This window comes from Streptomyces sp. NPDC044064 (assembly GCF_056434245.1).
Genome location: NZ_JBWKFN010000007.1, coordinates 226,732 through 284,402, shown reverse-complemented (window position 1 = coordinate 284,402; position 57,671 = coordinate 226,732). Strand labels below are relative to the sequence as shown.

The following is a 57,671-nucleotide window of genomic DNA, read 5'->3' as shown; positions in this document are numbered from 1 at the left end:
GCCGGGCACGGAGTGTGCGGTGGCGAGGACCTCGGAGAGGCGGGCCGGGCGGCCCAACTCCCGTCCCTCGTATCCGAGTCGGAGCAGCAGCGCCTGGCGCAGCCTGGGCTCGACGTACTCCCAGGCGTGGTCCGGGGCGAGCTTCACCTCGGCGGCGATCAGCAGCAGGACGAGTTCGCGCACGTCCACCCGGACCGGCAGGTCGGGGTCGCCGTACTCGGTCAGCGCCCCGCGCAGGGGCCGCAGGTTGTCCTCGGTGAGCGGGACGTCGTCGGTTCCGGCGACCGTCACGTGCAGCACGCGCCGCCGTCCGTCGAAGAGTTCGCGGGCCGCCGCCCGGCCGATGCCGGCGCGTGAGCGGGCGAAGTCCTCGTAGTCCGCCTCGGAGACCAGCCGGTCCAGGGCGGAGACCGCGAGCGGGATCGTCCGGCGGGTGAGTCCGGGCCCGTCCGCGTCCGCGCCGCCGCCGGCCGGGCGCGGGTTGGTGACCGCGGTGACGCCGAGGGGCCGGGTGAGCGGCTGGGTGATCCGGTCGGCCGGGACGTTGGCGGCCTTGCCGGTACCGAAGCGGTACCGGGCGCGGACGTTCTCGTGGCCGCTGGGCAGGCGGGCGCCGTGGACGCCGTCGCCGAAGGTCACGGTGGTGCGGCCGTCGGAGACGGTGCCGGTGATGTACACCCGCTCGGTCGGGCCGCGCCCGGCGAGGCTGTCGACCTCGTGCCAGAGCACGCCGTCCACGCGGATGTCCAGGACGGGTGTGGCGCCGAGGGGGTTGTCGGCGGCGAGCCAGGTCAGCGGGGACTGCCAGAGGGCGAAGGTCTGGTTGACGCGGTCGGAGTCCCCGCTGCCGATGGCCTCCTCGCGGCTCTCGCCGTGGGTGGCCTCGACGACGTTGCCGAGGACGCGGACGCTCGCCCGGTGGTAGCGGTGGACCAGGTCGGTGGTGAGCGTGAGCCGGGTGTGGACGTGGTCGCCGGGGAGCCGCGGGTCGACGGCCGGGTCGGCCGACGCGATGGTGACCACCTCGGTGGCGGTGACGCCGGTGGTGCCCGGGACGTCGGTGCGCCGGCCGCTCACGATGAGCGTGCGGCCGGGGCGCAATCCGTCGTACAGCTCGTCGAGTTCGATCTCGTTGCCGTGCACGTCCTCGCCGAGCGGCTCGTCGGCCGGGAGCAGCGCCTCGCCGGCCGCGTGCACGGTGGTGTCGCGGATGTGGGAGAGCAGGACGTCGGACTCGTCCAGCCAGGGCTCCGCGAGGGTGAGTTCGGTGCCGCGGCCGGTGATCCCGTAGTTGGAGTACGCCGCCGTACGTGCTGCCACGACCTGGGTGGTGACGAAGGCGAACCTGGCGTCGCCGGGTACGGTCGTGCCCTTCGTGGGCCGCTGGATCGCCACCCAGCTGCCGACGGTGATGCCGTCGTACACGCTGTCCAGTTGCAGGACCCGGCGGTTGAGGGGTTCCGGCCGGTCCGCGATGACGATCTCGACGTTGGGCTCGGTGCTGCCCACCGTGTACCTGAGGCTCACCTCGTACTCGCCGTGGGTGATCTGCCTGGTCTCGCCCGGCCGCAGGGAGATCTCCCGGGCCGTGCCGTTGCGGATGCCGACGTGCACCTGGCCGTCGTCGTCCGGCCGGGACACGAAGAGGCTGCGTTCGGGCAGGCCGGAGTGGAGGCGGGCGGTGACGCCGGGTTCCTCGGCGGTGGCCGGACGGCGGCTGAGCCAGCTCAGCTCGCGGTCCTGGGGAGCGCGGGTCGACAGGTCGACCTGGCCCGGGCCCAGGACGAACGTGACGGGCTGCGCGACGGGCAGGTTCTCGGCGCGCTGGTCGGTGCCGCTGCCCTCGACGTACTGGAACTCCGCCCGGACCGGGACCTTGCCCGCGGGGTCGTACACCACGCGCATGCTCGCCAGCACCGCGCCGGTCAGCGGCCAGTCGGCGGTGCGGATGACCCGGCCGCGCTCGTCCTGGACGGGCTTGAGCGGGGCGGTGGCACCGAAGGGGGCCGCCGTGACGCGCATCGCGAGCAGGTCGCGCAGGAGCTGCACGGTGCCGGGGGCGGCGGCCGTGCGCCAGGCCGGGTAGAGGCTGCCGAGGCCGGGGTCGAGCGCGGAGAGGAGACGGGCGGTGTCGGAGCCGGGGCGGCGGCCGCGGTCCGTCCGGCCGGGGGCGGGGGCGGCGGTGCGCAGGGCCGGGAGGACGGCGCTCAGGGCCTGGAGCGCGGCCTGGCGGGGGTCCGGGAGCGTGGCCCTCTCGGCACGGGTCTGCGTCGGGTGCGCGGGCTGTGCCGGCTGCCCCGGCTGTGCGGGCTGTGCGGGCTGTGCGGGCTGTGCGGGCTGTGCGGGCTGTGCGGGCTGTGCGGGCGCCAACTCCATGGCTCGCTCGGCCAGTTCCGCCAGCACCGCCTCCAGCTGCTCGAACCACGCCGCAACGTCCTCGTACGGCTCGGCCAGCACCTCGGCCTCGCGCAGGCGGGCGACGGGCTCGCCGAGGCGGGCGGCGAGGCGCTCCGGGGTCTTCACGGCGTCCAGGTCCGTGCGCAGCGGGGCGAGGACCTGTTCGTCGAAGTCCTCGATCAGGCGGCTGACCGGGCGCGGGTTGGGGACCTCGGGCGTCGGCGGCTCGTCGCCGGGTTCGCCGGGGGCGGCCGGTTCGGCGGTCCAGCGCCGGACCTCGTCCACCAGCTCCTTGAGCGTGGGCGGGGCCGATTCGGGCAGCGAGATCGCGGTGATGTCGTCGTCGCGGTCTGTCCGGACGCCGGCGACGGGCAGCAGCTTGCGCTCGCCGCCCGCCTGTTCACCGAAGACGAAGAGCAGCTGGTCGCCGGTCTGCAGGGAGTTGGCGGTGCCCTCCACGAACAGTTCGGAGCGGCGTTCGAGGTCCTCGGGGGTGACGAGGGAGGGGCGGCGGCGCCGTACCTTCAGCTCGTTCCAGTCCCAGCGGGCGGTCAGGTCCCGCGCGGTCTCGAAGGTCAGTGACTGCTCGTCGGCGGAGGCGGGCACGCTGTGGCTGCGCGCCCCGCGCGGGACGAGCACGGGCAGGGCCTCGGCGCGCGGGTCGCGTTCGAGGGTGTACGCCAGATGTGTGGAGGCCGCGACCCCGGGGCGCGGCCGGTGCCCGACGAGCCGTCCGAGCAGCGCCAGGGAGCGGTGCTCGCCCGCGGTGCGGATGTAGGCCTCGTCCGCGATCCGCTCGGAGTGGAAGGTGAGCAGGTCGCCGAGGACGGCGGTGGCGTCGAGCAGGCCGACGGCCGGATCGTCCGGGGTGCGGACGGTCAGCCCGGCCAGGGCCGGGTAGGCGGGCGAGGCCAGCCGGTCGAGAAGGGCGGCGAGGAAGGAGCCGTACTCGCCGACCCGGTACTCGAGCGCGGTGCGGCCGGGCGGGTTGTGCGGCGCGGCGGGAGCGAGGCGCTCGTCGTGGCCGCCGCACGCACCGCCGCAGGAGCAGGCCTGGCTCATCGGGAGCCTCCCAGGGATATCGCCAGCCGGCCCTGTTCGGGCCGGTCCGGGTCGTTGTCGCAGGTGGCGATCTCCAGCGGGCCGAGCCGCAGCACGCCGTCCTCCCTCTCTCCTCGGTCGGGTTCGAACTGCCGCCGCAGCCGGGTGACCTCGACGCTCTCCACGCCCCGGACGGCCGCGGCGGCGGCGACCAGACGGCTGAGCCGGACCGGCTCGCCGAAGGTCAGCGCGTCGGGGTGGAAGAAGCCGAGCCGTCCGCCGGGCAGCCGGCCGCTGCCCAGCACGCGGTACAGCTCGGCCAGGATCTGCCCGTGCTGATGGCCGGGCAGGGCGCACACGGTGAGCGCGATGTCCAGCGGCACCAGCCGGGCGGCGCCGACCACCAGGTCGTGTCCGATGCGCCGGTACGCCTCCAGGGCCTGCGCCGTGGAGGTGAGCAGCCCGTCGGACGGGGTGCCGCTGCCGTACGCGTCGATCGCGACGTGTGCCTCCTGGGTGCTGCCGGTCCAGCGGATCTCGGCGGCGGCCCGCTGCACTCCCGGCAGGGCGGATGCGAGAGCCGCGTAGTCCTCGGCGGTGACCGCGCGCAGCCGGGTGCGGCGCAGGTCGAGCGGCGCCAGCTGGCGCACCTGTTCCAGCGGTTCGGGCTCGGTGCCGCCGGTGGCGGGCAGCGGGTTGCGGACGGCGGCGGCCGGTGCCGCGCCGCCCGCCTCGACGACGAGGTGGTTGATGGCCTCCGCGCCGACGTTGCCCGTGAAGCCGCCGCCCAGCCGGTAGCGCACGGCCAGGCGCGCTCCGGGCGCCGGCTCGGCGCCGTGCCGTCCGTCGCCGAAGCGCAGGGCGAGGCGCCCGTCGTCCTCCGGCTCGCCGACGAAGTGCCGGTCGCGGGCGGCACTGTCGAGCAGGTCGCGGTGCGGCTCCCAGACCGTGCCGGTGCCGTCGTGGAGTCGTACGGCGGGCAGCGCGCGGCGCGGGTCCTGGGCGAGCGCGGCGGTGGCCGAGCCGCGCAGGACCGGCTCCTCGGGATGGAGTCCGGCCGCGTGGACCGGGCCCCAACTGTGCGCGATCTCCCAGGCGATGTGCCCGTCGAGTACCGTGCCGGCGCGGGCCCGGGCGGCGAGGATCTCCACGCGGCGCAGCTTGGCGTCGAGCAACTCGTCCGTGCGGTACAGGAGTTCGCGCAGGGCACGGACCGGGTGGCGGCGCAGCTCCAGCCGCTCCAGCACCTTCGGACCGTAGATGAGGGCGAGTTCGGTGATCTCCTCCTCGCCGAGTCCGTCGCGGTCGCGCGCGCTGCGCCACAGGTCGACGAGCCGCTGCCGGACCCGGCCGGGGATGGCCGCGATCCGCTCGGCCTGCCCGGCGGCGACCGTTCCCGGGTCGGGGAACGGCACGGCCCGGGTGACCGGAGCCCGGCCGAGGACGGGGCGGAAACGGGGACGGATGCCCGGGTAGACGGACTGCGCGAGCAGCGTCCGCAGCGCGGCGGCCTGCGCGTACGCCGTGCCGGGCACGACCTGCTCGTGCCGCTGCCCGGCGCGCTCCAGGCCGAGCCCGGCGCGTTCGGTGGCCGGCTCCCCCACGACCTCGAACAGCTCGCGGATGTCGTCCGGGGTGAGTTCCCGGCCGCCTTCCGCCTGGTCCGTGAGGAAGCCGAGGAGCCGGGCGGGCGCGTTGCCCTCCGTGCGGTCGTGGCAGCCGAAGGCGAGCGAAGCGGGCTGGGGGTAGCCCCGGCCGGAGGCCGGCGGAGGGTCGCAGGGCGCCACGACGGCCGGTGCCGGCGGCACGGTGAACGTCTCGGCCGGACCGGAGCGGCCGTGGTCGACGAGGACGGCGTTGCCGCGGGCCAGGGTGACGTCCGCGACGGGCAGGCAGTCGCGCCCGCCGCGGGTGGCGAGGCACAGCGGGAAGCGCAGGGCGTCCTCGGCTGCCCAGGTGACCTCCAGGACGGGCTGGTCCTCGATGCGGTCCAGGCCCGGGGTGACGGAGGTCAGGCGCACGGCCTGGCGGTGGGCGGGGTCGGCGTCGCCGGGGGTGCCGGTGCGCGGGCCCTTGACCTCCTCGAAGACCAGGACGTCGCCCGGGTTCAGGTCCAGCCGGCGTTCCCGGCAGGTCTCGGGGTCCGCCCATTCGTCGCGCAGGGTGGCCGCGGTGGCCCCCCTGGGCAGGGCGCACACCTCGCCGCCCCAGGTCCACAGCCGGATCGCGTTGTGCGCGACGCGCAGCCGCAGCGGGTCGGCGGAGACGACCGGTTCGAAGACCTCCACCGAGCCGCGCTCGTCCAGGTCGCCGAGGTCGTTCTCGTCGATGACGGTGCCGGGTTCCGGGCGGTCGTGCGGGTCGAGGGTGCGCACGTCGACGGAGGCGAAGCGGAAGGTGCCCGGGGCCAGGGTGTGGTCGGCGGCGGTCCCGACGGTCACGTACGCGCGGGCGTTGCAGCCGTCGTGCATCGCGTAGTCGATGAGCCGTACGTGCCGGCGCACCGAGACCCGGCGGCGCGCGGTGTCCAGGTAGGCCTCGGTGGCTACCGCGTCCTGCTGGTAGCTGATCTGGTCGCCGGTGTACGCGAGCAGTTCCACGAGGGTCGTGCCCAGGTCGGCGGGGTTGCGCTCCACCCAGTCGGGGGTGGTCAGCGCGAGCCGGTCGAGCAGCAGCTTGCGGATGGTGTCGTAGTCGCGGGCCGTGTAGTCGATGACCGGGGCGGTCGGGAGGGCCGGGGGCTCCTCGGCCTCGTCCGTGCAGTCGAAGGGGGTGGGGCAGTCGGGCCGGAAGACGAAGGTCGCGCTGTGGTAGCGCTGGTCGAAGCCGCGGTACGGCTCGGTGCCGGGCCGGCCGTAGGGGTCGGCCTCCACCAGCGACAGCTGGTAGCGGGAGGTGTCGCCGGACCGGTCGAGGGTGACGTAGAGCCGGTCGTCCAGCTCCGGGTCCTCCTCGCGTTCGACGCTGACGTCGACGGCGGTGATGCCGGTGATGCGCCGGCCGCCGTCGATGCGGACGTTCTCGGGGCCGAGGCCGTGCGGGGCCTTGCCGAGGAAGGTGACGGTCAGCAGCAGCCCGTCGTCGCCGGCCTCGACGGCGTCGACCCCGCCCAGCTGGGCGGCCCGTACCTTGGCCCGCCGGGCGGTTCCCGTGCTCATGCCGCCCTCCCCTCGAAGACGTCCTCGCGGACCGCCCCGGTGGCCCGCACGAGGTACGACAGATGCACGCGTACGACGTCGTCGCCGCTCTCGATGTCGAGGGCCACGACCTCGACCAGGTCGCCGAGCCAGCGCTGCAGCGCGGCCTGGACGGAGAGTTCGAGGGTGCTGACCAGTTCGGGGCTGCTCGGGGCGAAGACCAGGTCGAGCAGTCCGCAGCCGAAGTCGGGCCGCATCACCCGCTCGCCGGGGCTGGTGAACAGCAGTTGCTCGATCAGGTCGTGGACGTGCTCGGCGGGGCGTGCGTGCGCGGTGCGTCCCCGGCGGTCGGTGTGGAAGGGGAACGCGATGTCGGTGCGGGTGCGTGGGCTCGTCGGCCTCATCGGACGGTGACCTTTCGCTGCGCGGCCTGGACGACGGGCGGTCCCTGCGGGACGAGGGCCGCGCTGAAGCACTGGGCGGCGGAGGTGTCGAGCAGCACGGGCGCGCCGTCGACGGTGACGCCGGAGGTGCCGGCGGTCCAGCGGACCGAGACGCACGGCGAGGGCACCCCGTCGGGCGTGTGCGGGCAGCCGGTGACGACGTACGTGTGGGCGGCCGTGGCGACGGCGGCGCCCGCGATCCGTGCGCCGCCGGAGGGTGTGGTGGCGGGCACGGCACGGCCGCCGTGCGGGCAGCCGATCACGGCTCCCGCGTCCAGCAGACTTCCGGACAACTTCTTTCCCCCGTTGTCTATCGCTTGGAGAGGACGGTCAACTGGCCCTCGTTGATGGTCACTTCGCGCCCGCGCAGGACGACTTCGGCACCGGCGCCGGTGGCGATGACCACGGCTTCCTTGGTGATGCGGATGTAGGCGCCGCCCTGGGCCTGGAGGAGGATCCCCTGCTCGGCGCCGGCGGTGTCGTTCATGACGATCTTGTGGGCCTGCGGGGTCTGTACGACGACCGGCTTGTTCGCCGCGTTCGCCTGCAGTTCGCGGCGCGCGTCGGGCGGCAGCTCGCCGGCGTCGCCGTACCAGCACCCGGTCCACACGGGGAAGCTGGGATCCCCCTGCTCGAACTCCACCCAGACACCCGCGCCGGGCGGCGGCACCACGAACTGGCCCGCCTGTGGTCCGGTGAACGGCAGGCAGGGCAGCGCCCAGGTGGACGGCTCGTCGCCGAGGACGTCCGGGACCTCGGCCGTGATCCGGCCGATGTGCAGCGGATCGTTGTTGTCCACGACCCGGCCGCGGAACTTGCCGAGGTAGCGATTGCTGGGTGCCGCCATGCTGAACTGCTCCTGGTTCTTGGGTGTTTCGGGTCAGGGCCGGACGCGGTCGCTGCGCGCTTCGAGCCCCTCCCGGGAGAGGGTGAAGTTCTGCTGGAACGAGCCCGGTCGCAGGTTGTGGGTGACGGACTTGACGAAGTAGTCGCCGTCGTAGGCCCGTCCGGCCCCGCGGACGCCGACGAGCCGGCGCGGCTGGAGGAGGTAGCCGTGCCGGTTGACGTCGAGCGACCCGGAGCCCGAGACGACGTCGGCGGAGACCGCGGCCCGGGCGAGGAGCTCGGCCTCGGCCTGTTCGCGCTGCTGCTTGGCGGTGCCGGCGAGGGTCCGGCGCTTGAGTGCCGGGGTGGGCCGCCTGCCGAGCGGCGGGCGCAGGGCGCTGATCGGCGGCTGGGGCAGGAGGGTGGCCTGCCGTGTCCCCGGGTCCTGCCAGCGGGCCTGCGGCTCCTCGCGTGCCGTGCCGTCGTACGCGAACGTCAGCTGGTCCACGGTCGTGTTGGCGTCCATGTTGACGTTGAGGGCGTGCTGTCGCAGGCCGAGCCGGACCTCCGGGCCCCAACGGGCGGACGACTGGCCGGGGTCGGGTCCGGGCTCCAGGTAGAAGGTGTAGCCGTTGGCACGGGCGAGCTCGGTGACGTACTGAAGATCCGTCTGCGTCTGGTAGTGCACACGCAGGTCCTGGTGCGGGGGCTGGGACACCTTCTCCGTGTAGACGTCCGGGCGGATGCCGTAGTCCGAGTACCGGCGCAGGATGGCGAGGACGCGCTCGGACGGGGGCAGGTTGGGATAGCGGGCGGTGCGCTCCTCCAGGTCCATGAGCAGCGTCAGGTCCTCGCCGGTGACGGTGAGGGTGGAGTGGCCCGGGATGTTGCTGGCCCCGACCTCCTGCCGGACGATCAGCCCGTCGAACAGCACCTCGGGGGTGCCGCGGACGCTGACGGTGAGGATGACGCGCGTCTTGGGATCGAAGAAGCCCTCGGGCAGCAGGCGCTGGTTGATCAGCCCGTGCTTGGTGAGGTCGAAGGCGAACTGGAAGCCGCTGCGCTCCCCCGCGGTCGCGGTGATCTGGGCGGACAGCAGCGCCTCGGCGACCTCGGCCGGGACCGGGCGGGCCAGGGTGGGGCCCATGAGGAGCTGGATGTGGACGGGGCCCTGCCCGACCGGCTGTTCAGACACGCCGCTCTCCGCGGGGGAAACCGCCGAGCGACGGAATACCGATGACGCGTCCCGCCTCGTCCGTCAACTCCCGAGGATCGAGGACGGGGTTGGCGTCGGCTATCCGCCACCACTGTCCCGGGTCGCCGAGGAAGCGCTGCCCGAGCAGATCGGGACGCTCACCGGCAGCGACCGTGTGCGGCACGGTCTCCTCGTCGAGCGGGGGCAGCAACCGCCGCTTGGTGTAACGGACCTCGGTGCCGTCGGCCATGCGGTGCACGCCGATCTCGGCGTCGTGGTAGCGGCTGGTGCGCGGGTAGGGGTGTGCTCCGGGTATCGAGTCGAGTGCGCTCTCGTAAGGCTCGGTGCCTGCCATGGCTCTCTCCTCATCCCCTTCCGGTCATGAGTCCGACGCCGCCGAGGCCGAGGGCGCCCAGGCTGCCGCCGCGCGCCGCGGCCGCGAGCCGCTCCTTCTGCGCCAGGTGCGCCATGTACAGATCGGCGCCGCGATGCCCGGCGGGCAGGTCGCTCACGGTCAGGATCTTCATTCCGATGCTCAGCGAGGCCCGGATCGGATTGAGGTCGACGTCGAAGGCGGACTCGTTGACGGAGAGTTCGGTGAGCCGGACGGGCATGACCCGCTTGCTCCCCCAGGTGAACAGCGTCAGCGGCATCTCGATCGGGCTGATCTCGATGCTCCCCTGCTGCGTCAGCCTGCTCGCGGCCCGCAACTGCGCGGTCGTCGGCTGCACCAGCATCTCCAGGGTGGCGAGCTGCGGGTGGATCCCGTCGGGCGCGGCGACCTCCAGCTGGTCGGTCGCGTCGATCTCGGCGGTGAACTTCCAGGTCTCCTGGGCGGGCCCCTTGAGCCGGAGGGCCTCGTTGCGGTCCCCACTGCCGGTACCGCCGCCGCCCGCGTCACCACCGTCACCGGCCGACTGGGGCGCGATGCTGCGCTCCAGGGTGTCGGGGTTGAACTGGAGGACGATGATGCGTTGGGGGGTGCCGGTGTCGGGACTGACGACGACTATTCCGGACCGGATGGGTTTGGGGATGTCTGCGTAGCGGGTCATGCGCGCGCCTCCAGGCGGGCCCGGAGATCGGAGTAGTCGTGGCCGGGGAAGAGCTCGGGGAACCACGCCAACGCCCGCCTCATATGACCGACCTCGGTGTGGAATTCGCGGTGCGTGAGGTCCACGTCCGTGAAGAGGTACTGCCAGCCCGGAACCCCCTTCGTGGCGAGGAGGTGTTCCATGTAGGACTGGTAGTCGAGGTCCAGCAATTCCAGTCGGCGGTGGTTCGCGTCGTAGAACCACACCTCTCGGCTCTGCCCGTCCACCGGGATCCGCAGTGCGACGAGACGGCCCGACCCGGGAGCCTCCTCGAACATCTTCAGACCGTCCATCAGTTCCCGACGGTCAGGCGGAAGACTCGGGTCCACGTAGGGGAGGTAGTTACCCGACAGACAGGCACGCACGTCCTTCAGGAAGAACTCCCCTTCGAGCGAATAGTCGTCCATGTGCCAGGCCACATGAACGTGCTCGACGCCGAGCAGATAGCCTTCGACGCCCTGCAGGGCCGCCTCTCCCATGACGGCGCGAATCCTGTCGGTCTCCTCGGCGGTCAGCTCCCAGGCGTCGCCCGCACCGATGCGACGGGAGTCCACGACGATGTCGTCAGCGGAGTCGAGTTCGTCGACGACCTCGCTCACACGGGCGTGAAAACTAGTGCTCATAGCCGCATTCCTCGTTACCTGCGCCAATCGATCTTGCCGTTCCGGTCAAGCTCTTTGAGCTTTGAGATCACCAGATAGATGTCCTGCATCGCCCCCTTCCGCATACCACTCCTCCGCTGCTCCAGGAATCTCCGGACATCCGAGACCGAGTAATAGCGGGGGTGGCCGTTCTCCACCTCCTGGCCGTATCTCGTGGTTGTTCTGGTCTTGCCATCGGCATCCAGGCCGGCGATGTAGCGAGGGATCTGCCGAGAACCTCGCGTGGGACCCTTTTCACCACCGAGGTACTGCCAGACGGCCTCCGCGCCCGCGGAGTTGATGAGCAGCATGTTGTGCTCGTCCGGGGCGGGCGGAGGTATGTCACGAATAGGGTGCGACCTACCTGCCTTGGGTCGCCAGTCGCCCCTGTTCTCCCCGGTCCCTCGGATCTTGTCGTATCCGCCGTAGCTTGAAGTGATGTGCTTCGGGAACCCTCGGATGATGGTCCCGTTGCTGTCCTTGTGAATTGGGTGGAACACCACATCGCACTTGTACCAGATCATCGCTTCTGGATTCGGTATGGCGTCATAGGCGGGCCGTTCCAGCTGTCTTGCCATGGGACTGTTCACCGAGGGTCCGCGCGCCGGCACCAAGTTGCTGTTCGAGGGCATCCCACCCAGTGCTGCGGGAAGCAGGTGCATGCGCACCCAAGCGCTCTCCGCAGAAAGGCCGTTCGCTGTCACATAGTCCCAGCCGGGCGGGTTGCTGAAGCTTCCGGGCGGACCGCCCGTATCCTTCACGCTGCGACTCAGATATCCCGCTTCCAGGGAATGCGGCGGGCCGCTGTTGAACGGCGGGAACTTGGGTTTGGGCAGGCCGTCTTCCTTCAGTTCCTTCAACTGAATCTTGGGAAGCCTTATGTGGGGATCCCGCACACGCTTCGCCCTGAGGGGGACCGACGACGGGTTCAGCGTGGCCACGACACTCACTTCCGGGTCCCCGACCTCACGCAGACTTGTGAGCCGGTACCAGGCCCTCATGGCGCTCAGGAGCGGCCGGAAGTCCGCGTCCCAGATGCCGCGTTCGACCTTCGGCAGAAGTTTCGCCCGGATGCGAGCCGTGATGACGGCCAGCTTCTCGTCCTTCGACTCCTCCTCGTTCTTCCGCTTGTTCTTGTCCCTGCGGCTCTTGGGCCGGCCGGGTCCCGTCCTGTCCGGACCCCGCTCGCGGCGGCGAGGGCCATGCTCGCCGGACTCCGGCCTGTGCGGCTTGCCGTCCTCGTCGTGCTTCGGCTTCCTCGGGTCGTCGCCCTTGTCGCGCTTCGGCTTCTTCGGCTGGTCGGCGTCCCTGTCCGGCTTGGGCCTGGCCGGTGTGCCGTCGTCCTCGGTGTCCCTGGGCTGCTTCGTGGCGTCCTTCGGCCTGCTCGCCCCGGGTTCCTTGCCGGCAAGGGGCTTCCGGTCGTCCTTGGGCCCGTTCGGGTCCTTCTGGTCCTTCTGGTCCTTCGGCTTCGTCGGGTCCTTCTCGTCCTTCGGCCGGCCCGGGGTCTCGTCCTTGTCGAGCTTCGGCTTCGCCCGGGGCTCCGGCTTCGGCTTCGGCTGCGCCGACGGAGTGGGACGCGAGTCCGGCTTGCCGGCGGGCCTGTCGGCCGGACGGGCGGTGCTCGGCTCGCCCGCCCTCGGCCGGGTGGGCGTGGCCGTGTCACCGGTCGTGGGCTTCCTGCCGGCGCCTTCGGCGTCCTTCGGCCTGCTCGGGGCCGCGGCCGTGTCCTTGGGACGTGTGGAGGCCACGGGCGTGTTCGTCGGGCGCTCGGCCGGAGCGTTCTCGGCCGGCCGGTTCCGGCGCGGAGCGCCCGATTCGTCGGCTCCGCCGGCCGAAGGCCTGCCCTCGCCCCGTCCTTCCCTGCCGCCCCGCCCGAGCTTCGCCGCCACGCCCTTCAGGCGCTTGCCCACCTTCGCGACGTACTTGCCGATGCCGTCCAGCAGTGCCTGGTAGGCCAGCTCCAGGAGGGCGACGATGCCTGCCGCGACCGCCTTGGCGAACAGGAGGCCCGCCCCGCCTTGGCGGACCGCACGCAGCCAGGCCAGGACCGCGCCCATGGCGCGCAGGATCTCGCCCAGGGCGCCGATCGCCGTCCGGATCGCGTCGATGACGGCCATCACCCAGCCCGCGCCGGGGATCAGCTTCGCGATGACCTTGGTGATCACGATCTCGCCGATGATGAACGGGAGCTGGGGCACCACGGCGTCCCAGGTCTCCTTCACGATCCGCTCGAGCGAGAATCCGCCCTTGATCAGCTTGTCGATGATGGCCCTGGGTACGCCGATGATCTCCTCGATCTTCGACTGGAACCACTGCTTGACGGCTGACTGGACCTCGCGGAACAGGTGGTTCTTCGCCCCGTCCACCGCGGAGTTCTTCGCGCCGCTCAGCCAGCCGCCGGGGTCGTCCAGGAAGTCGACCGCGATCATCATGAACTCGCCGAGCGCGCCGAGGAGTTTGGAGGCGTAGTCGAGGATCGTCCTGACCGCGTCGATCACGGACTTGATGACGTCCATGAGCATCTTCTTGAGGATGTTCAGGATGTCGCTGAGCATCTTGGCGAGGGCGTTGAGCAGATCCGAGACGATCTGCTTCAGCCGTGCCGCGAGCCTGGTGACGAACGCGATCGCCGCCGCGATGAGGTCGGTGATGAACTTCCTGATGCGGGCGGCCAGTTCGATGACGGCTCGGACCATCGCCTTGGCGAACTCGATCAGGTCGTCGATCAGGTTCTTGACGGTGTCGACGATGAACTTGCGGGCCTCGTTGATCCAGCGCTCGACGGTCTCCTTGAAGTTCTTGATGAAGCCGACGACCGCGTCACGCGCGTCCCGGATGATCCGGACGATCGCGTTCTTGATCTCGATGACCTTCTCTTTGATCCAGTCGAAGGCCTTCGTGAGCCAGTTGCCCGAGTCCTTTGCCGCGCCGTCCGTCTTGTTCTTGGCGTCCGTCTCGGCCTGGTCGCCCTTGTCCTTGATCTGCTTGTCGCTGTCGGTCTTCTGCTTCGAGACGTCGTCGTCGGTCTTCTTCTCGCGGTCCTCGACGTCCTTGCGGAGCTTCTCCGACCGATCGGTCTTCTTGCTGCCGAGCTTCTGTAGCTCCTGGTCCTGTTCCTTGCGCCAGTCGGTGCGCTGTGCCGTGACCTCGTCGAGGGCCTTCGTCCGCTGACCCGTCTGTTCCCGGGTGTTCTTGCCGATCTCGCCGTCGACCTGCTGCTTGTGCTTCTGCTGCGAGTCGCGGAAGTCCTTGTCCTTGGTCCGGCGGCTGTCGGACATGCCCTTCTGGCCCTGGCTGAACGCCGCCTGGAACTCGGGCCCGCGGTCGTGCTCCGCCACCGCGGACGCCGCGTCCGGGGGTACGGCGCCGGTGGACGCCTTGCCGGGCGCGGCGGCCTTGACGCCGTCCGCGCCGGGCACCTTGCCCTTCAGCTGCTCCTGGGGGGCGTCGGGGTAGACCTGGTCCTCGCCCATCCCACGGCCGGAGTCGTCCCGGGCGGTGTCGACGGTCTCCTGGCCCTTGGCGTCGACGGCGGAACCCTGTTCGCCGGTCGTCTGCTCCGCGGCACCCTGCATCTGCACGCCGGGGGCGTTGCCCGCCTGGGCCTGCTTGAGGGCCTCGTCCTTCGTGGGCAGCCCGGCGAACTTGGCCGCCAGCTCCTGCTTGTCGACCTTGAAGCCGAGTTTCTCGGCGAGCCAGCCGAGGCCGAAGCCGAGGGCCATCTTGAAGGTCTGCCAGCCGCCCGGCTCCTCGGCCTTCTCCGCCTCGATCTGGCCTTCGGGCTGCTTCGCCCCGGTGACCTCGGCGTTCTCCTGCTCGGGTGCCTCCGACTTCTGCGCCGGGTCCTGCGAGTACCGGGCCGGTGAGTCGGTCCTCGGCCTGCCCTCCAGGGTCTGCGGCGCGCCCGCGGGACGCTGCATCGAGGGCGGCGCGGCAGCGAGCTGTGTGTGCTCGTCGCCGACGCTGCGGTCCACCGAGCCGCCGACCCCGCCCATGGCCTCCAGCGCCTGGTGGGGCTTCAACCGGGCGGCCGTGCTCAGCCCGGCCTCCGGCGAGACCTGGGAGAGGTTCGGAGCCGGCCCCGAGTCCTTCTTCGCCTTCCCCTTGCCGGCCGGCTTGCCGGCGACGCCGCCCGTGGCGCCGGAGGCAGCAGGTGCCGACTTCGGGACCACGGTCCTGGGTGCCCGTTCCTCCGTCGACGCGGGCTCGGCGTCGGCTGCCTTCGGCGCGGGCGGCTCGGGCGCCGGGGCGGTCGCCCGCGTGGGAGCGGGCTGCGGTGCCGCGCTCTGCTCGCTCGGAGCGCGGTCGGCCTCGGGCGCGCCCCCGCTCTGGGACCCACTGGTGGAGCTGCCGGGGCGGTCCGCGTCGGATCCGCCGGTGCTGTGGGAGTCGCGGGCCGCCGAGGGCGACTTGGCGTCGTCCGTGCGCCCGCTTCCGGCGGCCGCGGCCCCGGCCGCGGGGGCCTGCTGTTCGCTCTTCGGCGCGGGCGCAGCGGCCGTACCGCCCACCGCCTGCGGGGAACTCTTCTCCTGACCGGCTGCCGCCCCGTCCCCCGCGGCCGGAGTGCCCTTCTCCTGCTTGGCCGCGGTCTCCTTCGCGGCCCCGCTCTCCTGCGACCTTCCGCCGTCCTGCGCACCGGGTGCCTGCTGCACCGTGGTCTGTGCCGTGACCGGTCCGGCCTTCGGATCGTCTCCGCGCTTCGGGTCCTTGGAGACCGTACCGGTGTCCGCCGGAACCATGATCGTCCGGTCCGCACCGAGATCGGCGAGCAGGGTGTCACCCGGTCCGCCCTCCGTCTCGCGGGACGTCGAGGGCTCGGCAGCCGCTTCCTCGACGGTGTCTTCCTCGGACTCCCCCTCCGCTTCGGCCGCCGCGTCCTCCGCGTCCTCGACGTCGCGCTCGGCCTGCACGCGGTCGGCCTTGGTCAACGGGGGTGCGGGGAAGTCGGGGAGCGACTGGCTGCCGGACGTGGTGTCCTGCGTCGTGTCCGCCGTCGGCACCCCGGACAGGTCGGGGTCCTGCTCCGGCAGGAAGTCCTCCGGCTGGAGCCTGGTGTCCCAGGCGCTCGCCCCGCCCCCTCCGACCTCCACCTCGGAGGTGCTGCCGGCCTCGGCCGTGTCCTCGTCCGCCGAATCCTCGGGTCCGTCGAGATCCTGGTTGCGTACGCCGTCCAGCCTGCTCGCCGGTGCGGGCAGCTCGGTGTCGCGGCCCACCGTGGGCGAAGCGGTCGGCTGCTCCGGGCCCCGCTTGTCCTCCTTGGCCGCCTGCTTGCCGGTGACGAACTGCTCGGCGGCCCCGGGGCGGTTCCGGGCGGCGGACTCCTCCGCGCCGGCCGTCGGGGCGCCCTGCTGCTCGCCCGCCTCCTTGGCGCCCTCGTCCTTCTTCTGCCCCTGGTCGGCTCCCTGGGACTGCGTCTTCTCCTCGGCCCGTGCGCCCTGACCGCCCTGCGCGGTGGTGGGCCCTCCCGCCGGTGCGGCCGCCGTCGCCTCCTGCTGCGCTGCCCCGGAGGACGACCGGGCTCCGCCGCCGTCCGCCTCGGAGCCCGACTGCTGCCGCTGCTGCTCGCGGGTGCCGCCGTTCGACGGAGTGCTTCCGGGTGCGCCCTCGTGGTCGGTCCGGTCCTTCTCCGGACCGGGTGCGGTCTCCGGCTTGTCCTTCCGGGCGCGCTCCTCCGCGTCGCCGCGCCGGGTGCTCTCCCGCTCGGCCCGGATCTCCTCGGCCGTGTCGGGCTCGATCCCGGGAGCGGCGTGGGCGTCCCGCTCCACCCGGTCGTCGGCGAAGTCGTCGTACGCGTCGATCTCGTCGACGAGGTCCAGCACACGGTCCTGTTCGGAGCCGAGCAGCCGGTTCTCCAGCCGGTCGAGGACCTGGTCGAGCAACTCCTCCGGAAGCCCGGCCAGTTGCTTGCGGGTGCGCTTGGACAGGTCCTCGGGGTCGCCGCGCAGCGACCGTACGACCGAGTTGGCGAGCCGGTCGACGAGGGTCGCCGGATCGATCGCCTCCGTGCGCCTGCGGTCCGCGTCCAGGGTGGCGTAGCGCAGCCAGCCCGGAGTCGCCCGCCCCTCCTCCACCTCGGGGGCGGACTCGGCCCGCTCGGCCCGTACGAGGCTCTGGGCGGCCGCCTCCGCCTCCCGCTCGATCGCCTGCTGCGGCAGACTCACCGCCCCCGGCTCACGCCCTGCCCGCAGCGTGCCGAGGCCGTGCGGGTTCTGCACGGTGTGCAGCAGCTCATGGGCGAGCAGCCGCCGGCCCTCGTCGGTGCCCGGCTTGAAGGCGCCCTCGCTGAAGAGGATGTCCTGGCCGACGGCCACGGCGTCCGCGCCGAGCAGCTGGGTGAGCTGTGCGGCGTCCCGGCCGGTGTGCAGGCGTACCCGGCTCAGGTCGTGGCCGAGCTGCTCCTCCAGCTCGCGTCGTACGCCCGGGTCGAGGGGCTGTCCGGCGCCGCTGACGATGTTCTTCGGCTCGGGGGCGCGGGACTTGGCCGCCCGTTCCCTGCGCTTGCGCCGGCGCTGTTCGGCGCTCTGTTCCGCGCTCTCCTGCTGCGCCTGGGAGCTCACGGCGCCACCTCCCCGTGGCCGCTGAGTCCCTCGTGCACCGCGCGGGCCAGTTCCTGGCCGAGCCGGCGTGCGGACAGCCCGGCGGGCAGGGGCGCGAGGCCGGTCAGCGCGTCGACCGCCAGGGCGCCGTGCGCGGCCAGGGGTACGCCGTGCAGCCGTACCAGCCGGGTCAGTTCGCGTTCGAACGCGGCCGAGACGCGGGCCGGGTCCGCGCCGAAGCCGTCGAGTACGAGTTCGCCGATCTCCACGCGGATCACCGAAGGCCTTCTGCTCACACCCATCCGCGGACCTCCGTCGGGGTCAGCGAGCGCTCCAGCTTGAGGTACTCGGTGCGGGCGGCCGCGAGCATGTGCCGCATCTGCAGCCGGTCGCCCTCCTCGGCGGCGAGGAACGCCCCGGACAGCGCGATGTTGCGGATCGAGCCGCCGGCGACGGTGAGCCGGGCCAGCAGCGCGGGGTCGATGTCCTTCACGGGGGCCTGCGGTGGCAGCACCCGGCGCCAGATCTCGGCGCGTTCGTGCTCGGCCGGGAAGGGGAAGTCGACCACGAAGCGGATACGCCGCTGGAAGGCCGTGTCGAGGGCCTGCTTCATGTTGGTGGTGAGGATGGCGAGGCCCCGGTAGGCCTCCATCCGCATGAGCAGATAGCTGACCTCCAGGTTGGCGTACCGGTCGTGGCTGTCCTTGACCTCGCTGCGCTTGCCGAAGAGGGCGTCGGCCTCGTCGAACAGCAGCAGTGCGCCGCCGCGTTCGGCGGCGTCGAAGACCCGGCGGAGGTTCTTCTCGGTCTCGCCGATGTACTTGCTGACCACCTGGGAGAGATCCACGACGAACAGGTCGAGGCCCAGTTCACCGGCCATGACCTCGGCCGCGAGGGTCTTGCCGGTGCCGGAGCCGCCCGCGAACAGGGCGGTGACGCCGAGGCCGCGGCGCAGGGTCGCGGCGAAGCCCCACTCCTGGTGGACGGTGGAGCGCTGCCGTACGTGCGCGATGATCTCCCGCAGCACGGCCGTCTGCCGCTCGTGCAGCACGAGGTCGTCCCAGCCGGCTCCGGGCTCGATCCGGCGGCCGAGTTCGTCCATTCCGATGCGGGCCTCGTCCAGGCCCGCGTGCCAGGCGAGTTCGGCGGCGTCCAGCTCGTCCTCGCGGGGCAGCCGACGGCGTACCGCGGCCGCGGCGGACCGTACGACGTGCGGGGGCAGCTGGAACTGTGCGACCAGGGAGCGGAGTTCGCCCTCCGCCAGGTCGGCGACGTCCTGGAACGCGTCGGACCAGAGCGCGAGTTGCTCGTCGTCGTCCAGGCGGGGCACGGCCACCCGCGGGCCGTGCGGGCGCTCGGTGCGCAGCGGGTCCTCGCCGGAGACGACGACGGGTACGGCGGCCCCGGCCAGGAAGGCCTCGGTCGCCGCCCGCTGGTCGCGGTCCAGTTCACCGGCCTCCAGCAGCAGCGCGGCCGGCAGCAGGATCGCCTCCCGCTGCCACAGCCGGGCCAGCCGGTCGCGTTCGACGGGGTCGGCCGGCACGTCCTCGGCGCTCATGGCGTACAGCCCGAGGCCGCAGCGGGCGGCCGCGGCGGCGGCGATGTCGGCCCGGCTGCGCAGGTCGCCGCCGGTCACCTCGACCAGCAGCGGTGCGTCGGGGCTGCGACCGTCCTCCGTCCAGCCCTCGGCGAGCCGGCTCGCGGCCATGTCGTACGACGGCGGGAGCGCCTCCGGTGCCGTGGTGCGGCGCAGCCTGCCGTGCAGCCGGGCGTCCAGGTAGGGCGAGCCCAGCAGGAAGTGCAGGATGCGCTCGTCCAGCCGGAGCCGGGAGACGGTCAGCCGGGTCTCGTCCTCCAGTTCGACGATCCGCCAGCGCCGCAGCGGCGCCACGGGGGTGAGCGCGCTCCAGTGCGGCTCGTCCAGGGCGGCCAGCGCGAGCGAGAAGGTGGGGTACCCCCGCTGCGGGTCTGCGGCGGCCGCCGCACACCGGGCGGCCGTCGTGGGGTCGAGTTCGTCGGCGGCGGTGAGCAGGACGAGGTCGCGCTCGAAGGGGGTGAGACCGAAGCAGGCGACCAGCGCGTCGAGGGGTGCGGTGGTCCCGGGTACGGGTACGACGGCGGTGTCGGCACCGGTGTCGCCGGACTGCTGCCCGGTGGCGCGTTCGGCGTGGGCGTCGACGCGGGCCAGGACGCGCCGGATCCCGTCGGTCAGCGCCGAACCGCCGTCGCTCGCACCCGTCGCACCCGGCTCGTTCGTGCCCATGTGTTCACCTGCCCCCGTCGTGTCGCCCATGCCGTCTCAGTTCTCCGCGCCCTCGTCGCCGCCCGCTCGCGTCGCGGAGCCGGAGTCGGAGTCGGTCTCCTGTGCGGGCCGTGCCTTCTTCTGCGTCCGCTTCGCGGTCCGGGCCGGCTGCGCCGTCTTCCGCGTACGGGCGGGTGCCTTGGCCGCGGTCCCGGCGACGGCCTTGGCGGGCGTCGCCTTCGCGGCCGCGCCGGAAGCGGGCTCCTGGGCGCCGGTCCCGACTTCCTTGCCGCGCACTTCGGCTGACGTTCCCTCAGACTGCGGATCGGCCCCCGGAGGGACCGGCGCTCCCGGTGCCCCGAACGGCAGCACCCGTACCGCGGGCCGTTCGACGGGCTTCGCCGGTGCCGGGGTCTCGCGGCCGTCGATGAAGACGAGGGAGGCCTGGTAGACCACCGACAGCGCGTACGGGGTCTGGTAGAGCATCCCCCACAGCTTCGACGTCTCGTCGATGTCCATGACCGACTGTGTGAACCGCACCCGCTGGGCCGCCTCGGCGAGGTCGCTGCCCGCCAGGTAGGGCTTCTCACCGGCGAGTTCGATGACGTCCTTGGGCAGGACGGGTATCTCGTGCAGGGTGCGCACCACCGAGCCGATGAGCCGCTGCCCGACCAGCTCGGTCTCGTCGCCGTACGCGGTGATCAGGTACTGCAGGTCGAGTGCGGCGGCGGCCCGGCGCACCAGCCTGCCGTCGGGCGCGCGGGTGGGCAGGTCGTTGTTGCGCTGCGAGGTGTCGGGGGTGACCTGGTAGAGGAAGACGGAGATGGTGGGGTCAGTCGGCGGCTCGGTGGGCGGCTTGCGCGGCTCCACCTTGACGGCCATGTCGATGTCCGGCTGCAGATGGGACTCGATCAGCAGGGCCAGGGCCTGGCTGACATGGGCGAGGGCGAGTGCGTTGCTCATGACGTCAGTTCCCCGGTTCCTCTCGTGTTGCCTCTGCCGCCACGCTCAGTGCCGTGCGGCTCACTCGCGCCCCCGTGCCAGGTAGTCCGCAAGGCTGAGGGCCGCGCCGGGCCGCTCCGCCGACCGCTCCGGCTGCCGTGGCCCGTTCCTCGTCGGCGACTGCCCGGCGGTCACCTCGAGGCGGCCGATCTGTACCTGCACCACCTGTTCGGGCGCCTTGCCCGGCCGGCGTGCGGCGGCCTGCCGGACGGCCTCGCGGGCCGCCGTCGTGTCCGCGGCGCTCGGCCTCGGTGCCGCGGACGCGACGGTGTGGGGAGCGACGCCCGCGCCCCGGCGGGTGGGCGCGGGCGTCGCGACCCGGTCCGCGCCATGCTCCGGGCCTCCCCGCCCGGAGGTGCGCGGACCGGTCCCGGGCACCGGCAGCGGCCCGGCCGCAAGGGGCGCGGCGGGACGCAGCAGCGGTGCTTCGGGCAGGGCGGTCGGTGCGGGGCGGGCTGTCCGCTCCGCGGGGGCCCGTTCGGTGCGTACGACGGTCCGTTCCCGTTCCGTGTGGAGCCGGGGCCCGGCGGCGGGCGGTGGCACGTCCCGGTCCGGCAGGGGTACGGGCGTGGCGGAGGGCCACGGCACGGAGTCCGTGGCGTCCGGGTCCGGGGTGCGGGCCCGCACCGCCTCGACGCGTTCGAAGGGGCCGGGCAGCCGCGGCCGTACCCGGACGGTGTCCGGCCCTGGGGCGGCGTGCCGGGCGATCAGCCGGTCGAGGAAGTCGGGCTCCGCCTCGGGCGCCCGGGAGGAGGAGTCAGACATCCGCACACAGCTCCAGGTAGTAGCGGCGCCGCAGCGGGCTGAGCGCCAGGATCTCCGGCTCGCTCCAGCCGTAGGCGGTGGCGAGCAGATGGACGTCGAGGAGCAGGTCCCTGGCCCAGGCGTCCAGTTCGGTCCACAGGTAGGAGGCGATGTCGAGGTCGGCCCGGCCGGCCGCACCGCACTCGGGGCAGCCGACGCCGAGCGTGACGTCGGCGCCCGGGTCGGCGGCCTCGACGGCCTCGGCGATCCGCCGCTGCACCGGCGCCGGAAGGGCGTCGGCGGTCCTGGGCGTCCCGTCGTGCTCCGCCGAGACCAGGCACCGGGCGAGGAGCGCGGCGCGCGGGTCGGCGGCCCGGTTCGCGGTCGTCAGGTCGGCGGCGGAGGGCAGCCGGAACCTGATGTCCCAGCCACCCTCCGTCAGCCGCACGACCGTGGCCTCGGGTGCGCCGAGGGAACGGGCGAACTCCCCGGCGTCCAGCTCGAACTCCATGTCCGTACCGCACGCCCGGCACTCCAGCCGCACCTGCATCCGCTCCCCGAACAGGGCGCGGCGCAGGGCGAACAGATCGGACTCGCGCTCGCCGACCGGCACCGCGGGCAGCGCCGCGGCGTCGAGGTCCGGGCGCGCCGTGCCGTGCAGCAGCAGGGCCCGTCCGGTGGCCGTCTCGGCGAGCCCCGCCTCCCAGGTGGCCAGCAGCCCGGCCGCCCCCGTGATCGCCATGTGCTCCCCCCGGCTTCCTCATCCTGCTTCCGATCAGGCCGGGTTGAGGAAGGAGGGCTCCTCGGGCTCGGGCACCTCGTAGTCCCGCTCCCAGCCCTCGCACTCGAGCTTCAGCGACTGGATGGCCACCGCGTTGGCGTTGGCGTCCAGTTCGCCGAGGACCTGGTACTCGCTGGGCCAGGTCCGGTAGAGCTTGTGCGAGACGGCGACCTGGCCGGCCTCGTTGAGGACCTGTATGACGATGTCCTTGCGGAAGTCGGCCAGGGACACCTCGGAGCCGAGGCCCGCGCCGACCTGCCAGACCTTGTTGGCCCAGCGGTCGAACTCGGGGTCGTGGGTGACACCGCGCTCCAGGGTGATGCCCTCGAACTCGGAGCGGCCGGGCGACTTGCGCGGGGAGGACGGGTCGCCGCCGTGACGGTGCTTGACGACCTCGGTGGTGCGCTTCAGCGGACTGATCTTGCTGATGCCGGCGACCGTACGACCGTCCCACAGGACCAGGAACTTGAAGTTCTTGTAGGGGTCGAAACGATGGGCGTTGACGGTGAACTCTGCCATCGGATTCCTTCAGCTCTCCAAGATTCCCGTGGGCCTACAGCTCGAACTGGCCGGACGTCTGCTGGATTTTGACGATCACGAACTCCGCCGGGCGGACCGGTGCGATGCCGACCAGGACGTTCACGATCCCGTTCGCGATGTCCTCGTCGGTGGTGGTGTCGCCGTCGCACTTGACGAAGTAGGCCTCGCGCGGGGTGCCGCCCTTGAAGGCGCCCTGCCGGAAGAGCGTGTGCAGGTACGAGGAGGCGGCGAGGCGGATCTGCTGCCACAGGTTCTCGTCGTTGGGCTCGAACACCACCCACTGCAGGCCGCGCTGGAGACTCTCCTCGACGTGCAGGGCGAGCCGCCGTACGGGCACGTACTTCCACTCGCTGTCGAGCGCGTCGGCGCCCTCCAGGGTGCGGGCGCCCCAGACCGTCGGGCCGGTCAACGGGAAGCTGCGCAGGCAGTTGACGCCGAGCGGGTTGAGCAGTCCGGTCTCGCGGTCGGTCAGGTTGACCGTGAGCGAGTGGACGCCCGCGAGCCGCGCCTCGGTGCCGGCCGGTGCCTTCCAGACGCCGCGCTCGGAGTCGGTGCGCGCGACGACGCCCGCGATCGCGCCGGAGGGCGGGAAGGAGCGCAGCCGCCCGGTGAGCGGGTCGGTGAGCTGCAGGTGCGGGAAGTACAGGGCCGCGTGGTTGCCGCGTACGGCGTCGAAGGCGGCGACGCCGGCCCGTGCGGTGTCCACGCTGACCCAGGTGCCGGGTGCGTCGACGAGCAGGAAGATCCGCCGCTCCTGGCACAGCCGCTGGGCGGCCGACACGACCGTGATCGCGTCCTCGGTCCTCTCGTACGCGGCCAGCTCGGGCAGGACGAGGAGGTTGACGTCGGCCACGCCGCGCAGCGCCTGGATGCCGGTCTTGTCGGCCTCGGAGCCGATGAGGTCGCGCGGACCGGGGGCTTCTCCGTCCTCGCCGCCCGCCAGCGGGAGGACGGGCGGGTTGACGGAGGCCTCCAGGCCGAGGTCGTTGGCGCACTCGCCGAGGAAGCGGACGACGTCCTCGGGGTCGGTGGAGCCCGCGACCACCTGGATGCGACGGCCGAAGGCGGTCACCTCGGCGCCCGCGAAGGCGTGCTTGCCCGGGGCGTCGGGCAGCGCGCGCAGCTTGCGCTCGAGCAGCAGGGCCAGTTCGGCCACGCTGCCCGGGGCCTCGCCGTCGCAGTCGGGGTCGTAGAGCGTGAACTCGCGTTCCACGTCGCCGATCTTGACGGTGAGGTCGACGGCCAGGTCGGGCAGCTCGTGACCGAAGGGCTTGGAGACCGTCCCGGACGGGTCGGGACGGCCCTCGCCGAGCACCTCGACGCGGATCAGCCGGGAGCCGGCGTTGATCACGGTCTGTGCGTAGCGGCCGTTGGAGGGGTCCATGGACAGGCCGGTGAAGCTCTCCCGGGCCTCGCCCCTGGCGTCGTGGACACGCAGGTTGAAGGTCTCGTCGGGGCAGGGCGTGTCCTGGTCGACGGCCACGCGCAGGCCGTTGCCCCATACGCCGGGCTCCTTGGCGTGCACCTCCAGGACCGGGCTGTCGCTGTGCCCCTCGGTGGACTTGAGGGTGACGCAGGCGGCCCTGCCGCTGCCGGCCCTGGTGACGCGGACGACGACGGCGACGGTGCCGCCGTTGCCGAAGAACTGGTGGACCGCGTAGCCGACGGCGCTGCGTGCGCTCAGGCCGCCGAAGCGGCGCTCGAACTCCGCGAAGCTGGTGACGCGCACCGGCTCGTTCAGCGGACCCCGCCGGGTGTGACCCACGAAAGCGGTCACCGACGTGGTCAGGGTCGAGATGGTGCGGGTGCTGCTGGGAAGCTCTTCGACGTAGACGCCGGGATACGTCGGCTTGGCGGCGCTCACCGCGCTCATCGGCTTTCCCCCTCCTGTCCCTGTCTCTCGGGCACCGGACGAAGACACCAAGAGAGTGACAGCGGAGGGACATGTTCCGGATCGGTGCGGCAAGCGACCCCGCGCGACTGGACGGCGGCGGTCGAGCGCACACCGCATCAGTTCCCCCGTCGACGCCCGGACGGTCGGTGTCCGGGTCAAGCAGTGCGCTTGCGACTCCTGATGCTCAAGTGCTCAACACACCTTGTTGCGCGGCGAGTTGACCCAGCAAGGCGTCTTCCGGCCAGGCAAAGAGAAGGTTTCGTGAAGGTCAACTCCCCGCCTTCGCACACCCTGCCCGCGCGCCCCCGACAGGTGGTGCACAGCTTCCCCACAGAGGGTGACGGGCCGTCGGACGGTCCGGGCCCGGACGACAGCGGCCACCTGGGAGGCAGCGCCCCGCCCGCCCGGCGCGCGGATCCGGGGTCCCCGAGTCCTCCTCGACTCGTACACAATCCACGGTGGCCGGTTCCGTCGGGATGCGTGTCTCCCGGGCGGCGTACGGCGTTGTCAGTGGCCTCCCCTAGAGTTCCCGTCACTTGATCACTGCGCATGCGGGGAGGCATGTATGGGGTGGGTTGCGGCCGGCGACTACGAGGTCGCTCTCGACGGCGGGAAAGTGGTGTGCCGCAATGCGGCCGGGCGCCGGCTGAAGTCCGTGCCCGCCAAACTCGGTGACGATCCGGCGGTCGTGGGGCTGAGGCAGCTCGCCGAGTGGCTGGAGCGGCACGAGCGGCAGTGCCTGACCGACGTCGAGCGGTGGATGGTCCGCTCGCTTCCGGTGCCGTTCGCCGTCATCGCCCGCGTGTGGCCGGACCCCGCCTGGCAGGCCGCGCTGCGCGACGTGGTCGTGACCGGGGACGACGGACAGGTCGCCGGCTTCCTGCGGGACGCCGACCCCGAGCGCGGCCTGGGTCTCGTCGACCTCGACGGCGACACCGTCCGTATCTCTCCCGGACTCGTCCGCATCCCGCACCCGGTCCTCCTGGACGACCTGGAGGAACTGCGCGAGTTCGCCGTCGAGCTGGGCGTCGAGCAGCGGGCGGGACAGCTCTTCCGCGAGGTCTGGCACCGCCCGGCCGGCGTGGACGCCGAGGGCACGCAGGTGGAGGAGTACGCGGGCGGCTCGTACAAGGAACTGCGCTTCCTGCACGCCAGGGTCACCCAGCTCGGATACCGGGTGCGCGGCGGACACGCCGTGTGTTCGGTCCTGGAGGACGGCCGCGGCACCGAGGCCCGTGTCTGGGTCGGCGACTACGACGGCTACGAGGAGACCGAGACCGGGTCGCTGGTGTGGTCCGACCCCGCCGGGCGCGTGCTGAAGCTCGGTCAGGTCGGGCCGGTCGCCTGGTCGGAGGGCATGCGCATGGCGGCGGCGCTGTACGCCGGGCGGGACATCCAGGACGAGGAGCAGGCGGCATGACGGTCATCACCGGGTACGACGAGACCACCACGGCCACGCTGCTGGACGCCGGTGCCGTACTGCCCCCGGGCAGCACCGCGCGCGAGGACGCCGACGGCCTCACCGTCCGCACCTACACACACCCCGCCCTGGACGGCCGTCAGGTGGTCCGCCTGGTGCCGGGCACCCTCGGCGAGGCCGAGGACCTGGCGCTGGAGTTCCTGGGCCTCGCCCGCGAGCCGGAGGTGCCCGAGGTCGGGCAGGTACGCAAGGAGACGCTGGGCTTCCCGGCCTGGGCGCTGGTGAACGACCCGGCCAACGGGCACCACGCGCTCGCCCTGGTCAAGGACGTCGAGCGGCTCGCCCGGCAGGCCAAGTCCCGCCCCGGCACCGCCAAGGAGGGCTTCGAGGCGCTCGGCGAGCAGCTCGGCCGGGCCGTGCCGCACTTCCTGCCGACCTTCCACGAGCAGGCCGCACGGGTCTTCCTGCAGCACGAGAACACCACCTACGCGGCCGCCTTCTTCGGCAAGGCCCGCGAGGCCGAGCGGGTGCACGCGCTCGCCGTGGACGAGGAGCGGCAGCGGGCCGTCTTCCTGGAGTTCGCCTTCGCCGGAGCGCTGACCGTCAAGGCCCTCAAGGAACACGTGAAGGACCTGGCCCGGCGCCTCGACCCGGCCGCCGCGTGGGCGCAGTTCCGGCAGCTGACGGTCGAGCGGTGCGCGGCCGGCATGCCGCCGTACGCCTCGCTTCCGCAGGACGCACGCGGGCTGATCAAGGCGGCCGGCCTGGACCGGGCGACCGAGGAGTGCGCCCTGGTCGCCGACCTGCTGGCCTCCCCCGCCGCCGTCCGGGCGCCCGCGTCCTTCTGGAACTCCTTCCGCACGGTCCTGCCGGTCCTCGCGGAGCGGCAGCCGGCCGTGCGGGCGCGTCTGCTGGAGATCATGCCGGCCGGGCTGGGCCGGGAGGTCCAGGACGACGAGTTCTGGCTGGCGCTGCTCGCCGAGTGCGGGGCCGAGCGGCTGCTGACCGAGCAGGCGGCGGCCGAGGAGTACGAGGTCGATCCCGCGGACTGGCTGAGCCGCTGGGCGCTCTTCCGCAAGCACGGCGGGTCCTGGTCGCACCGCTCGCCGGGCACGCTGGCGCTCGTCGAGCGGATGGCTCCGGGGCTGCGTGCCGCCGGGCGGGCGGTCGACCTGTTCACCGGCCGCTGGCACGCGGGCGCCGACCTCGACCTGCTGGACCTGTGCGTGGCCGAGGGCGTCCCGCTCACCGTGCCCGGCCCCGACGTGAACGTGTACCTGGCGCTCACCGAGTGGCTGAAGGACACCCGGGCCGGCCGCCGCGACCTGGTGGCCGTCGCGGCCGACCCGCGCCTGCGGCGCCTGCTGCACCAGGCCGTCGAGCCGGTGGGCAAGGACTCCCGCAGTTCCGGCCTGCTGAAAACGGCCGCCGCCCATCCCGTGCTGTCCGTGGTGCTGCGCGAGTGGCTGGACGAGGCCGCCGGGGAGTTCACTCGCGCGGTGGGCCTGCCCCGCGCCCGTGCCGCGCTCGACCGGCTGCGCCCCTTCCGCACGGTCGCCTCCGAGGCCGGTCCCGACGCCGTCGCCCGCGTCGCCGGACACGCGGTGGCGCCGCTGCTCGGCCGCACCCTGCGCGCCGGGATCCTGGACGAACTGGGCTGGGCCGCCCTGGACGAGGCGCTGGAGCTGCTCGACGCCGGGACCAGGAAGGACAAGGACGACACGCTGACGCTGCACGAGGCGTGGCCCGCACTGATCGTGGTGCGCGGGCACAAGGCGATCGTGGTCGGCCCGGACGGGATCCTCCTCGAACACGACCTGCGGCTCCCCCAGGAGCTGGACCGCTGGCAGCGCCCCCGGTTCCGGTACGTGGACGGGGAGCTGCTGGTGATGTGGCGGCAGGGCCGCACGCAGCACGGCTACTGGTCGGCCCGCCCCACCGAGGTGGTGGAGCTGGGCGGCGAGCAGCTCTCGTCCTGGTGGTCGGGCAACGAGACGGACACCGCCTCCGTCCCGCTGCCGGGCGGCGGGCGCGCGACCGGCGGCCGCACCCTGCACGCGGGCGACACGGTCCTGCCCCCGAGCCGCGCCGTCATCGGCGACGGCACCACGTACTGGCGTCAGGGCAGGCAGGGCCTGGAGACGGTCTGGCTCGAGTACGACCCGGCCACCGGCACGCACGGCCGTGCCTCCCTGCCCGCACTGCTGCGCGCCGGGATCCGCGACGAGTCGTCCCTGCTGCCCGGTTTCTGCGAGGTGCTGCCGCTCCGACCGGGGCTCAAGGACAGTCCGTTCGGCACCGACGGGACGGTGCTCGGCCGGTGGGTGCGCGTGGAGGGCAAGGGCGCCGACGCCCGCAGGACCGCCGGTACGCCCGACGGGCGGACGGTCTCCATGCCCGCGTCCTACGGCGGTCGGACCGGCTCGGCGCCGCTCGGCGCCCTGCGGCTGCCCGGCGGGGCCGAGCCCGTGGCCGCGCAGATGATCCGGCAGGTCGGCCTGTTCGCCTCCGACGACACCTCCGCGGACGGCGAACTGGGCCGGGTGACGCCGAACGAGCGCGGCAGCGAGTTCGCCGCCGGAACCCGGCTGGTGCCGCCCCTGCCCTTCTGGCATGCGCTGCGCCCCCGCGACGAGCAGGGCTCGGCCGTGCTGCGCGCCCTGACCGACGAACAGGCGGCCGAGCTGCTGCGGGTCACGGCGCTGGCGCTGGAAGGGCGGCGGCAGGCGCTGGAGCGGGCCGGATCGGACGAGGCCGCCAAGGCCGCGGTGCCGTCCGCGGACCACGTCGCCCTCGGAGCCGTCGCCCTCGCCCTGCCCGGCTGCACCGACGGCCGGCTGCTCACGGGTGTCACCTCCCTGGTGCAGGTGACGCTGCGCCTCACCGATGCGGCCACCACGTTCGCGAATCCGCCCCAGGAGCGGCCGCAGAAGGCCGCCGGGGACGAGGAGATGTTTGCCGACCACCGGCCCCGGCACGGCGACGACCGCACCCTGAGCAACGCGCTGTCCGGGGTGGTCGGCCTGTACGGCGGGTGGTACGGGGAGCGGTGGAGCGTGCTGCGCCAGATCCGGGCGGTGAACCACGTGCTGTCCGGCGAGACCGCCGAGGGCAGGCGACTGCCCGACCTGGAGCAGCTCGCCGCGCTGGGCGACGGCTGGCTCAGCGACGAGCGCACCGTCCCCGGCATCGGCACGGTCTGGCCGCCCGCGCTGGGCGTCCTGCGGGCGCTCGCCCACCGGGCCGCCTCGCCCGCCCTGTCCGATGCCCGGCGGGAGCCGCTGCTCCTGCTGCTGGAGGCGGTCGCCGAAGGGCCGCTGGCGGCGGCCGGCGGCAACCTGCGCGAGATCGTGCTGAACGAGCCGCACGACAAGCAGCAGCGGGCCGGCCAGGTGCTGCGCCGCGACGGCCGTACCGTCGTGATCCTCGGCTGCCAGAGCATCGACAGCGAGCGGGACCGGGTGCGCTGGCTGGCTCTGGACCACGATCCTTCCGGTGCGTTCGGCGCGATCGCCCACTTCGCGCTGGAGAGCGAGGTCCGGCACGACACGGGGATCTCCGCCGAAGACCTCGCCACCGTCACCCGGCTCATCCGGGACAAGGGCGCCGCTCCCTGGCGGCCCGAGGCACCCGAGGCGCTGGTGGCGGCGACGGACGGCGGGCTCGGTCCGCTGCAGGCCGCCGTCCTGCTGGCCGGCCTGCCGCAGTCGCCCGGCGCGGAGGAACTGGCCGTGCTCGGACTCAAGCCCCGGCAGTGCGAGTTCGCCGTCTCCCGGGTCAACGCCCTGGAACAGGAGGAACGCAACGCCCTCCTCGGCGCCCTGCTGCCCGCGGACCCCGCCGACCTGTGGACCACCGGACCGGACACCGCGGCCGCCGGCCGGGGCTGGGCCGAGCGTCTCGGCTCGCTCGTCCGCGTACCGGAGGAACTCGCCGCCGACCTGGCCGGGACGGGCGCCGGATACGCCGAGGACGTGCTCAACCCGTCCCGCACCCCCTGGCTCTCCCGCACCACGGTCCTGCGGCCGGACAAGGACGGCAACCTCGCCTGGGCGGACCCCGGCGCGATCCCCGGCCGGCGCGAGCTGGCTGCCGCCGTGAACGACCTGACCGCGCTGGCCTACGTCCTGCCGTACGGCCACCCGTTGCGCACGTACCTGCCCGAGGGGCTGGCCGCCCTGCGCCGCCGGATGACCGATCCGGAGCTGCTGCTCGACCTGGACGTCGAGTGGACGGAGAAGAGCGGCTCGACCGCCGTCGAACTGCGCAGGACGCACGGCCTCCCGGAGACGGGGGGCGCCGACGCGCACGGTCTCACCCGGGTCGGCGAGGCGCTCGTCCTGCGCCCCTGGTACCGCGACACGGAGACGGTCCTGGTGCGCCCGGCCGCGCTCACCGGCCCCGACGACACCGTGTTCGGGCTGCTGGAAGGCCTGGTCGGCGGTGCGCGCGGCCACGGGCTGCGCATGCTGCGCACGCTCCTGGGCGAGGACCTGGCCCGGGCGGTCGAGGCCGGCGTCGGCACCGAGGGTCCCTCGGGATACGCGCAGGACCCGACCGTCACCGTGCCCGCGCTCGTCACCGAAGCCGCCGCGGCACACGGGCTGGGCGAGGACGCGGCAGCGCTCTACCTCATGCTGCTGGCCCTGCCCGACCCGACGGACCGCAACTGCGCACGCTGGACCGGCTGGAAGCCCGCCCGCATGAAGAAGGCCCGTGCGGAGCTGGCCGCGACGGACCTGGTCGTGGAGGCCAAGCGGCCGCGCGCGGGACGGACCCTGTTCCTGCCCTGCGGCTGGCGCGAGCTGAAGTCGCCCGCGCTGCCGGTGGAGATCTGGAAGGAGGGCCTGTACCCGGTCCTCGACCGCCGGCGCGCCCTGCCCCTGGTGCCGGTGCCCGAGCTGTTCGCCCGTGCCTGGGAGCGCGTCCGCACCGGGGACGCCCCGGCCTACGAGAAGCTGACCACCCGGGCGACGCGCAGGGGGCGGCGCCGATGATCCTCTCCTCACCGACCACCACCCGCACCACCCCGAAGGGCACCTGCCGATGACCACCGTCCTCGTTCCCGACGCGACCCGTCAGATCGTCCCGCCCGAGGACCGGTACGCCACCGAACTGGCCTTCCTCGCCGCCCACGACGCCGGTCCGCGCCCGCCCGCGTGGCGGCTCACGCCCCGGGCCGTCGTCACCTTCGTGATGGGCAGCGGCGGGCAGGCGCTGCGCCTGACCGAGGACGCCGAGGTGCCGGACGGGGTGCCGCGGCGCCTGGTGGTGGAGGGCAAGTTCGTCGGCGACCGGGCGCTGGTGGAGCGGTGTGTCGTCACACTCGCCGGTGAGCGGGGTCTGCTCCTCGTCGGCGAGCCCGGCACCGCCAAGTCCATGCTGTCCGAGCTGCTGTCCACGGCCGTCTGCGGAACCAGCGGCCTGGTGGTGCAGGGCACGGCGGGAACGACCGAGGACCAGCTCAAGTACGGCTGGAACTACGCCCTGTTGCTCGCGCAGGGCCCCAGCCGGCAGGCGCTGGTGCCGTCGCCGGTGCTGACCGCGATGTCCCGGGGTGCGATCGCCCGGGTCGAGGAGGTCACCCGCTGTCTGCCGGAGGTGCAGGACGCCCTGGTGTCGCTGCTGTCGGAGCGGCGGATCGCGATACCCGAACTGGCGGGCGGCGAGGACGCTCTGGCGCACGCGGCGCCCGGGTTCAACCTCATCGCCACCGCCAACCTGCGGGACAAGGGCGTCTCGGAGATGTCCGCAGCGCTCAAGCGCCGCTTCAACTTCGAGACCGTGGGCCCCATTCCGGACCTCGACGCCGAGACGGCGCTGGTGCGCAGCCAGGCCAGGGCGTCGGTGGAGCGGGCCGGGGCACCCTTCCAGGTCGACGACGCCGTGCTGGAGGCTCTGGTCACCGCTTTCCGGGACCTGCGGGAGGGGCGGTCGACGGAGGGCTGGGAGGTGGAGCGGCCCTCCACCGTGATGAGCACCGCAGAGGCCGTTTCCGTCGCCGGAGCGCTGGGACTGGCCGCGGCGTACTTCCCCGGTGACCGCGACGTCCTCGACCTGCTCCCGGGCCATCTCCTCGGTGTCGTGCGCAAGGACGACCCGGCGGATGCGGCCCGGCTGCGCGGCTACTGGGACGGTCCCGTCCGGCGCCGCGCCGAGCAGGGCTCCGCCACCTGGCGGACCCTGTGGGACCTGCGCACGGTCCTGGAGGGCTGACGGCCGTGCTCCACCCTTCTCCCGAGGCCGCCGCCCTGGCCCTCACCGACCCGGCGGCGCCGTACCTCATCGGCGTACGGCACCACGCGCCGTCCCTGGCCGCGGCCGTACCGGCGCTGCTGGAGGCGGCGAAGCCGGACGTCCTGCTCGTCGAACTCCCCGCCGAACTGCAGGACTGGCTGCCGTGGCTCGCCCACGAGGAGACCCGGGCACCGGTCGCCCTCGCCGCCGCACCCCGCGACGGAGGCGGGGGCCCGGCGTTCTATCCCTTCGCCGACTTCTCACCGGAACTGGTGGCGGTGCGGTGGGCGGCACGGCACGGCGTACCCGTCGTCGCCTGCGACCTGCCGCTCGCGGACCGGGCGTGGGGCGGGGAGGAACCCGAGGAGCCCGCCGGCCACGGGAACCCGGCGGCTGAGGGGTCCCTCGCCGGACTGGGCGCCGCCCTGCGCTCCCGCCTCACCGGACGCCCGGGTGACGACCTCTGGGACCGGCTGGTCGAGGCCACCGCCCCGGGTTCGTCACCGGAGGCCCTGCGGCGGGCCGCACTGCTCACGGGGTGGGCGCTGCGCGAGGATGCGGCGGGCTCGGGCGGGGTGCCGGAGCTGGACCTGCGGCGGGAGCGGTGGATGCGGTCGTGTCTCGCCGGGGCCACCGCGCACGGGGAGCGGGCCGCCGTCCTGGTGGGCGCCTTCCACGCGCCGGCACTGCTGGCACCGGCCGACGGCGGCACGTCCGGCCGGCCCGCCGCCGCGGCCTCGCCCTGGACGACCTCCCTCATTCCGTACACCTACGCCCTCCTCGACGAGCGCTCCGGCTATCCCGCCGGGATCCGGGACCCCGAGTGGCAGCACCGGGTGCTCGGCGCCGCCGGCGATCCGGCCGCGCTGGAGGACGTGCTGACCGGTGCGGCCGTACGGGTGTGCGCCGAGCTGCGGGCGCTCGGGCATCCTTCGGGGCCGCCCGACGCGCGGGAGATCGTGCGGCTCGCCGGCGATCTGGCCCGGCTGCGGGGGTTGCCCGCGGCCGGGCGGGGCGAGTTGGTGGAGGCCGTGCAGACGGTGCTCGCGCAGGGCGAGCCGTACGGGCGGGGGCGCGCCGTCGCCCGGGCGATGGAGAAGGTGCTCGTCGGTACGCGCGCAGGCCGGCCGGCACCGGACGCGCCGCGCAGCGGGCTCGCTCCGGCGGTCGAGGCGGAGCTGGCCGCGCTGGGCCTGCCCGGCCCGGCGGAATCCGGCCCCGGCACCGCCCGCGATCTGCGTCTCGACCCGCTCCGCTCCGAGCTGGACCGCGGCCGCGAACTCCTGCTGCGCCGCCTGACGGTGTGCGCGGTGCCGTACGCGGAGCCCAAGGAGGTCGCCGGCGTGGGCGGCGCCGAGGCGCTGACGTCCCGCTGGGAGGTGCGCTGGACGCCCGCGACGGCGGCGATGCTGGCCGCGGCGGGCGTCCGGGGCGTCACCCCGGCCCAGGCCGCCGAGGGTCTGCTGCGGGAGCGGCGGCGCACGGAGCAGGACGAGGGCGGGTCCACCGCGGCGCAGGCCCTGCACGGCCTGGAGCAGGCGGCGCAGTGCGGACTGACAGGCCTGACGGACGAACGGCTCGACGACCTGGCCGAGGTGCTGCCGGGCTCCGGCACGCTGCCCGAACTCCTCGCCGGGCTGGCCCTGCTGGACCGGTTGCGGTCCGGTCACATCGCGGGACTGCCGGCCGACGAGGATCGTACGGCACGGGCCGCGGCCGTGGCCGAGCTGCTCACCGCCGCCGCCGTACGCCAGGTGGACGGCCTCACCGGTTCGGAGGACCCGGCCGACGCGCACGCCCTGCTGGAACTCGCCCACCGGGCCGACCTGCTGGGAGGCATCCGGCTCACCGACGCGCTGGCCCGGCTGGCCGCCGACGGTTCCCCGCTGATGCGCGGCGCCGCGGGTGCCGTACGCGTGCTGCTCGGGCACGAGGATCCGCGGGGCTTCGGCGACCGGGTGGCGTCCTGGGTGGACGGCGCCTGCGATCCCGGGTCCCGGTCCGCGCTGACCGCGCGGCTCGCGGGACTGCTGACCGCGGCGGGCCAGTTGCTGGAGTCGGCGGCGCCCGCGCTGGAGCCGCTGCTGGGGCGGGTGTCGGAGCTGTCCGACCGGGACTTCCTGGACCGGCTGCCCGCGCTGCGGGGCGGCTTCGACACGCTCAGCCCGGCCGCCCGCGACCGGCTCCTGTCCGCCGTCGAGGAGCGCCTGGACGAGCGCAGTCTGGCCGACACCGGCGCCGTCGACCCCGGCGCGCTGGCCGCCTGGACCCGTGCCGACCTCGCCGCCCGCGAGGCCCTCGGTGCCTGGGGGCTCCTGCCGCCGCCCCGGCAGCCGGAGGCCGCCCCGGCCACGGCCGACGGACCGGCCGACCCCGCATCCGGCGCGGATCACCGGCTCGCCCCGGCCGACCGCTGGCGCCTCGTACTGGGCCGCCGAACCGACCAGCTGCCCGACTCCGCACGCCCGTTGGCGACCGCGCTCGACGAGCTGTACGGCAGCGGACGCGGCGAGGGCAGCCGGGGCGACCTCACCGGTGCGGGGCGCGCTGGCGGCCGGGAGGCGTCCTATCCCGGGGTGCGGGAATGGTCCGAGGAGCTGGCGGCGCTCTTCGGCCCGGGCATCCGGGAGGAGGTTCTGGCGGCCGCCGCCGCGACGGGCCGGCCGGACGTGTTCGCGGAACTCGACCCCGACGCCGCACGGCCCTCGGTCGATCTGCTCCGCTCGGTGCTCCGGCACGCGGGCGGGCTGCCGGAGGCCCGGCTGGCCGCGCTGCGTCCGCTCGTCCGCCGCCTGGTCGACGCGCTGACCCGGCAGCTGGCCACACGGCTGCGCCCGGCGCTGCACGGCACCGCCCTGCCGCGCCCCAGCCGCCGTCCCGGCGGTGGACTCGACCTGCCCCGCACGCTGCGGGCGAACCTGGCGACCGCGCGCCGCGCTCCGGACGGCACGGTCCAGGTCATCCCGGAGCGTCCGGTCTTCCGCGCCCGGGCCCGAAGGGCCGCCGACTGGCGTCTGGTCCTCGTCACCGACGTGTCGGGGTCCATGGAGGCGTCCACGGTCTGGGCAGCGCTCACGGCGTCCGTGCTCGCCGGGGTGCCCACCCTGTCCACGCACTTCCTGGCCTTCTCCACCGAGGTCATCGACCTGACCGACCATGTCGAGGACCCGCTGTCGCTGCTGCTCGAGGTCAGCGTGGGCGGCGGCACCCACATCGCGGCCGGGCTGCGGCACGCCCGCGAACTGGTCACCGTGCCCTCGCGGACGCTCGTCGTGGTCGTCAGCGACTTCGAGGAGGGCTACCCCCTCGGCGGGCTGCTCGGCGAGGTCCGCGCCCTGGTCGGTGCCGGCTGTCACGTCCTCGGATGCGCGAGCCTGGACGACGCCGGCCGGCCCCGGTACTCCACCGGGGTCGCGAGCCGACTGGTCGCCGCCGGGATGCCGGTGGCCGCCCTCAGTCCGCTCGAACTCGCCCGCTGGGTAGGGGAGAAGATCGCATGAACCAGGATCTCGAGAGCGAGCAGCGCGGGAGCACGGCGCTGCCTCCGGTCGCCCCTGCTGTGACCGCCGAACTCGTCGCGGCTCTCTCGCCCCGGCTGCGCAAGCGGCTCGACGCGGGCGTCGCCAAGCTGGCGGAGCGCCCGGTCGTCCGGGACGGCGACACCGTACGGATCGCCGTCGACGACAGCACCGACGTCGAACTCCACGCCCCCGGCGGCGCGGTGACCAGCACCGGGGCCATCCGCTGCGGCTGCCTGCTGGCACCCGACTGTCTGCACCGCGCCGCGGCGGCGTCGGCGGCACCGATCGCGGAACCGGACGTCGAAGGGGTCGCCGAAGCGGAAGCCGAAGGGATCGCCGAACGGGAAGCCGAACCGGGCGCGGAACCGTCGCCCGAACCGCGCGCCGAACGGGCGACAGACCCGAACGCGGAACCGGCGGCAGAACCGGGCACGGCTGCCGACTCCGGTGCGGGGCAGACCAGTTCATCAGAGGGACCGGCGGACGGGACGGGAGCCGGACCCGAACCCGAACGGGCCACACCCGAGCAGTGCGCCGCCGCTCGTGCCGTCCACGCCGCCGCGACCGCCGTGCTCGAATCCGGTACGGACGGCTCCGGAGCGGTGCTCCAGGCGGAACTGCTGCGCGCCGCGCACACGGCACGCCTCGCGGGTCTCCCGAGGGCCGCCGCCACGGCGGTCTCCGTGGTGACCGCGCTGCGCGCCGCCCGCTCCGCCGACCCGGCCCACCGCCTCGCCGACCTCGTCACCGCGCTGCGCGACGCCCTGTCGGCGGCCCACCGCATCCCGCACGCCGTCGGTCCGGAACTGACCGAGCTGCGCGGCACCGTGCGGCAGCCGTACCGCCCGGACGGCTCGCTGCGGCTGTACGGCCTGTTCTCCGAGCCGGTGCTCACGGCGAGCGGGTACGCGGGCGCCGTCACCTGGACCGCCGACGCCGCGGGCCGCCTGTACCAGGTGTCGGACGTGGCACCGGGCGGCGCCGGCCGGGCGGTGGGCGCGGCCGACCGGGCCGTACGCGTCGGCGACACGGCTCTGACCCACCGGGAACTGTCCCGGGCCGGGCTCGCGGTGTCGGGGGCGACGGTCTCCCCGACGGGCCGGCTCGGCGCGGGCGCGGGGGTGCGGGCGGTCCGCGCGTCCGGTGCCGACTGGCGTGCGGAGCCCCTGGACCGGCTCTGGTCGGTGCCGGTCACCGACCAGGTGTCCCGTGCCTTGAGCGGGGGCCACGACCTGCTCTTCCTGGACGTCACCCTCACGGGCACGGTCCGGGAGGCGGCGGGCGACAGTCTGCTCGCCGACTGCGGGGGCGTCCCGTTGCGGCTGACCGCCGCGCACGACCACCCGGCGCTCCCCCACCGCGACAACCTCCGCCTGCTCGCCGCCGCCCGCGGCAGCCGGCTCCGGGTCGTGGCCCGGCTCGTCCCGGCCCCGCATCCCAGGGCCCAACTGCTGGCGACCGAGCACCCCACCATCTCCGGCACCCGCGTCGACGCCGGCCTGGACCGGCTGCTCCGAGCCGACCTGCCCACCTCCCCGACGCCGGTGGCCGCGGTGCCCACGCCCGACGAGGCTCCGGTGCACCTGCTGCGCCGGCGCGTGCACCAGGCGGCCTCGGGCGGCCGGCTCGTGCTGTCCTTCCCCGGGAACACGGCGGCCGACGTCCGGCGGCTCAGCCGGCACGGTCTGGCGACGGCGGGGGACCTCGTGGACGAACTCCACGCGGCCGCGGCGGAGCGGTCCCGCGATGTCTTCGGCCGGCTGCTCCCCGCGGACACCGGCCGGTTCGCCCGGGCCTGGCTGGCCGCGGCCCGCTACACCGACGAGGTCGACCGCGCGCTGTGCGCGGCGGCCTGGGGTGCCTGAGGCGGGCGGACCGGGCGGGGAGGCGGCCACGCCGGACGGGCCGCCGCTCCCCCGCGCCCGCGGCCCGTCCGGCGTGCGTCCGAGCAGGTCGTCACCGCCGGGTTGAAGTCTGCGACAGCTGGGGACGGCTGGGGTATGCGTACAAGTACGTACGCGGCGCCGGGCGGGAGGACGGCGAGCGGGAGACTCACGCGGAGAGAAGCACGTGGTACAGGGGCTGGACAGGGCCTACGAACGCCTGATGGCGGTCGCCGTGACGGCGCTGCACGAGCGGGAGCCCGGGCGTCTGTGGCCACTGCTGGGCATCGCGCTCACGGACTTGTGCGGCGGCGAGGCGGTCGTCCACAAACTGGACGACTGGAGCGAGGACGAGGGCACCGTCGGGGTGGCCCCCGACGCCGCCGCCACGGAACTGGGCCGTCTCCGGGACTCGGAGCTGGCTCTGCTGCGCACCGGCTATCCTCTCGCCGACCACTACACGGCCCGGCCCGACCGGATCCCGGTGACCGCGTACCGGGCGGCGGGCCGCGACTGGCCGGACAGTCCGACGGCCCGTCTGCTCGGTGACGTCCTCGACGTCGACCACGTGCTCGGCGTACCGCTGCCCGGGAGCAGCGCCCCGATCACGGGCTGCCTCGTCTACCGCTCCGGGACGGACTTCACCGACGACCACCTCACGATGGCCGAGCGCGCGCAGCCGTTGCTGGCCGGCGTGGAGCGGCAGCGGCGGCTGCTGGAGGAGTGGCGGCGGTCGCTGGCCCCGGCCGCAGCGCCGGACGAGCTGGCGGCGGACTGTGCGCTCACGCCCCGTGAGACGACCGTGCTGCTCCTGCTCGCCGACGCACTGACCGCCGACGCCATCGGCCGCCGACTCGGCATCTCGGCCCGCACGGTGCACAAGCACGTGGAGAACATCTACCGGAAGCTGGGCACCCGCGACCGGGTCGGCACGGTCCTGCGCGCTCAGCGGCTCGGTCTGATCCCGACGCCGGGCACCCGGGGGCCGTGTGCCGGCCCTGTCTGACTGGCTGCCGTGGAGCGGTCCGCCGGAAGCGACCGGATCTGAAGGATTGTCAGCCGACTTGGCATTCGACAGGCCTCATTTGCTCTCCTTCACGCACCTCGGCTGCTCGGACGGCGAACGGGACCGCCGCCTGCTGGAGAGCGCCTCCGTCGTCGAGCGGACGGATCGTGCCGGCAGCCCGGCCGAAGCACTGCGGTGGATCCGCGCCACGGCGGCGGAGCTGCCCGGCAGTCGGCCGGCCGCCTGTGCGGGGCGGGGCCGCGGCCATCTGGCGGGGCTGCGCGACGGGCTGGTGGTGGAGGTGACCGTCACCGGTCAGCCGATCGTGTCCCGGGCTCGCCGCGGCCGTCGTCCACGCGTTCCTGCGCCAGGGCCGTTCCCTGGCCGACGCGTTGCTGACGCTGCGGATCGGTGAGGTGCGGGACGAGGACTTGGTGCTGCGGCTGCGGCCCGCGCCTCCCGTCGTCGGCCGAGGTCCCGTAGCCGTCGGCGAACTTCCGCGCCCGGGTTGCCGCTGACCCCCACCCCGCCGTGTGGGGCAACGTCGAACGGTGATTGGCTGTCCCCGAATTCCGTCAGCCAGTCCATCCACGGGAAGGGTCCCAGCCATGAGCAACCCCTACGCACTCGAATACAAGGTCGTCACCTTCCGCGAGTCACTGATCGGAGACGCACTGGACAGCGACAAGCTGGAGAAGGTTCTGAACAAGCACGCCGAGGACGGCTGGGCCCTCAAGGCGATCACGTCCGCCGACGTCAAGGGCCGCATAGGGCCGGGTGCGGTCGAGGGCCTGCTGATCACTCTGGAGCGTCCGCGCCGCTGACGACTGCCGTTCCTTCGCGGCAGGGTGCACTTCGCCTGCCCGCTCCGGCTGTCCGGCGGCAAGCGCGCAGGGTCGCGCGTCGCTCGCCGGACGTGAGCACTCGACCGTCCAACGCGTCGCGTCGGACCGTATGAGTAAACGAGTTGCCGGGCGAGGCAGCAACTCCACTCCGACCGCGAATCCCCGTGCCGCCCGCTCGGGCCGGCCGATCGCATCGCAAGCTCGTCCCACTCCCGGCGGCGGACAGCCGGACCGCCGCCGGGGCGCTGCCCCTGGATGCCACCGATTCCAGGATGCCGAGCGCCTTCTCGACGTGCCCTCCGTTCTTTGCGATCACATGACCCCGGGCAGTCCCGTCAACGGCGGCGCCGCCTCGCGAGATCGCCTCCTCCGACGAGGACGTAGCGCCCGAGTGCTCGAAGTACGGCCGTAGGGAGTTGCCGAGGCCGGCCAGTACGTCGCCCTGATGACGGCCGCCTGCGCCGGAGGCCCGGTCCACCGCAGCGTGCTCGAACTCGATGGCCTGTCGCGCGCTGCCCGTGACTCCGCCGCTCGGCAGGACACCATCCACTGTCGCCCAGGTGTCGCCCCCCTCCGGCGGCAGTGCCCAGGAATCCTCCTGACTGACGGCAGGTCAGGCAAGACCTGCGGATCCGGTCCGGACCCCCACTGCTTCAGCGGTGTGTGCCGTGTCACGCCGCCCAAATGCCGTCTAAGTTGTCTGCATCACAGCGGAAATGTCCATTTAGCGTCCATGCTCGAACCGGACAACAGCCCCCGAAGTGGGCCTTATCCGCAACCCCTTGGGCATGAAGCTCCAAAGTGACCCATGACACAGCACTCATGGCATTCCTGCTTTTTCCCCCGGAAAGGTGCACCATTATGTCCGCTTACCTCTGTCCTCCTGCCGTGATACACGGCGAGCACGCAGTGAAGACCAGCCAGATCGTGGCGGAGGTGCGCGACCGGCACCCGCACGCGGCATGGGCACCGCGGATCGACGGCATCGCGGCCAGCACCGGCATCGAGACCCGCGGGTGGATGCTGCCGCTGGAGACCGCCGTCGCGCCGGGCAAGGGCAGCGGCCTGCAGGCTGTCGGCATCGGGCCGGCCCAAGAGGCGCTGGCACGCGACGGGTTCACGCAGCAGGACGTCGACCGCGCGATAGCCGCCCTCGAGGCGATACCCACGCCGCAGACCGTCCAGGAGCGCACCGCGCCGGCCTGGGAGGCCGTGCAGTCCTACGGTGAGCGTGCGGCACGCGGGGCCCTGCAGATCGCCGGGCTGGACGCCGCGGACGTCGACTGCCTGATCACCAGCCACTCCACCACTCCGGCGCTGCCGGGTCTGGACGTCGCCCTGTCCAACAGGCTTTCGCTCCGCAACGACGTGATGCTGCTGCCGGCCACGCAGTGGGCCTGTATCGCGGGGACCCGCTCCCTGGCGCTGGCGGCGGACCTCGTGGCCGCGGACCCCGACCGGGTGGTGCTGGTCGTGATCGCGGAGGCGCTGAGCACGACCTACCAGCCCGCGGACGACACCCTCGAGTCGCTGATCGTCCGGTTGCTGTTCGCGGACACCGCGGTCGCCGCGGTGGTCACGGGCCGCCAGAGGCGCGAGTCGGTGCTGCGGCTGGACTCCGCCTGGCACCACACCCTGCCCGGCACCCAGGACCTGCACCGCCTGGACACTCGGTCGGACGGCACCCACTTCGTGATGGACCGGCGCGGGCCGCGCGCCGTACAGGAGACGGTCACCGCGATGTGGGAGTGGCTGCGCGTCCGTTACCAGGACGACCCCAGCTCCTGGCACCCCGACGTGCTGCTCGCGCACCCCGGCGGGACCCGGGTGCTGGAGTACATGGAGCAGACGATGCCTGACGCGTGGCCGTCGGGGCTGCTGGACTACAGCAGGGACAGTTACACCACCGGCAACCGCGGAGGCGCCGCCGTGTTCGACATCATGCGGCGGGCACACGACGCCGGGCAGAAGCCGGGCAGTCGCGCCGTCCTCTACGCGGCGGCACCGGGCCTCAGCGCCACCGCCCTGGAGGGGGAGTGGCTGTAGCGCGAGCCCACGCCACCCGAACCGGGAGACGGGCCGCCCGCATCACCGGTCACGACACCGGTACTCGACACCGGTCCTGCTGAGGGCGCCGTACGTACCGGCCGTGGCGCCGGCCGACGGGCGCGCCTCCCGTACCCTCGCCGTGCTCTCCTGCGCCGCTCGTGCCCCCGCCCTCAGCCGCGTCACCTGGCGACTTCCGCCCAGACCACCTTGCCGGTGTCCGTCCACCGCACCCCCCACCGGGTGGTGAGCCCGTGCACGACGTACAGGCCACGACCGCTGTCGTCGAGGAGGCCGCCCCGGCTCAGCCGTGGCCTGCCGTTGCCGGTGTCTCCCACCTCGCACAGCAGGCTGTGACCGGACCTGATCAGCCGTACCGTGATGGGACCGGTGGCGAAGCGCACCGCGTTCGTGACCAGCTCGCTGATCAGCAGCGACACGTTGTCCAGGGTGTCGCCCCTGGTGCGCCATTGCCGCAGCAGCGCGGAGACCTGCGCGCGGGCGCGGGCGGGTGCGTCGTCACGGGCGGGCAGCCGCCAGGTCGCGGTGTCCCCCTTGCGGTAGCCGATCATGCGCGCGAGCAGCAGGGTCACGTCGTCGCGGTGACGCACGGGCGCCATTGCGGAGACGACGTGCCGTGCGGCCTGCTGCAGGGTGTCCCAGGGGTGCACCGTGGACACGACCTGGGCAAGCCTGCCGATGCCCTCGTCGATCGACAGGGCAGGATCCTCCACCAGACCGTCGGTGTAGAGGGCGAGCAGGGAGCCCGGGGGCACGTCGAACGTGTGCACGTCAAACGGCTCACGGAGTGCGAACTCGGCTCCCAGGCCGGGGTGAGGGCTGACCGGCAGCGGGCCCGCGTGCCCGTCCGGGGACACCAGGACCGGAGGGAGATGGCCGGCACTGGACAGCGCCACGTGGTGGCTGACCGGGTCGTAGAGGACGATGCAGCAGGTCGACCCGAGGGCGCTGTAGCCGGCCGCCAGCCCGGAGTCCGCGTCGTCCAGCAGCGACACGGTCTCGTCCAGGTGCTCCAGGACCTCGTCGGGCGCCAGCCCGGCGGACAGCAGCGCGCGGGCCTCCATGCTCAGCTGGCCCATGGTTGCCGCGGCTCCCAGGCCGTGCCCGACGACGTCACCGACCACCAGCGCGGTACGGCCGTCCGGCAGCGGAAAGCTGTTCACCCAGTCGCCGCCGACGCCCGCGCTGTCGGGGGTGGCGGGCTGGTAGACGCTGGCGATCTCGATGGTGTCGCCGCCGGTGCGGGGCAGCAGCCGGCGCTGCAACGCCAGCACCTGCGTGTGCTCGCGCTGGTGCTGACGGGCCAGGTCGACGTGGTGGACGGTCCTGGCCACCAGTTCCTGCAGGTCGAACAGCTCGCTGTCGCGGAAGGGGGAGTCCGCCCGCCGCCAGACCTCCACCACGCCCAGCACGACGGGCGGCGCGCCGTCCAGGACCAGCGGTATGCAGGCCACGCCCGCCGACCGGTCACCGGGCACCAGGGCACGCATCACTCGCGGACTGCCGAGTACCCGCTCGACCGCCTCCCGGTCGGGTATGACGATGGCCTGCGGTGCATCGTTTCGCCGTACAGCCTGCGCGAGCAGGCGGCTCGCGTCGCTGGGAAGATCGTCGCCGGTGGTCACGTAGCCCTCGGGCCACGCGCGGTCCGGCACCAGAGCCGCCCGCCGCAGCCGGATGCGCCCCTGCGCATGGTCGGTGACTCCCTCACCCGTCCACACGGCGAAGTCGAGGTCGACGGCGGCCACGTCTCCCCAGGCCAGCAGGGACTCCGCCAGCGACTGCGCGGTCTCGCCGATGTCCAGCGAGGTGCCGATCGCGGTCTCGGCGGCGTACAGGTGCAGCCTCGTGGCCATCGCGATCACGGAGACGGTCAGGCCTTCGTGAGGCACCGCGGCGGGCAGGATACTGAGCGAGACCACCAGCTCCGACCCGTCGCGGCGCCGCAGGCGCTGGATCCGGGCGACGTGCGCTTCACCGGTTTCCAGGACCTGCCGCAACCGCCGTGTGACCGTCGGTACGTCCCCGGGGGGCAGGAGATCGACGAAAGGGCTCCCGACCGCGGGGTCCAGACCCGCGAATACGGGGGCGTCCAGATTGCAGCGGGTGATTCGCAGGTTCCTGTCCAGGTTGACCGCGCCCAGAATCTGATCCTGACCGCCGACTGCCGCCTTGTCGGGTACGCGTCGGCCTATGGCGTGGTTGCCCTCTGCCTCGGCAGGACCTGCGGCCGCTGCCGCTGCCGCTCCGCCGCTCGGGATGTAGCGCCCCAGGGCGCTGCTCACCAGGTCGAACGGCGAGGAAGACGAAGGCGAGGGTGTGGAGTCCATGCGGCTCTCTCAGCAATCCGGCACACCTCATTGAATAACACTGGGAGTCGCTTCGCCCACATCAGCGGATCACGCGCTGAACGCGGACAGTGAGGAACGCCGCGGCCGGCGGGGCCGGGATCACGGTGCCGGGGTCCCTCGCCCGTCAGGATGCGACGACCGCCGCAGGACCGACCTCGTCACGCCGAATCCGTCACGCACAACACGACGTTCGACGTCACCGGCCGGCGGCTGCGGGATCACCCCCGCTGTGCTCTCGGTCCAGCGCGCGATGGTGGGCCTGTGCTGGATCCGCAGCTCACGAGCGCCCCCCTCAGTCCGGCGAATACGGCCCAGGAACCGGTGTTCACGTCGGGCAAGGCGGCCCCGCCACGATCTGGTGTTCGCACGCGGACTGCTCCTGCTTCCGGCTGCAGAGCCCGGCTGCTCAGCGGCCTGCTGTCCAGCCCGCGGTTCGGCGGTGCCGGGCGGCCTGGTCGCCGCCACCATGCGCACGATGGGCCGGCTGCTGCCGGCCGGCGCCTGACCGGCCGCGTTCCGCACCGCTTTGCGCTCGTCGAGCCCCATCGCCCTCGGGGCGCGCATCATCAAGGAGGGGACCTCGACGAGGAGTGGCGATGAGGTTGTCGTTCCTTGAACCCCTCTACGCGGAGCCGGGCCCGTTCGCCTCCGTGTACCTGAACACCTCCCGAAACGTCGAGCATCCCGACCGGGCGATCGCGCAGCGCTGGCGACGGCTGCGCGAGAGCCTGTCCCGTCAGGGCTCGGACCGGGCGCTGCTGAACGTACTGGAGGAGGTGGTCGGCGCCGACACAGAGGTACCGGGGGCGCACGGTCAGGCCATCTTCGCCGCCCACGGCACGCTCGTCCTGGACGGAGAGCTGCCCAGGCCGCCCGAGCACGACTCCGCGCGCTACAGCACCCTGCCGGAGGCGATGCCCCTGGTCACCCAGCACCTTCCGGAGATCCCCTACATGGCCGTGGTCGTCCACTACGGCGGCCTTCCGACCGCCGAGACCCACGGCTGGGTGACTCTGGAGGCGGAGACCGGCACCTGGCCCGCGTCGACCGTGACCCCGGGTGAGCGGCTGCACCGCAGGATTGCTGTGGCGACCTGGCACCGCGCCTCCCTCCGGCTCGGCCACCGACTGGACGAACGGGCACGGCGCGCTCATGCCGACGCCGTCGTGGTGGGCGGAGACGAGTGGGCGTGCAACGTACTGATCCGCCGACTGCCGCACAGCCTGCGGGACAAGGTCGTACGCGTGGGCGGCCGGACCCCCACCGACACAGGACGCGCCCTGTTGGAGCCGCAGCTCGACGGCGTCTTCCGCGGCCGCATGGCCGCGCACGACCGGGAACTCGTGGACATCTTCATCGGCCGGCGCGCTCTGGACGGACCCATGACGGAGGGGCTGGCCGCCACCGTCGCCGCCCTCCAGCGTGGCCAGGTCGCGGCACTGCTGCTGAACCGGCCGCCAGAGTCTTCGCTGCGACTCTGGGCGGGCTCCCAGCCCACTCAGCTCGCCCTGACCGAGGCCGAGCTGATGTCCTTCGGCGTGCGGGCCCCGCGCGAGGAACGCGCCGACGAGGCCCTCGTCCGGGCCCTCGTCGGCACCGGTGCCGAGCTGGTCGTCGTGCCGGAGAGCGAGCTGAGGCTGTACGAGGGCGTGGGTGCCCTGCTGCGGTACGCCGACCCGGGGACCCCGTCCTGACGCCGACGCGCTGCGCCTCCCGGATCACGGGTCGCCCCTTGCGCCCGACCGCCCCGCATCGCGCCGCGTGCGGAACACGCCGACACTGGGCTGGAGCGGCAGCGCGGCGTACGAGCGGCGGATGGGACACATGGACAGGAGCAGGAGCGGCCCGGAGAAGACGAACGCTTCGATCACCCCGCCCAAGACCTGGCCGGTAGGCGTGTCGGCGGTGGCCGACCCGCTGCGGTACTACCTGGAGCAGACGACGGTCCGCCGTACGACGCTGACGCCGCTCAACCTCAACCAGACCAAGGGCTGCGACCGGCCGGAACCGGACCCCGCTCATCGGCACCACTGCGAGTACCGCGAGAACGGCGCCAAGCACATGAGCAACGAGGCGACGCCGGACGGCGAGCACGATCACGCCGCGCGGTTTCCGGAACGCACCACAACCGGGGCCGCCGACGCCACCGCCACGGCCCCGCGGTCCAATGGTCCATGAACGGACCCCCGAGGACCTGGTCCGCGCGGCCCACGCCGTGGGCGTGACCGATGCCCGCCTCCTGCAGGCCGTACGGAGCATCCCCCGGGCGGAATTCGTCCCCGCGGACGAGGTGGCGTCCGCGTACCGGGACACACCCGTTCCGCTCCCCCACGGGCAGGTGACCACCCAGCCCTCGCTGATCACGATGATGGTCTCCGCTCTCGCCCTCACCGGAGACGAACAGGTCCTGGAGGTCGGGACCGGATACGGCTGGCAGACTGCGCTGCTGGCCCGCTTGGCCGCGTACGTCGTCAGCGTCGAGCGCTGGCCCGACCTGGCCGACGAGGCCCGCCTGCGGCTGGCCCGGCAGGGCGTCGGCAACGCCGAGGTCGTACTCGGCGACGGGACCCTCGGGATGCCGGCCCATGCCCCGTACGACGCCGTCATCGTCTGTGCGGCCTTCCCGCGAGTGCCTGAGCCGCTCGTGGACCAGCTCCGCACCGGTGGCCGGCTCGTCCAGCCGATCGGGCAGGGCGGGCAGGAGCGCGTCGAGCTGTACGAGCGACGGGCCCACAACCTGGTGCACCGCAGGACGGTCACCGCGGCCCGGTTCGTCCGGCTGTACGGCGCCCATGGCTACGACCAGCGGTGACGCGCTCAGCGCTGGTAGGTCCCGACCAGGGTGCCGGAGGCCAGCTCCCTGCCCCTCAGGGCACGGTGCACGTCCTCGGCGCCCGGGTGACCGTGCAGCGGCAGCGGCTCGGACAGGGCGTGCAGGCGGAAGAAGTAGCGGTGCGGCCCGTGCCCTGGTGGAGGCATCGGCCCTCCCCAGCCCACGCGGCCGAATCCATTGGGCCAGGGCAGGCCGCCCTGGGGCTTCTGGCCCTCCGCCGTCCCGGTGGTCCCCGGATCGATGCCGGTCACCAGCCAGTGCAGGAAGGTCGTCCCCGGCGCGTCCGGGTCCTCGCACAGGAGCACCAGCTCCGTGGCCTCGTGGGGCACCCCCGACCAGGTCAGGGGCGGTGAGATGTTCTCGCCCTCCCCGCTGTACCGACGGGGGATCACCGTTTTGTCGTCGAACGCGGTGCTGCTGAGTTGAATTCCGCTCATGCGCGCCGCCATACCCGCAACGGCGGCACCGGCACCGGTTCACAGCCCAAAACCCCCGCTCGGCCGACCCCACCCGGCCCGCCTCCGGAAGGGGGGTGAAGATGGCAGTGTGCCGACAAGGATCCTGCTCGAGGGCCGCCCTGGCGCGGGCAAGACGACCGCCCTGCGCCGGCTCGCCGCGCTGCTGCCCGCCCACGCGGCCACCGGCTTCACCACGGAGGAGATCCGGCAATCCGGCGCCCGCGTCGGTTTCGCCCTGGAAACCTTGGCAGGCCGGCGGGAAGTGCTCGCCCATGTCGACCTGCCCGGTCCGCCGCGGGTAGGGAAATACGGCGTCGACCCGGGCGTCATGGAACGACTGGCGCTGCCGTCGCTTCGGCCGGCAGCAACCGAGGAGGCAACAGGGCGGCTGGTACTCATCGACGAGCTGGGGCGGATGGAACTGGCGTGCACGGCGTTCCGGCACGCGGTCGACGCGCTGTTCGCCGCAGAGGTCGACGTCGTCGCCACGGTCCACACGCACCGAGATCCGTTCACCGACGCCCTCAAGCGGCGCGCCGACATCGAGGTCATCCAGCTCACTCCGGCAAACCGGGACGTCCTGCCGGGGGAGCTCGCGGCCCGGCTGCAGCAGCCCCGGACGCACGGAAGGCCTCCCCCTCACGGATGAGAGGCCAACCTCCGACCGGCTGACCAGCACCAGGTGGCACAGGCCGACTGCGTACGCCTCATCAATGTCGCCTCCCGTTCCCATGGCGGCGCATCATGCCGGCCCCCTGATGCATGCCACCCTGGAGCCGGAGACGGACGAGCACTTGGCCACGGAGGGCCGCCGGGTCGGCGGGCGGGTCCCGTCCGGGCGGCAACAAGCGCAACGGCTACGGGCCCAGAAGGTCATGACGGAGGTCGGTGCGGTCACGGTCCGGGTCCCCCGGGACCGGCTGGGTACGTTCCGGCCTCAGCTGCTGCCCTCGTACGTCCGCCGCACGGGCGCGCTGAACGACATTCTGATCTCACTGACCGCGAAGGCCTGACCGGACACTGCGGCTCCTGCGCGACAGTCGGCCCGTGCCGAACCCGCGAAGGCCTGCTGGAACGCACAGTTGGGCAGTGTGACGCGTCACATACAGACAACACTGCACCACTGTGGGAACTTCAAGTGCCCTTCCTGCCAGCCTGGTTACTGAAAAGCCGAGCGTGAGGTCCGGCCGACCGCACGGATCGCGTCGCTCGTCCCACGTGTGCGTAAGAGGCGGAACCGCGGGCCGGCGGGGGAACCGGCGAGAGGGGCGGCCCGCCTGCGGAGAGGATCGAATGCGCTCTTTCGAAGCCCTGACGCTTGATCAGGCAGTAGACACGGTTCGCTATCCCCTGTCGGAACTCGCGAGCGCCCGGGGACAGGCCGTGGTTTCCCGTGCCCGGCGCGACCTGTCGACTCTCGGATGCACCGTGCTGCCGGACTTCATTCGCCCGTCGCTACGCGATGTGCTGCGGCAGGAGTGCTCGGCCATCGCCCCCCGGGCGCACCACGACACCGAGACGGTGAACGTCTACAACATCGCATTGGACTCGGCACTGCCGGAGGACCATCCGGGCCGGAAGGTCTTCGAGCGGGGTAACGCGTTCGTCGCGCGGGACCGCATCCCCGCGGACTCCCTCATCAGCCGGCTCTACTCCGACATGGCATTCCGGCACTTCATCGCCCGCTGCTTCGAACTGCCGGAGCTGCACGAACTGGCGGACCCGCTCTCCGGGCTGGTTCTCAACGTCATCGCGCCGGGCATGGAGCACCCCTGGCACTTCGACACCAACGAGTTCACCGTGAGCATGCTCACCCAGCAAGCGCAGGCCGGCGGCGTCTTCGAGTACTGCCCGAACATTCGGACCGCGCAGGACGAGAATTTTGACGACGTCCGGGACGTGGTGGACGGCCGGGGCGAGCGGTTGACCCGGCGCCTCCCCCTGCAACCTGGTGACCTTCAGTTGTTCAAAGGCCGCTACTCGCTGCACCGAGTGAGCCCGGTGCGCGGCGAGGTCGCGCGCCACTCCGCGATATTCGCCTACAGCGAGCGCCCCGGCGTCATCGGGAGCGTGGAACGTACCCGGCAGCTCTTCGGCCGGGTGCTGCCCGAGCACCTGGCGGCCGAGGGCCGGGCGGTCCGCGGCGACCGGCTCCTGGACTAGCCGGCGGCGAGAACGCGTAGTCGCTGTAGGCCGTTTCCCCCTGCGCGATCCCACGGAGGAGTAAGCCCTGTGCGTTTCGACGTGACCGGAAAAGTCTCACTCGACCACATCTACGACCAGCCTGATCCGCGAACCTATTTCAGGGTGCTTCGCCCGCTCGACTACTGCGTTCCGCAGCAGGCCAAGCCCTACTTCGCCAAGATCATCACGGAGTACCGTGAGTCCCGGCACGTCGCGGTACCGAAGGTGCTGGACATCGGCTGCTCGTACGGAACCAACGCCGCCCTGCTGAAGTACGACGCGACCATGGACGAGCTGTACGCGCGCTACGGCGACGAGGAGCGTGCGGGTGAGAGCCGCGAGGCTTTGCTGGCCCGCGACCGGGAGCTGGCTCGGTCGCGCCAACCCCCGCAAGCGATCCGCTTCGTCGGCCTCGACACCTCCGGCAGCGCGCTGTCCTACGGTCTTGAGGCCGGGTTCCTCGACGACGTGGTGGAAGCCGACCTGGAGGAGCACGAGCCCACACCGCGACAGCGCGCCCAGCTCTCGGGTACGGACCTGGTGATCTCGACGGGCTGCGTCGGCTACGTCACCGAGCGGACGCTCACGCGAGTAGTCCGAGCACAGGGCACCCGCCGGCCCTGGATGGCGCACTTCGTGCTGCGGATGTTCCCGTTCGACCCCGTCGAGCGCGCACTGGCGAGTCTGGGCTACCGGACCGTCCGCGTCGACGAGGTGTTCAGACAGCGTCGGTTCGCCTCCCCGCAGGAGCAGGCGCTCGTGCTCGACAGCATGTCGGCCGCAGGGGTGGATCCACGGGGCCTGGAGGCGGAAGGCTGGCTGTACGCACAGCTCTACCTTTCCCGGCCGTACGACATCACAGGTACCGACGATCCGAATCGAGAACAGAGTTGAAGACCAGTCAGGATGCGTCAGGCAACGCGACCTTCGCCCAGGAGGACAGCCTCCCGCGCGTGCCGCTGCCTACGCTGGATGCGAGCTGCGAGCGGTTTCTCGCCTGGTGTACGCCGCTGCTGACCGCCGACGAGCGGTCGGCGACCGAGGCGGAGGTTGCCGCCTTTCTCCGACCCGGTGGCCCCGGCCGGGTGCTGCATGCCGCGCTGGAGGAATACGACGCCACGGAGGGCACGCACAGCTGGCTCGACACCTTCTGGCCGTACCGATACCTGGGCCGCCGGGACCGGATCGCGCTCAACGCCAACTTCTTCTTCCTGTTCCAGGACTCCGACCAGGCGCAGGTGGAGCGGGCGGCCGGGCTCGTCGCCGGGGCCCTCAACTACAAGCGGCAGCTCGATCAGGGGCTGATTCCACCGGTGGTGCAGCGCGGAGCACCTCAGTCGATGGTGCAGAACAAGTTTCTGTTCTCCACCACTCGTATCCCCGGCGTGCAGCAGGACACCGTCCGCGCCCCCCACACCGAGGAGTGGCCGGGCCCGTCCGAGGCCCGGCACGTCGTGGTGTTCTTCCGGGGCGGCATGTTCCGGCTGGACGTGCTGGGTCCGGACGGTGTCCCGCACAGCCTGGATGACATCGAGGCGGGACTGCGCGCCGTGATGAAGGCCGGCGCCGACCCGGCCGGCGCGGACACCTCGGTGGGCCACCTCACCACCATGGCCCGCGCGGAGTGGGCGGCCGCCCGGGAGTCCCTTGTCGCCTGCCACCCCCGCAACGCCGACGCCCTTGACGATGTCGAGACCGCGCTGTTCTGCGTCGCTCTGGAGGACTTCGCCCCCGCGGACGTCCAGGAGGCCTGTGACCAGCTGCTGTACGGCGACCGCGGCAACCGCTGGTTCGACAAGGCCGTGTCCTTCGTCGTCTTCGCCGACGGACGGGCGGGCATCAACGTCGAGCACTGCGAGTTGGACGGGACCACGATCCTCACCTTCACCGACGCCCTGCTCAACACCCCGGCCGAGGAGCAGTCCCGGCAGTCCGGAGCCCGCTCCCAGGGGCTGCCGGCGCTGGAGCGGATCGTGTTCGAACTGGACGACGCGCTGCGGGACCAGGCGCGCTCCGCCGCCGACGCGTTCGCGGCGTACGGGGAGAACACCGCGACCAGCACGTTGTCGTTCGCGGACTTCGGCAGCAGCGCGGCCAAGGGGTTGGGGGTCTCACCGGACGCGTTCGTCCAAGCCGCCTACCAGCTCGCCCACCAGCGCGCCAAGGGGCACCTGGGTGCCACGTACGAGTCGATTGCCACCCGGCAGTACCGGCACGGGCGGACCGAGGCGATGCGCGTCGTCACCACCGAGATGGTGGCTTTCGTGGCGGCGATGGAGGACCCGGTAGTGGACGCGGACGCCCGGCGCGCCGCGTTCCGGGCAGCCACCGAGGCCCATGTGGCACGCGCGAAGGCGTGCCAGGCCGGGCAGGTGCCGGAGCAGCACCTGTGGGAGCTGGAGCTGATCCAGCGCCGGCGCGGGGCCGAGCTGGGGGTGACCGAGCAGCCCGCGCTGTACCGGACGCCGGGCTGGTTGACCATGCGGGACGACTACCTGAGCACGAGCTCCGCGCCGTCCGTCAATATCCAGTACTTCGGCTTCGGGTCGACCAGCAGCCAGTGCATCGGTGTCGCCTATGTGCTGCTTCCCGAGCGGTTCAACCTCTACCTGAGCACGCCGATGGCGGTCGCTGCGCAGATGCGAACGTTCGCCGACCGGCTCCGGGAGGCGATGGACGAACTCCGGGAGCTGCTGGCGTCCGAGCGGCCCGAGGACTGAACGGAGCCCGCCGCCGGACCGGAACTCCCGACCGGGGAGCACGGTCCGGCGGCACGGACGCCTCCAGTGGCGGAGCAGGTCCTGAGCTGAGCGGAGAAAGACCAGGTCAGCGTCGCCGCCGTCGGCCGCCGCGCGGACGTTTCCCGCACCTTCCTCCACGGCGATCGCGACGTCAGAGCCGCAGTCACCACTGCCATGACCGAGGCCGGAGAATGCCGCTCCCAGTTGCGTACTGAGATTTGGCGGCCACACCCAGGACGATCTTGCTCAGCCCAGGAAGCTCAGCCGCACCTGACGGTTGGCATTGTCTTTATTGGTGTCCACGAGACACACCGACTGCCAGGTGCCCAGCTCCAGTTGGCCGCCGATGACCGGAAGGGTCGCGTGCGGCGGGACGATCGCGGGCAGGACGTGGTCGCGGCCGTGGCCCGGGCTGCCGTGCCGGTGCTGCCAGCGGTCGTCGGCGGGGAGCAGGGCGTGCAGGGCGGTCAGGAGGTCGTCGTCGCTGCCGGCACCCGTCTCGATGACGGCGATGCCGGCAGTTGCATGAGGCACGAAGACATTGAGCAGGCCGTCGCGGCCGGCCGCGGCCTCACGCAGGAACTCCGCGCAGTCGGAGGTCAGGTCGACGACCCGCTCCCGGGAACCGGTGGCGACGTGCAGCATCCGAGTGGTGAAGGCATGTGGCATGCCTCCATCCTGGCCCATACACCGGGCTCCCCATGGCGTGGCGCGACCTCTTCCTGGTACGTGCGGTCCATGGGCGAAGCACCGTTGACCATGGAGCGCGTCGCGGGCCCTTTCGGCATGGTCGGGGACTCAGGCTTTGGGTTGACGAAGTGCCCGGTCCCGGTCGCCCGGCGTCGGCCCGGTCCGCCAACGAGCCCTCAGGACCCCGTCGTTGTCGGGCATGACAGCAGTGCACAGCGGCACACGTTCACCCGCATACACCGGCAGTAGTGCGGCAGCGCGGGCACCGGACATTCGGGCGGTCAGTTCGGCGAACCCCTCCTCGTCGGCGACGGCACTGTGGATGAGGCCGTCGTCGTGCTGCCATACGCCTTCGACAAGGCCATCAGCGGGCAGGGCTCTCAGGGCGGCGTCGATGTCCGTGGACAGGGGTGGCCAGACTCCGAGACGGGCCCGGGGAGCCAGTGCGACGCGAACCGAGTCGATGGTGTCGCTGGTGAGGTGGTGCCATCGTGAGGCGCCTTCGAGATACGTCTCTTCCAGGATTCCTGCGCGGCCGGTGACGACTGCCCCGTGCAGCTCTGCCCAGAAGTCATCGTCCCCGGGCCGCTGGACGCCCTGCTGTTCCTCCTCGGCCTCGAAGGCGTACGGGGAGGCGTCCAGACGCTCTGGGAACAGTCCGAGCTCGCGGGTGCGGGAGAGCGCTTCCCCGCAGGGCCGGCTGCTGGTGATGTAGAGGTACTGGTCCCACCCCACGTGGACCGCGAACGTGTCCTCCGTCTCCAGTCGGCACCAGGCACCGGTGTCGCGCAGCATGACCCGCACCAGCTCCAGCGCGATGTCGAGCGGGACCTGTGCCCCGTCGTGGAAGCCGGCCAGGCCGGACGGGAAGAGCCCGTCCAGGCCGAAACCGTCCACCGGAGGTTCGACACCGAAGTGCGCGAGGGAGGGAACCTGCGGTTCGCGTACGACCAGGTGCTCGATGCCCGTGTCCGCGGCGAACGCCGCGACCGCCTGAAGACAGGCCGCCTCGACCTCGCCGTGGTCGCTGACAGTGTCCTCAGGACCGGTGTAGTGGCCGTGTTCGTCACGGTCGGCGGGGTCGTACTTGGTGACGCGGTACACGTGGGTCGGCACGGCCCCATCCTTCCGCACAGGCCCGTCCGCACCCGCCCGCTCAGCGCGATGTCCTCTGCCACGAATCGCCGGTTCCCCACCGAGTGCTCGGGAAGATCCATGACCGCCTCACTGTTGGTGGAACCGTGAACGAATTGCGCGAGGTCGAGGTATTGGTCATAGGCGCTGGTCAGGCCGGTCTGTCCAGCGCCTATCACCTGCGACGCACCGGCTTCGAGCCGGACCGCGACTTCGCGGTCCTGGACCACTCCCCCGGCCCGGGCGGCGCCTGGCAGTTCCGCTGGCCGTCGCTGACGTACGGCAAGGTCCACGGGATGCACTCCCTGCCCGGCATGGAACTGACGGACGCCGATCCGGCCCGGCCCTCCGCGGAGGTGATCCGCGAGTACTTCGACCGGTACGAGCGCACCTTCGACCTGCGGGTACGGCGCCCCGTCGACATCCGCGCCGTGCGCGAGGGGGACGATGGGCGACTGCTCGTGGAGACCTCGGACGGCAACTGGTCCACGCGGGCGCTGATCAACGCGACCGGCACCTGGGACCGGCCGTTCTGGCCGCGCTACCCCGGTCAGGAGACCTTCCGCGGACGGCAGTTGCACACCGCGCAGTACGCCGGCCCCGAGGAGTTCACCGGGAAGCGGGTCCTGGTCGTCGGCGGCGGGGCGTCCGGCACCCAGCACCTGCTGGAGCTGGCCCCGTACGCGGCCACCACCACCTGGGTCACCCGGCGGCCCCCGGTCTTCCGCGAGGGCCCGTTCGACCAGGAAGCGGGCCGCTCGGCGGTGGCACTGGTGGAGGAGCGGGTACGGCAGGGTCTGCCGCCGAGGAGTGTGGTCTCCGTCACCGGACTTCCGCTCAACGACGCCATCCGGCAGGGACTGGCCGACGGGGTCCTGGACCGGCAGCCGATGTTCGACCGGATCACCCCGGACGGGGTGGAGTGGAACGACGGCCGGCACGCGGACACCGACGTGATCCTGTGGGCAACCGGCTTCCGGGCCGCACTGGATCACCTCACGCCTCTTCGGCTGCGCGAACCGGGCGGCGGGATCCGGATCGACGGGACCCGCGCGGTCGCCGATCCGCGCATCCACCTCGTCGGCTACGGCCCCTCGGCCAGCACCATCGGCGCCAATCGGGCCGGACGCGCGGCCGTACGGGACATCACGCGGCTGCTGGCCGAAAAGCCGGTCGAGCCGGCCGCCGCGTGATGTCCCGCCGGCTCAGCGGGGCGGCTGCGTGGCCGGCAGCCGCTGCGGACTTCCGCTGGGCTGCTGCGGCTGCTGGGACTGGCCCGACGGCTGGTGCGCGGCGTTGAACTCGGCCACGTTGCGCACATGTTCGGAGTAGTCGGCGGTGAAGCGGGTGTCGCCCGGCCTGATCGTGACGAAGTACAGCCAGTCGCCGGGCGGCGGGTTGATCGCCGCACGCATCGCGTCCTCGCCGGGATTGTCGATCGGTGTGGGCGGCAGCCCCATGCGCTGGTAGGAGTTGTACACGCTCTCCATGCGGGTGTCGTCCAGGCTGGTGTGCACGGTGTTGCGGTTCAGCGCGTAGTTGATGGTGGAGTCCATCTGCAGCGGCATGCCCCGCTGCAGCCGGTTGAAGATGACCCGGGCCACCCTGCCCATGTCGGCCTTGGTGGCTGCCTCGGCCTGGACGATGCTGGCGATGGTGACGGCCTGATAGACGTTCACCGCGTTGAGCTGGGCCCCGGCCGCGACCGGCGCCCCGTTGAACTTCTTGTTGGCGGTGTCGACCATGAACCGCAGCAGCGACTCGGGGGTGGCACCCTTCTCGACGGGATAGGTCGCCGGGAAGAGGTAACCCTCCGGGTTGCCCGCGGCCTCCTTCGGCAGCTTGAGGCCGGCCTTGTCGAGTGACTTGCGGGTGCTGCCCTGGGGCAGCCCGAGGGCCCTGTCGACGGCGTCGTAGATCTGGTTCGCGCGCCAGCCCTCCGGGACGACCAGCATGGGGGGCTTCGCCTCCACGTGACCGCTCTCCCGAGTCAGCAGCGGCACCGCCACGGCGGCGGTGCCGGCCAGGGCGGCGCCGGACACGACGAGGAGGAACCTGCCCCGGCGCGTCAGTCGCATCGTGCTCCGTCGCGGAGTGTTCATCTGCATACAGGCACGTTAATACGTATATCGCTTAAAATCCGACATATCGTCAGCTTGTCGGCTACGGTTCCATGTCAGCCCGCCGGCTGCAGCTGGGCGTCCCTGCGCACTAGAGCCGCATAGCGGCCGTCCAGCTCCAGCAGCTCCTCGTGCGTGCCCCGTTCGGCAACCTTGCCGGAGTCCAGGACGACGATCTGGTCGGCACCGCGGACGGTGGACAGGCGGTGGGCGATGGTGAGGGTCGTCCGGTCGGCCGACAGGGCGTCGATGGCGTCCTGCACCGCGGCTTCGGTGCGGTTGTCCAGGGCGCTGGTGGCCTCGTCGAGTATGAGCACCGGCGGGTCGCGCAGGATGGTGCGGGCTATCGCGAGGCGCTGCTTCTCGCCGCCGGAGAAGCGGTGCCCGCGTTCGCCGACGACCGTGTCGTAGCCGTCGGACAGCGCGGCTATGTGGTCGTGTATCTGGGCGGCCCGGGCTGCCGCGTGCAGCTCCTCGTCGGTGGCGTCCGGCTTGGCGAAGCGGAGGTTGTCCGCGACCGAGGCGTGGAAGAGGTACGTCTCCTGCGAGACGACACCGACCGCGCGGGCGAGGGTGTCGAAGTCGAGGTCGCGCACGTCGACGCCGTCGATGGTCACGCGGCCGCCGGTGACGTCGTAGAGCCGGGGCACCAGATAGCCGAGCGTGGACTTGCCGGCGCCGGTCGGGCCGACCACCGCCAGGCTGCCGCCGGCCGGGACGGTGACGTCGACGCCGTCGATGACGGGGCCGCCCTTGCCGTCGTAGCGGAACTCGACCTGCTCGAAGCGGACCTCACCCTTGATCGTGTCGAGGTGGACCGGCTCCTCGCGCTCGATGATGTCGATGGGCAGGTCCAGGTACTCGAAGATGCGCTGGAAGAGCGCGAGGGAGGTCTGGATCTGGACGCCGGTCGCCAGCAGGCTCACGGCCGGGCGGAACAGGCCCTGCTGGAGGGAGACGAAGGCGACGATGGTGCCGAGCGAGACCTGCGGGCCGCCGAGCTGGAGGGCCAGGCCGGCGGTCCAGTAGATGACGGCGGGCATCGCGGCCATGACGATCGTGATCACGGCCATGCGCCAGCGCCCGGCCATGTTCGACTTCACCTCGAGGTCGACCAGCCGCTCGGACTCCTCGGCGAAGGACGCGGTGAGGGAGTCGGAGCGACCCATGGTGCGGCCCAGCAGGATGCCGCTGACGGAGAGCGACTCGGTGACCGTGGCGGCCATCGCGGCCATCTGCTTCTGGCGCTGGGTGGTGATCTTCTTGCGTTCGTTGCCGACGCGGCGGCTGATCCACACGAACACCGGCAGCAGGAGCAGCGAGACGACCGTCAGGCGCCAGTCGAGGGCGACCATCGCGACAATCGTGGCGACCACACTGGTGGCATTGGAAACGAGAGAGGTGGCCGTGGAGGTGACGGTGGCCTGCATGCCGCCGATGTCATTGGCGATGCGGGACTGCACCTCGCCGGTGCGGGTGCGGGTGAAGAAGGCGAGCGACATGCGCTGCAGACGGCCGTAGACGGCGGTGCGCAGGTCGTGCATCACGCGCTGGCCGACAGTGGTCGAGATCAGCGTCTGGAGCACGCCGAAGACGCTGGACAGGACGGCACTGAGGATCATGCCGAGCGCAAGCAGGCTCAGCAGGCCGGTGCGGCCGTCGGGGATCGCGA

Annotated in this window: 41 protein-coding genes (2 of these 41 only partly in view); 18 read left to right on the top strand and 23 right to left on the bottom strand. The window is 72.7% G+C overall.

The window, feature by feature from the left end; genetic code table 11:
• The 17 genes in view from AC07DS_RS14405 to AC07DS_RS14325 are tightly spaced (at most 60 nt apart) and all read right to left on the bottom strand, a layout consistent with a single transcriptional unit that may run on beyond the window.
• Positions 1 to 3,459: the 5' portion of a putative baseplate assembly protein gene (locus AC07DS_RS14405; RefSeq protein ID WP_479145166.1), read on the bottom strand. 357 nt of this gene lie to the left of the window's left edge; only the first 3,459 of its 3,816 coding nucleotides appear in the window; it begins with the start codon at positions 3,457 to 3,459; its stop codon lies beyond the left edge, outside the window.
• Positions 3,456 to 6,596 carry a putative baseplate assembly protein gene (locus tag AC07DS_RS14400; RefSeq protein WP_479145165.1) on the bottom strand — a complete coding sequence of 1,047 codons (3,141 nt, stop codon included), beginning with the start codon at positions 6,594 to 6,596 and terminating at the stop codon, positions 3,456 to 3,458. Before AC07DS_RS14400 ends, AC07DS_RS14405 begins: the two co-directional genes overlap by 4 nt.
• Positions 6,593 to 6,979 (bottom strand): GPW/gp25 family protein, encoded by a 387-nt coding sequence (locus tag AC07DS_RS14395; protein ID WP_479145163.1) that lies wholly within the window; start codon positions 6,977 to 6,979, stop codon positions 6,593 to 6,595. Before AC07DS_RS14395 ends, AC07DS_RS14400 begins: the two co-directional genes overlap by 4 nt.
• Complete coding sequence (locus AC07DS_RS14390; RefSeq protein ID WP_479145161.1) at positions 6,976 to 7,311, bottom strand: hypothetical protein; 336 nt, start codon at positions 7,309 to 7,311, stop codon at positions 6,976 to 6,978. The genes AC07DS_RS14395 and AC07DS_RS14390 overlap by 4 nt, the downstream gene beginning before the upstream one ends.
• A gap of 17 nt (positions 7,312 to 7,328) precedes the next feature.
• A complete protein-coding gene (locus AC07DS_RS14385; RefSeq protein ID WP_393478484.1) occupies positions 7,329 to 7,865 on the bottom strand; it encodes a phage baseplate assembly protein V in 537 nt (178 codons plus the stop codon).
• Positions 7,866 to 7,898: 33 nt separating this feature from the next.
• The gene (locus AC07DS_RS14380) at positions 7,899 to 9,038 is read right to left on the bottom strand and encodes a hypothetical protein (RefSeq protein WP_479145159.1); all 1,140 of its coding nucleotides are present in this window, start codon (positions 9,036 to 9,038) and stop codon (positions 7,899 to 7,901) included.
• Entirely contained in the window at positions 9,031 to 9,393 is a 363-nt protein-coding gene (locus tag AC07DS_RS14375; protein ID WP_479145157.1) for a hypothetical protein, read from the bottom strand. Before AC07DS_RS14375 ends, AC07DS_RS14380 begins: the two co-directional genes overlap by 8 nt.
• 10 nt (positions 9,394 to 9,403) lie before the next feature.
• A complete protein-coding gene (locus tag AC07DS_RS14370; RefSeq protein ID WP_479145155.1) occupies positions 9,404 to 10,090 on the bottom strand; it encodes a hypothetical protein in 687 nt (228 codons plus the stop codon).
• The gene (locus AC07DS_RS14365; RefSeq protein ID WP_479145153.1) at positions 10,087 to 10,752 is read right to left on the bottom strand and encodes a hypothetical protein; all 666 of its coding nucleotides are present in this window, start codon (positions 10,750 to 10,752) and stop codon (positions 10,087 to 10,089) included. Before AC07DS_RS14365 ends, AC07DS_RS14370 begins: the two co-directional genes overlap by 4 nt.
• A gap of 14 nt (positions 10,753 to 10,766) precedes the next feature.
• A complete protein-coding gene (locus AC07DS_RS14360) occupies positions 10,767 to 17,327 on the bottom strand; it encodes an eCIS core domain-containing protein (RefSeq protein WP_479145151.1) in 6,561 nt (2,186 codons plus the stop codon).
• Positions 17,324 to 17,608 (bottom strand): hypothetical protein, encoded by a 285-nt coding sequence (locus AC07DS_RS14355; protein ID WP_479145149.1) that lies wholly within the window; start codon positions 17,606 to 17,608, stop codon positions 17,324 to 17,326. The genes AC07DS_RS14360 and AC07DS_RS14355 overlap by 4 nt, the downstream gene beginning before the upstream one ends.
• Positions 17,599 to 19,569: an ATP-binding protein gene (locus tag AC07DS_RS14350; protein ID WP_479145147.1), complete on the bottom strand. Its 1,971-nt coding sequence runs from the start codon at positions 19,567 to 19,569 to the stop codon at positions 17,599 to 17,601. Before AC07DS_RS14350 ends, AC07DS_RS14355 begins: the two co-directional genes overlap by 10 nt.
• 36 nt (positions 19,570 to 19,605) lie before the next feature.
• The gene (locus tag AC07DS_RS14345; protein WP_479145145.1) at positions 19,606 to 20,511 is read right to left on the bottom strand and encodes a Pvc16 family protein; all 906 of its coding nucleotides are present in this window, start codon (positions 20,509 to 20,511) and stop codon (positions 19,606 to 19,608) included.
• Positions 20,512 to 20,571: 60 nt separating this feature from the next.
• Positions 20,572 to 21,315, bottom strand: a complete 744-nt coding sequence (locus AC07DS_RS14340) for a hypothetical protein (RefSeq protein ID WP_479145143.1) — start codon at positions 21,313 to 21,315, stop codon at positions 20,572 to 20,574.
• Entirely contained in the window at positions 21,308 to 22,036 is a 729-nt protein-coding gene (locus AC07DS_RS14335) for a T4 family baseplate hub assembly chaperone (RefSeq protein WP_479145141.1), read from the bottom strand. Before AC07DS_RS14335 ends, AC07DS_RS14340 begins: the two co-directional genes overlap by 8 nt.
• Before the next feature lie 33 nt (positions 22,037 to 22,069).
• Positions 22,070 to 22,594 (bottom strand): phage tail protein, encoded by a 525-nt coding sequence (locus AC07DS_RS14330; protein WP_004003113.1) that lies wholly within the window; start codon positions 22,592 to 22,594, stop codon positions 22,070 to 22,072.
• Positions 22,595 to 22,628: 34 nt separating this feature from the next.
• Positions 22,629 to 24,488, bottom strand: a complete 1,860-nt coding sequence (locus AC07DS_RS14325) for a phage tail sheath family protein (RefSeq protein WP_479145139.1) — start codon at positions 24,486 to 24,488, stop codon at positions 22,629 to 22,631.
• 586 nt (positions 24,489 to 25,074) lie between these two features.
• On the opposite strand from AC07DS_RS14325, the gene AC07DS_RS14320 reads away from it, so the two are divergent.
• The 9 genes from AC07DS_RS14320 to AC07DS_RS14280 all read left to right on the top strand — a co-directional run bounded on the left by AC07DS_RS14320 (position 25,075) and on the right by AC07DS_RS14280 (position 41,467).
• Positions 25,075 to 25,929 (top strand): DUF4132 domain-containing protein, encoded by an 855-nt coding sequence (locus AC07DS_RS14320; protein ID WP_479145137.1) that lies wholly within the window; start codon positions 25,075 to 25,077, stop codon positions 25,927 to 25,929.
• Positions 25,926 to 30,926 (top strand): hypothetical protein, encoded by a 5,001-nt coding sequence (locus AC07DS_RS14315; RefSeq protein WP_479145135.1) that lies wholly within the window; start codon positions 25,926 to 25,928, stop codon positions 30,924 to 30,926. Before AC07DS_RS14320 ends, AC07DS_RS14315 begins: the two co-directional genes overlap by 4 nt.
• A 49-nt stretch (positions 30,927 to 30,975) precedes the next feature.
• The gene (locus tag AC07DS_RS14310; protein ID WP_479145133.1) at positions 30,976 to 32,145 is read left to right on the top strand and encodes an ATP-binding protein; all 1,170 of its coding nucleotides are present in this window, start codon (positions 30,976 to 30,978) and stop codon (positions 32,143 to 32,145) included.
• Between the two features lie 5 nt (positions 32,146 to 32,150).
• Entirely contained in the window at positions 32,151 to 35,666 is a 3,516-nt protein-coding gene (locus AC07DS_RS14305; protein WP_479145131.1) for a DUF5682 family protein, read from the top strand.
• Positions 35,663 to 37,552, top strand: a complete 1,890-nt coding sequence (locus AC07DS_RS14300) for a hypothetical protein (protein ID WP_479145129.1) — start codon at positions 35,663 to 35,665, stop codon at positions 37,550 to 37,552. The genes AC07DS_RS14305 and AC07DS_RS14300 overlap by 4 nt, the downstream gene beginning before the upstream one ends.
• 241 nt (positions 37,553 to 37,793) lie before the next feature.
• Entirely contained in the window at positions 37,794 to 38,576 is a 783-nt protein-coding gene (locus AC07DS_RS14295) for a helix-turn-helix transcriptional regulator (protein WP_479145127.1), read from the top strand.
• Between the two features lie 58 nt (positions 38,577 to 38,634).
• Positions 38,635 to 38,991 (top strand): hypothetical protein, encoded by a 357-nt coding sequence (locus tag AC07DS_RS14290; RefSeq protein ID WP_479145124.1) that lies wholly within the window; start codon positions 38,635 to 38,637, stop codon positions 38,989 to 38,991.
• Between the two features lie 193 nt (positions 38,992 to 39,184).
• Positions 39,185 to 39,400, top strand: coding sequence for a DUF4177 domain-containing protein (locus tag AC07DS_RS14285; protein WP_145880104.1), 216 nt, complete (start codon positions 39,185 to 39,187; stop codon positions 39,398 to 39,400).
• An 882-nt stretch (positions 39,401 to 40,282) separates the two neighbouring features.
• Positions 40,283 to 41,467, top strand: a complete 1,185-nt coding sequence (locus AC07DS_RS14280; RefSeq protein WP_479145122.1) for a beta-ketoacyl-[acyl-carrier-protein] synthase family protein — start codon at positions 40,283 to 40,285, stop codon at positions 41,465 to 41,467.
• 182 nt (positions 41,468 to 41,649) lie between these two features.
• Here AC07DS_RS14280 and AC07DS_RS14275 read toward each other — a convergent pair whose 3' ends face one another.
• Positions 41,650 to 43,818: a SpoIIE family protein phosphatase gene (locus tag AC07DS_RS14275; protein ID WP_479145120.1), complete on the bottom strand. Its 2,169-nt coding sequence runs from the start codon at positions 43,816 to 43,818 to the stop codon at positions 41,650 to 41,652.
• A 617-nt stretch (positions 43,819 to 44,435) separates the two neighbouring features.
• Here AC07DS_RS14275 and AC07DS_RS14270 point away from each other — a divergent pair.
• From AC07DS_RS14270 to AC07DS_RS14260, 3 genes are all read left to right on the top strand, one after another.
• The gene (locus tag AC07DS_RS14270; RefSeq protein ID WP_479145118.1) at positions 44,436 to 45,533 is read left to right on the top strand and encodes a baeRF2 domain-containing protein; all 1,098 of its coding nucleotides are present in this window, start codon (positions 44,436 to 44,438) and stop codon (positions 45,531 to 45,533) included.
• Positions 45,534 to 45,663: 130 nt separating this feature from the next.
• On the top strand, positions 45,664 to 46,017 hold the full coding sequence (locus AC07DS_RS14265; protein WP_479145116.1) for a hypothetical protein: 354 nt from the start codon (positions 45,664 to 45,666) through the stop codon (positions 46,015 to 46,017).
• Positions 46,007 to 46,651, top strand: a complete 645-nt coding sequence (locus AC07DS_RS14260; RefSeq protein ID WP_479145114.1) for a protein-L-isoaspartate(D-aspartate) O-methyltransferase — start codon at positions 46,007 to 46,009, stop codon at positions 46,649 to 46,651. Before AC07DS_RS14265 ends, AC07DS_RS14260 begins: the two co-directional genes overlap by 11 nt.
• 5 nt (positions 46,652 to 46,656) lie before the next feature.
• Here AC07DS_RS14260 and AC07DS_RS14255 read toward each other — a convergent pair whose 3' ends face one another.
• Complete coding sequence (locus tag AC07DS_RS14255) at positions 46,657 to 47,109, bottom strand: YbhB/YbcL family Raf kinase inhibitor-like protein (protein ID WP_479145112.1); 453 nt, start codon at positions 47,107 to 47,109, stop codon at positions 46,657 to 46,659.
• A gap of 109 nt (positions 47,110 to 47,218) precedes the next feature.
• Here AC07DS_RS14255 and AC07DS_RS14250 point away from each other — a divergent pair, with 109 nt between their 5' ends.
• The 5 genes from AC07DS_RS14250 to AC07DS_RS14230 all read left to right on the top strand — a co-directional run bounded on the left by AC07DS_RS14250 (position 47,219) and on the right by AC07DS_RS14230 (position 52,034).
• The gene (locus AC07DS_RS14250; RefSeq protein WP_479145110.1) at positions 47,219 to 47,779 is read left to right on the top strand and encodes a nucleoside-triphosphatase; all 561 of its coding nucleotides are present in this window, start codon (positions 47,219 to 47,221) and stop codon (positions 47,777 to 47,779) included.
• Positions 47,780 to 47,888: 109 nt separating this feature from the next.
• The gene (locus AC07DS_RS14245) at positions 47,889 to 48,143 is read left to right on the top strand and encodes a transposase (protein ID WP_479145108.1); all 255 of its coding nucleotides are present in this window, start codon (positions 47,889 to 47,891) and stop codon (positions 48,141 to 48,143) included.
• Positions 48,144 to 48,423: 280 nt separating this feature from the next.
• Positions 48,424 to 49,293, top strand: a complete 870-nt coding sequence (locus AC07DS_RS14240) for a HalD/BesD family halogenase (RefSeq protein ID WP_479145106.1) — start codon at positions 48,424 to 48,426, stop codon at positions 49,291 to 49,293.
• A gap of 69 nt (positions 49,294 to 49,362) precedes the next feature.
• Complete coding sequence (locus AC07DS_RS14235) at positions 49,363 to 50,208, top strand: class I SAM-dependent methyltransferase (protein ID WP_479145104.1); 846 nt, start codon at positions 49,363 to 49,365, stop codon at positions 50,206 to 50,208.
• A gap of 59 nt (positions 50,209 to 50,267) precedes the next feature.
• Complete coding sequence (locus AC07DS_RS14230) at positions 50,268 to 52,034, top strand: choline/carnitine O-acyltransferase (protein WP_479145102.1); 1,767 nt, start codon at positions 50,268 to 50,270, stop codon at positions 52,032 to 52,034.
• A gap of 267 nt (positions 52,035 to 52,301) precedes the next feature.
• On the opposite strand, the gene AC07DS_RS14225 is transcribed toward AC07DS_RS14230, so the two are convergent.
• Both AC07DS_RS14225 and AC07DS_RS14220 read right to left on the bottom strand, forming a co-directional pair.
• Positions 52,302 to 52,724 carry a secondary thiamine-phosphate synthase enzyme YjbQ gene (locus tag AC07DS_RS14225; RefSeq protein ID WP_479145100.1) on the bottom strand — a complete coding sequence of 141 codons (423 nt, stop codon included), beginning with the start codon at positions 52,722 to 52,724 and terminating at the stop codon, positions 52,302 to 52,304.
• Between the two features lie 129 nt (positions 52,725 to 52,853).
• A complete protein-coding gene (locus tag AC07DS_RS14220) occupies positions 52,854 to 53,861 on the bottom strand; it encodes an RNA-binding protein (RefSeq protein WP_479145098.1) in 1,008 nt (335 codons plus the stop codon).
• Between the two features lie 125 nt (positions 53,862 to 53,986).
• Between AC07DS_RS14220 and AC07DS_RS14215 the strand changes: the two genes are divergently transcribed.
• Positions 53,987 to 55,072: an NAD(P)-binding domain-containing protein gene (locus AC07DS_RS14215; protein ID WP_479145096.1), complete on the top strand. Its 1,086-nt coding sequence runs from the start codon at positions 53,987 to 53,989 to the stop codon at positions 55,070 to 55,072.
• 12 nt (positions 55,073 to 55,084) lie between these two features.
• Here AC07DS_RS14215 and mltG read toward each other — a convergent pair whose 3' ends face one another.
• Together mltG and AC07DS_RS14205 are read right to left on the bottom strand one after the other, a co-directional pair.
• Positions 55,085 to 55,987 (bottom strand): endolytic transglycosylase MltG, encoded by a 903-nt coding sequence (gene mltG / locus AC07DS_RS14210; protein ID WP_479145094.1) that lies wholly within the window; start codon positions 55,985 to 55,987, stop codon positions 55,085 to 55,087.
• 68 nt (positions 55,988 to 56,055) lie between these two features.
• On the bottom strand, positions 56,056 to 57,671 hold the 3' portion of the coding sequence (locus tag AC07DS_RS14205) for an ABC transporter ATP-binding protein (RefSeq protein WP_479145092.1). The gene runs 187 nt beyond the window's last position; the window shows 1,616 of its 1,803 coding nt (coding positions 188-1,803); its start codon lies off the right edge, out of view; the stop codon is at positions 56,056 to 56,058.

Excerpts from the sequence above, each read along its gene's own strand:
- AC07DS_RS14400 (WP_479145165.1), bottom strand. The coding sequence starts at position 6,596 with ATGAGCACGGGAACCGCCCGGCGGGCCAAGGTACGGGCCGCCCAGCTG.
- AC07DS_RS14395 (WP_479145163.1), bottom strand. The coding sequence starts at position 6,979 with ATGAGGCCGACGAGCCCACGCACCCGCACCGACATCGCGTTCCCCTTC.
- AC07DS_RS14385 (WP_393478484.1), bottom strand. The coding sequence starts at position 7,865 with ATGGCGGCACCCAGCAATCGCTACCTCGGCAAGTTCCGCGGCCGGGTC.
- AC07DS_RS14375 (WP_479145157.1), bottom strand. The coding sequence starts at position 9,393 with ATGGCAGGCACCGAGCCTTACGAGAGCGCACTCGACTCGATACCCGGA.
- AC07DS_RS14370 (WP_479145155.1), bottom strand. The coding sequence starts at position 10,090 with ATGACCCGCTACGCAGACATCCCCAAACCCATCCGGTCCGGAATAGTC.
- AC07DS_RS14365 (WP_479145153.1), bottom strand. The coding sequence starts at position 10,752 with ATGAGCACTAGTTTTCACGCCCGTGTGAGCGAGGTCGTCGACGAACTC.
- AC07DS_RS14355 (WP_479145149.1), bottom strand. The coding sequence starts at position 17,608 with ATGGGTGTGAGCAGAAGGCCTTCGGTGATCCGCGTGGAGATCGGCGAA.
- AC07DS_RS14350 (WP_479145147.1), bottom strand. The coding sequence starts at position 19,569 with ATGGGCACGAACGAGCCGGGTGCGACGGGTGCGAGCGACGGCGGTTCG.
- AC07DS_RS14345 (WP_479145145.1), bottom strand. The coding sequence starts at position 20,511 with ATGAGCAACGCACTCGCCCTCGCCCATGTCAGCCAGGCCCTGGCCCTG.
- AC07DS_RS14340 (WP_479145143.1), bottom strand. The coding sequence starts at position 21,315 with ATGTCTGACTCCTCCTCCCGGGCGCCCGAGGCGGAGCCCGACTTCCTC.
- AC07DS_RS14335 (WP_479145141.1), bottom strand. The coding sequence starts at position 22,036 with ATGGCGATCACGGGGGCGGCCGGGCTGCTGGCCACCTGGGAGGCGGGG.
- AC07DS_RS14330 (WP_004003113.1), bottom strand. The coding sequence starts at position 22,594 with ATGGCAGAGTTCACCGTCAACGCCCATCGTTTCGACCCCTACAAGAAC.
- AC07DS_RS14325 (WP_479145139.1), bottom strand. The coding sequence starts at position 24,488 with ATGAGCGCGGTGAGCGCCGCCAAGCCGACGTATCCCGGCGTCTACGTC.
- AC07DS_RS14320 (WP_479145137.1), top strand. The coding sequence starts at position 25,075 with ATGGGGTGGGTTGCGGCCGGCGACTACGAGGTCGCTCTCGACGGCGGG.
- AC07DS_RS14315 (WP_479145135.1), top strand. The coding sequence starts at position 25,926 with ATGACGGTCATCACCGGGTACGACGAGACCACCACGGCCACGCTGCTG.
- AC07DS_RS14310 (WP_479145133.1), top strand. The coding sequence starts at position 30,976 with ATGACCACCGTCCTCGTTCCCGACGCGACCCGTCAGATCGTCCCGCCC.
- AC07DS_RS14300 (WP_479145129.1), top strand. The coding sequence starts at position 35,663 with ATGAACCAGGATCTCGAGAGCGAGCAGCGCGGGAGCACGGCGCTGCCT.
- AC07DS_RS14295 (WP_479145127.1), top strand. The coding sequence starts at position 37,794 with ATGGCGGTCGCCGTGACGGCGCTGCACGAGCGGGAGCCCGGGCGTCTG.
- AC07DS_RS14285 (WP_145880104.1), top strand. The coding sequence starts at position 39,185 with ATGAGCAACCCCTACGCACTCGAATACAAGGTCGTCACCTTCCGCGAG.
- AC07DS_RS14280 (WP_479145122.1), top strand. The coding sequence starts at position 40,283 with ATGTCCGCTTACCTCTGTCCTCCTGCCGTGATACACGGCGAGCACGCA.
- AC07DS_RS14275 (WP_479145120.1), bottom strand. The coding sequence starts at position 43,818 with ATGGACTCCACACCCTCGCCTTCGTCTTCCTCGCCGTTCGACCTGGTG.
- AC07DS_RS14270 (WP_479145118.1), top strand. The coding sequence starts at position 44,436 with ATGAGGTTGTCGTTCCTTGAACCCCTCTACGCGGAGCCGGGCCCGTTC.
- AC07DS_RS14265 (WP_479145116.1), top strand. The coding sequence starts at position 45,664 with ATGGACAGGAGCAGGAGCGGCCCGGAGAAGACGAACGCTTCGATCACC.
- AC07DS_RS14260 (WP_479145114.1), top strand. The coding sequence starts at position 46,007 with ATGGTCCATGAACGGACCCCCGAGGACCTGGTCCGCGCGGCCCACGCC.
- AC07DS_RS14255 (WP_479145112.1), bottom strand. The coding sequence starts at position 47,109 with ATGAGCGGAATTCAACTCAGCAGCACCGCGTTCGACGACAAAACGGTG.
- AC07DS_RS14245 (WP_479145108.1), top strand. The coding sequence starts at position 47,889 with ATGCATGCCACCCTGGAGCCGGAGACGGACGAGCACTTGGCCACGGAG.
- AC07DS_RS14240 (WP_479145106.1), top strand. The coding sequence starts at position 48,424 with ATGCGCTCTTTCGAAGCCCTGACGCTTGATCAGGCAGTAGACACGGTT.
- AC07DS_RS14225 (WP_479145100.1), bottom strand. The coding sequence starts at position 52,724 with ATGCCACATGCCTTCACCACTCGGATGCTGCACGTCGCCACCGGTTCC.
- mltG (WP_479145094.1), bottom strand. The coding sequence starts at position 55,987 with ATGCAGATGAACACTCCGCGACGGAGCACGATGCGACTGACGCGCCGG.